This is a genomic window from Nocardioides yefusunii (assembly GCF_004014875.1).
In the GTDB taxonomy this organism is placed as follows: Bacteria; Actinomycetota; Actinomycetes; order Propionibacteriales; family Nocardioidaceae; genus Nocardioides; species Nocardioides yefusunii.
This window is the reverse complement of the sequence record NZ_CP034929.1, coordinates 2,179,580-2,236,574: the sequence shown is the minus strand read 5'-3', so window position 1 is coordinate 2,236,574 and position 56,995 is coordinate 2,179,580. Positions and strand designations below refer to the sequence as shown.

Genomic DNA, 56,995 nt, shown 5'->3' with positions numbered 1-56,995 from the left:
GGAATGCTGAATTCGATCGCCTTGCGGGGGCCTGCCGGGACGTGGGTAACGTGAACCCATGATCACCGCCATCGTCTTCGTCAAGGCCGAAGTCAACCGTATCCCCGAGGTCGCCGAGGCGATCGCGTCCCTCGAGGGAGTCAGCGAGGTCTACTCCGTGACCGGCAAGATCGACCTGATCGCGCTGGTGCGGGTCCGTCAGCACGAGGACATCGCAGCGGTGGTGGCGGACCGACTCAACAAGGTGGAGGGCGTTCTGGAGACCGAGACGCACATCGCGTTCCGCGCCTACTCCCAGCACGACCTCGACTCGGCGTTCGCGCTGGGACTCGACTGACCCACGGTCTGGCCGACGCGCTGTCCTGTGACGGCCCGTGACGGCACGTGTCAGCGTCGTCGCGGGCGGCCCGTCAGTCCCTGCTCCGAAGGGATGACGGCGGCATCGCGCGCCTGCGCCGCCGGCTGCCAGACCGACAGGTGCGAACCGGCGCCGGGGTACGGGGAGGCCCACGCGCCCTCGACCTCGACGAGACGGACGCCGTCCTGCTCGAGCCAGCGCAGGGCGAGTTCGCTCTCCTCCGACGTGGCTGCCGGCAGTGGTCCCGAAGTCGGCACCACCGTCTCGGCGCCAGCCTTGAGCACCCGGACGTACTCCCAGGCATCGGCACGGGGCGGGATCACCCCGGCGGCAGTGAGTCGGCCGTGGGCGAACACATGCACCGACCAGTGCCCGTCGTCCTCGCGTCGCGACGCGACCAGCGCTGCGACCGCGGTGAAGGCACGCAGGCGCTGGTGCCGTGCCGTGGCGCGTGCGAACCGGACGGCACGGTCCCGAAGGTCAGCCGCCTCCTCGTAGCGTTCCTGCTCGGCGCGCACGGCCATCCGTTCGGAGAGCGAGGCGAGCACGGGGCCGGGGCTGCTGTGGGCCGAGGCACGCAGGGCGTCGAGGGTGAGGAAGTACTCCTCGCGAGTGACACCGCCTACGCAGGGGGCCGAACAGCGCCCCAGATCAGCCAGGGCGCACGAGGACCCGGTGCCCTTGGCTGGCATCCGGCCACCGCACTGGCGCAGGGTGAACGTCTCGTGCAGGGTCTCGACGAACGATTCGGCAGCACTGCGACGGGGGAACGCGCCGAGTACGACGTCGTTCTCCGTCGTCGACCGGACGATCGAGAGGCGGGGCCACGCCTCGTCGGTGACCTTGACGAAGACCGTCTTCTCCGCAGTCCGGGAACGTCGGTTGAAGCGCGGCTTGTGGGCGGCGATGAGGCGGAGTTCGCGCACCGCGGCCTCCAACGGTGTCGCACACTCGATCGCGCGCACCCGCTCCGCCAGTGCAACCATGTCGCGCATCCGACTCCGGCTCTCCGACGCGGTGAAGTAGGTCTGCACCCGTTTGCGGACGTTGCGTGACGTGCCGACGTAGAGCGGGAGGCCCGCGGCGTCCTCGAAGACGTAGACCCCGGGGCCGGTCGGCAGGCCGTCGGCGAGGTTGCGCTTGCGTCGCTGCGCGTCGCTGACCTGCCCCGACCAGCTGCGCAGTTCCTCCAGTGTCTGGACCCCTTGTCCACCGAGGCGACCGATCAGCGCGTGCAGCACGTCGACGGTCGCTCGCGCGTCGTCGAGGGCCCGGTGGACCGGTGTGGTGCTGGCGGAGAAGAGCTTGGCCAGCGTCTCCAGTTTGCAGTTGGGGGCCTCGTCCCGGGTGACCACGCGCCGGGCCACGGTGACGGTGTCGACCACCTCGAAGCCGGGCCACTCCCGACCCTGCTCCTGGGCGAAGTGCTTGAGGAAGCCGACGTCGAAGGGAGCGTTGTGGGCCACGAGCACCGTCCCCGCCGCGAACTCGAGGAAGGCGGGCAGGACCGACTCGATCCGGGGAGCGCCGTCCACCATCGCGTCGTCGATGCCGGTCAGTCGAGCGATGAACGGAGGGATCGGTCCGCAGGGGTCGACCAGGGTCGCGAACTCACCCAACACCTCGCCGCCACGCACCTGCACTGCGCCGATCTCGGTGATCATCGCGCCCTTCGCCGCGGAGCCGCCCGTGGTCTCGAGGTCGACGACGGTGAAGGTGAGGTCGGCGAGGGGGCGACCGAGTGAGGAGAGGGGGAGTTGGTCGTCCCACATCGGGACGCCTGTGGTGCTCATGAACCCAACGGTAGGGACCGCCGCCGACACGTTCGCAAACCGCGACTAGGCTGTGACCGAAAGCTGTGACTGATGAAGGGCGCTTGAGGTGACTGTTGAACTCCCCGGAACCACTACTCGACTGCGGTGTGCGGGGTGCGGCAACCTGACCAGGTTCGACGTCACGCGCACCCGCCGCACCACCGAGTTCTGGCACCTCGACCTCGCCGGCGACGTCGTCGTCGAGCACACCGAGCTCAAGGGTGAAGAGGTCGAGTCGATCAGTTGCCGCTGGTGTGGTCGCTCCGACGCGATCGAGCTCGTCGACCGCAACGCCGTCGACGCCTCGGACCAGGCCAACTGATCCAGACGCCGCAGGGAGCGGGCCCACACGGCTCGCTCCCTGCGGTGTACCCGTCCGTCCTCGCTTCAGGGGGCGGACCACCTTGGGCCGCGAGAACACTGCGGTCTAAACTCGCGACGCACGCTCGGGTGGGCCTCCCGCTCACCCAGGACAGCAGAGGAGAACGTCACCCGTGACGACCGACCGCACGAGCCACGCCCACCGGATCCGTCAGGCCCGAGGTGTCCGACGCTCCGTGGGCATGCTGGCCGTCCTCGCTGTCGCCGGCGCTGCTGCCGTTCTCCCCGCCCAGGCTGAGCCCACCGTGGAGGAGGCGTCGGCCAAGGTCGACCGTCTCTACCAGCAGGCCGAACAGGCTCAGGAGCGGCTCAACGACGCCAAGGAGCGTCTGGGTGACCTCGACTCCGAGGTCTCCTCGCTGTCCTCGGACGAGAAGCGTCAGAACCGTCGCATGAACACCGTGCGTGAGCAGGTCCGTGACTCGGTCGTGCGTCAGTACCAGGGCGAGGGTGTCAACACCGTCGGCCAGGTCATCGTCTCCGAGGACCCCGCCAGCTTCCTCGCCCAGCTGAGCACGCTGGAGTCGTTCAACGACCTCCAGGACGCACTGCTCTCGGGCTACACCGCCGAGGTGGCCGCCCTTGACCTCCGCCAGGAGGCGACCCGTGAGCGACGCGGCGAGGTCAAGAAGACCACCAAGGCCTTGGCCACCGAGAAGGCCGAGGTGGAGTCCAAGCTCGCCGAGGCCAAGAAGGTGCTCGACGGCCTCCGGCCTGCCGAGCGCGCCGCGATCGAGAAGGTCAAGTCTCCTGAGGCTCCCGAACTCGCGGATGTGCCCGTCTCCGGACGTGCCAAGGCCGCGGTGTCCTACGCTCTGGCCCAGGTCGGGGACCGCTACGTCCACGGCGCCGTGGGTCCCGACGCTTTCGACTGCTCCGGCCTGACGATGATGGCTTGGGCCCAGGCCGGCGTCTCGCTGCCGCACTCGTCCGCGCTGCAGTACGCCCAGGGCCGCAAGGTCTCGCGCAACGAACTCCAGCCCGGCGACCTCGTCTTCTACTACAGCCCGATCAGCCACGTCGGCATCTACATCGGCAACGGCAAGATCGTCGACGCGGCCAACCCGCGCACCGGTGTCCGGGTCGCCCCCGTGTTCCAGATGCCCTTCTCCGGAGCCGTCCGTCCGGGCTGAGCCCGAGCAGTGAGCGACGTCGGGTCCGTGGGCCGAGGAGGCACCCATGTTGCTGCACAGCGCTGAGGGGCGTCCGACCGCGCGGGTGACGACGCGTTCGGTCTCGCTGGTCGTCGTCGCCCTGGGGGCGGTGGGGCTGGCTCTGCTCAGCGCGTTCTGGGTTCCGTGGAGCACTGCCCCGGTCGTTCCCGTCGGTCTCGAGGACGAACTCTTCACCGCCACCCACCTCGCGCGGGTGGACGAGTACACCGATCGGGCCCGCTTCTGGAGCTGGACCTCGCTGGTGCTCACCCTGCTGTGGTACGTCGTGGTGGCGAGTTCGACCCGCGTTCGCGCGTGGTTCGGACAGTGGCGGGGGCCGTGGTGGATGACGTCGGCGCTGGCGGTCGGCCTGCTCCTGCTCGGGCAGCGGCTCATCACGTTGCCGCTCTCCTACGGCGCTTTCCGCAACCGTGTCGACCACGGGATCAGTACGCAGGACTGGACCGGTTGGCTCCGTGACGTGGGGGTGGGGTTGGCCTCGTCGATCGTCGTTCAGGTGCTGCTCGTGCTGTTGGTCCTGGGCGCCCTGAGGCGCCTGCCGCGGTTCTGGCCGGTGTTGGTGGGATGTGTTCTGGCGGTGCTCGTGGTGTCCGGCTCGTGGCTCTACCCGGTCTTCGTGGAGCCGCTCCACAACCAGTTCAGTCCGCTTCCGCAGGGCGAACTACGCGATGCCGTGATGGCCCTCGCGCAGGATGAGGGGGTCGACGTGGGCGACGTGGTCGTCGCGGACGCTTCACGTCGGACCACGACCTACAACGCGTGGGTCTCGGGTTTCGGCTCGACACGACGCATCGTCCTGCACGACACGCTGGTTGAGGAGTTGCCGCGAGGGCAGGTGCTGGCCGTGGTGGCCCATGAGTTGGCGCACGCGCGCCACCAGCACGTCCTGACGGGAACCCTGCTGGGTGCGTCCGGTGCGGTGCTCGGCGCGGGGCTTCTGGGGCTGTTGCTCCCGAGGCGCCAGAAGGGTGCCGGGGGAGTGCCACTGGTGATGCTGCTGGTACTCGTTGGCCTGCAGGTGTCTGCGCCCGTCCAAAGCGGTGTGAGCAGGTCGATGGAGCGGGAAGCTGATCGGACCGCGGTGCAGGTGACGGGGGACCCGGAGTCCTTCGTGACTGTCCAGGTCTCACTGGCGACGCGGGCCCTGAGTGATCCCCGACCCCCGCGGTGGTCCCAGTTCCTGTGGGGAACCCATCCCACGGTTCTGGAGCGCGTGGACTACGCGCGTCGAGGAGTGAACTAGGACGTCTGAATGGCTCAGGGGGTACTGGGGCCGCTGCAACTGCCCTGTACCCAAGCTGTGATGGTTCCACAGGAGTCACTCATGAGGGCAGTCAAGGCATCGCCGAAGACAAAGACGGCGATGACTACGACGGCGGCTATGCCGGCGACGAGCAAGCCGTACTCAACGGCAGAGGCCCCGGTTTCGTCCTCGCGCGGAGACTCATCGGAGGAGGTCGCACTCTTTGAGTTCTTCGCTCGGGTCAAAGGACACTCCTTGTCAGAGACAGTGAGGGGCACGCGTCAGTTGGGCCGACGTGTGCCCCTCGCCAACGTCAATCAGCTGCGGGCGCTGGTGCTCGCGGTGATCTTGCTCGAGGTTCCGCTGAAGATGTCCTTGACGACGTCACCGAAGGCGAAGACGGCGACGACGATGACGGCAGCGATGCCGGCGACCAGGAGGCCGTACTCGACGGCGGAGGCGCCGCGCTCGTCCATCTTGGCCTTCTGGGCCTGGAGCATGATGGTGAGGTACTGAATCATGGTGTTTCCTTCCGGAGGTTCAACGTGTGGGTGTCCGGGAGGCGTTCCGCCCGACCCGATGGCCTCATCCTGTGGCAGATGCCGAGCGGGTGCGGTCAGAGGTTCAGTCACCTCTGCCTAGTCAATTCGGGCTATGCCGCTGGGGGTACTTGGCGCCGGCGTCGGGCTCCCGTCCGCGACGGGATCAGCGAGCGGGGCCGAGGGAGGACAACAGACCGGTCCGCATCGCGGTGACCAACGCCTGGGCCCGATTGCTGGCGCCCAACTTCTGGTAGATCCGGGTGATGTGGGACTTGGCCGTCGACTCGCTCATGAAGAGCTGAGCCGCGATCTGTGACCCGCCCAGACCGTCCGCCAGCAGCAGCAGGACCTCGTGCTCCCGGTCCGAGAGGCGGGAGGTCTCCCCACTCATCCGACGGATCATCGCCGCCGACAGCGCTGCACACATGAACGTGCGTGGAGAACGCGCAGCGTGCTTGGCCGCCTTGACCACGTCGGTCGACGGAGCGTCCTTGCCGACGAAGGCAGAGGCGCCGGCTTCCATGGCAGCGAAGATCTGCTCGTCGCCCGAGTGCATGGTCAGGACGACCAGGCCGGTGCCGGGGTAATCGCGGCGAACCGCACGGACGATGTCGAGCCCGGTGCCGTCCGGCAGCTGCAGGTCGGTGACCACCACCTGGGGACGCGTCTGCTCGAAGACCGCCATCGCTTCCTGGACGCTTCCGGCCTGCCCCACCACCTGCGTGGCCGGGTCGAGAAGGAAGGAGGTCGCCAGACCGGAGCGGATCAGCTCGTGGTCATCGACCAGCAGGACGGTCGTGGGCTCGGACGTGGGCGAGTTCTCGCTCATCAGTTCCTCTTCGTGACGGTCAACCACCGGCGACGCCGGGGCTACAGGGCAGGTCTGTGCGGGAAGGACTACAGGGAGGGGGTGCTGACGGGTGCGTGACGTTCCGAGGGCGGGGCGGGGGAGGACTCCTCACGCGTCCCCACGCGGACGCGCACCAAGGTGCCTTGGTCGGGCGTGGAACGGACCTCGAGCACGCCGTTGATGAGGGACGCCCGCTCCCGCATGATCGAGAGCCCGTGGGAGTCACGACGGCCGGCCTGCAGACCGAGGCCGTCGTCCTGCACCTCCACCTCGGCGAAGGGTGCGTGGACCCGGCACCGCACGTCGATCCGGCCGGCGTGGGCGTGCCGGACGGCGTTGTTCATGGCCTCCTGGGCGATCCTCAGGAGTTCTGCCTCGACCTCGTGCCGGAGTCGGGTGGTTCGCTCGTCGACGGTGACGTGGATCGGGGTGCCGGAGACGTCGGAGAGGTGGCGTGCCATTGTCGCGATGGCGGCCCCCAGACTCTCGCTGGCGCCGGCCTGGGTGCGCAACGTCATCACCGAACGGCGCACCTCGCCGACGACGCGGGTGATCATGGAGCGCAGCTGACGCAGGGCCTGTTCCTGCTGGGGCGTGGCGGTCGAGATCAAGGCGTCGACGACGTACCCCATGGACGCGATGTCCTGCGCCATGCCGTCGTGCATCTCCCGGGCCATGCGGCGTCGCTCGTCGCGCATGGCGGCGTCGCGGAAGGAGACGAAGAGCTGGGCGGCGTCGAGGCGCACCGCAGCAGGTGCGATCTGTGCGGCGAGCCGTTCGAGGACGTGGAGCAGGTCCTGGGCCTCGGGGCGCAGACCGGGGGAGACCGTTCCGGTGACCACCGCGATCGGGGTGGAGTGGTGGGTGACGGCAAAAGCGAAGGCCCGCTCCTCGACGACCGGGCAGCCCTGCTGCCAGGCGCGCTGGGCCAGCGGCTCGGCGCCGTCCTCAGGACGTGCGTCGTCGGAGTGGGCCGGGGCCGCGTGGTCGACCAGCGGCAGGAGTGCTCCCTCACGCTCGACCCACAACGCGGCACGCTCCAGAGGGAGCGTGGAGTGGACCTGCTCCAGGACGGCCGCGCCCATGCTGCTCGGGTCGAGGCCACCGGTCAGTTCCCCGGCGAGGTGGTTGAGCTCGGTCAGGAGCTCCCGAGCCTCGCCGTAGGCACGGGTGGTGGTGTCGGCGGTGGTCTGGGAGACGTAGAAGCTGGCGATCAGGCCCAGCCCCAGCCCGGTGACCAGCCAGGTGAACAGGTCCGCGGTCTGGGAGACCTCGACGCGCTGGGGAGAGACGAGGACGACGACCGACATCACCGTGGACTGCACGAGCAGGGTGTGCAGCACGCCGCGCAGCCCACGGACGAGTCCGTGGGCGAAAGGCGGCACCGCGACGGCGGCGACCAGAGCGGGCGCGACGCCGAGGTGGACGGTGGCCACGAGGGCCACGGCGGCTGCCTCGCCCAGATGGACCAGCGCCGTCGAGGTACGGGTGCGGAGCAGCCAGGAACTCAAGCCCCAGATGACGGCCAGTTCGACCAGACCGAGGGCCCCTGCCGGTTCTCGGGTCCACAGAGCCGCAGCTGCGACGAGTGCCAGCACGAAGGCCCGGGCACCGTCAGCGAGGCTCGTGTGAGGCAGTGGCCCTCGCCAGAGCATCAGCCGAACGAGTCCATGATCGAGATGACGGCAGGGCCCAGGACGATGATGAAGAGGGTGGGCAGGATGCAGAAGATCAGCGGGATGGTCATCTTGACCGGGATCTGCTGAGCCTTCGCCTCGGCCTTCTGGCGGCGCTTGGTACGCATCTCGGAGGACTGCACACGCAGCACCTGGCCGATCGGGATGCCGAACGCGTCGGCCTGGACCATGGCCCCGACGAAGGAACGCAGCTCCTCCAGGTTGGTGCGGTCGCCGAGCGCGCGCAGCGCATCGGCACGTCCTCGTCCGATCTGCATCTCGCGCAGGACCCGGCCGAACTCCTCGGCCAGCGGGCCGTCGGTGTTGGTGGCCACCTGCTGCACGGCGGCGTCGAACGCGAGACCGGACTCGACCGAGATGGTGAGCAGGTCGATGGCGTCGGGAAGCTCCACCGCGATCCGGTTCTGGCGGTCGTAGCCCTTCTGGTACAGGAACATGTCGGCGCCCATGTACCCGACGGCGACACCCACGGCGAGGAAGCCGACGAGCTTGATCCCGCTGAGTCCCAGGACGGGGGAGAAGATGAAGGCGGCGATCAGGCCACCGACGGCTCCGATCACCTTCATCGCGACGACCCGGTCGACGGTCCACCCCACCGGGTTTCCGGCGAGTTCGAGCTTGCGCTCGATCCGCTCCGCGCTGTCGCGTCCGCTGAGTCGGCGTCCGATGGTGAGGGCGCGGTTCTGGAACGGAGCGAGGATGCGCTCGGCGAAGGGGCGGTCGAGCTCAGCAGTGAGCTCCTTGGGGATGTTCTGGCCGAACGACTCCAGGGCAGCGAGGGACCGACCCACGCTGCCGACCGGGGTGGTGTCGCGGCTCGGCAAGGCCATGCCCACGATGACGATCGCGACGATGACCATGAGAAGTCCCAGGAAGAGCACCATCTCAGACCTCCATCTTGATGAGTCGGGTGGTCCAGAAGATGCCGACGCCGAGCATCGCGCAGGCGGCACCGAGCATCAGCAGTCCGAGTGGCTCGGTGAACATCGGCATCACGTAGTCGCGCTGGACCAGGAGCAGGTAGAGGGTGAAGACCGGCGGAAGACCACCGATGACCATCGCCGAGATCTTGCCCTCGGAGGCGAGGGCGTCGACCTGACGACGCATGTAGTCGCGCTCGCGGATGGTGCCGGCGACGGTGTCGAGGAGTTCACCGAGGTTTCCGCCGACCTGACGCTGGATCCGGATGGCCATGACGACCCACCCGAAGTCCTTGGAGTCGAACCGCTCCACGATGCCCTCGAGGGCGTCCTCGAGCTCGACGCCGAGACGGGTCTCGACCAGGACCTTGCGGAACTCCGAAGCCATCGGCTCGGTGCCCTCGTTCACGATGGTGTCGACCGACTGGGCCAGGGAGAGACCAGCCGACAGCGATCCCGACATCAGCTGCAGGGTGTCGGGGAGCTGGGAGTTGAAGGACTTGACCCGCTTGGCACGCTTGAACTTGAGGAAGAACGAGGGCCCGGCGAAACCGAGGGCAAGGAAGAGCAGCCCCAGGATGACGTTGCCGCCACCGATCAGCAGACCGAGGAACCCGGCGACCACGATGACGCCGAGACGCAGCAGCAGCCACTCCGAAGCCTTGAAGCCGCTGCCAGCAGCCTCGAGTTGCAGCGCGAGCTTCTCCTCGAGCGACTTGTTGCGCTTCAGGAGCGCCTCGGCAGCCGCCTTGGTGGTCTCGAAGGGGTACTCGGACGCAGGGGTGGCGCGGTGACCACCGGGACCGGGGGCAGCAACCCCGGCGCCGCTGGCGTAGAGCGCGACGCGTTCCTCGACGGAGAGGTCGGCCTCCTTGCGCCCGGTCGCGAAGAGCAGGGTCCCGGCGCCGAGCAGGCCGGCCAGGACGAGCCCGACGGCCACCCACAGCGACCAGTCGGGGAGGGCAGCGCCCGCAGCGGCTGCCACGATGCTGGTGTCCATGGAACTCACAACCTTTCCGGCGTGAACAGCAGCGGGTCGACCTCGACGTTGTTGTGTCCCAGCTTCTCCAGGAACTTGGGTCGCAGACCGGTGGCCTTGAGCGACCCCTTGACCTTGCCGCGGGCGTCGAAGCCGGCCGAGTGGTCGTAGACGAAGATGTCCTGGAGGGTGATGATGTCGCCCTCCATCCGCTCCACCTCGGTGAGGTGGGTGATGCGACGCGAGCCGTCCTTGAAGCGGGTCTGGTGCACGATCAGGTCGACGGCCGAGGCCACCTGCTCACGGATCGCCCGGATCGGCAGGTCCATGCCCGCCATCAGCACCAGGGTCTCGACACGCGCGAGCGTGTCACGGGGACCGTTGGAGTGGATGGTGGTGATCGAGCCGTCGTGACCGGTGTTCATGGCCTGCAGCATGTCGAGCGCGGACGAGTCACGGATCTCACCCACGACGACGCGGTCGGGCCGCATGCGCAGGGAGTTCTTGACGAGGTCGCGGATGGTGACGGCGCCCTTGCCCTCGATGTTGGCCGGACGCGACTCCAGACGCACCACGTGCTCCTGCTTGAGCTGGAGCTCGGCGGCGTCCTCGATCGTGACGATCCGCTCGTCGGCGGGGATGAACGACGACAGCACGTTCAGGGTGGTCGTCTTTCCGGCACCGGTGGATCCCGACACGATGATGTTGAGGCGGCCCTTCACGCAGGCGTCGAGGAACGCCTTGGTGCGCGGGGTCAGGGACCCGAAACGCACGAGGTCGTCGGCGGTCAGCGGGTCGGTGGCGAACTTACGGATCGTGAGTGCCGAACCGTCCACCGCCAGGGGCGGCACGACGGCGTTGACACGCGATCCGTCAGGCAGACGGGCGTCCACCATCGGGCTGGACTCGTCGACACGGCGGCCGATGCGGGAGACGATCTTCTCGATCGTGCGGCGCAGGTGGGCCTCGTCGTTGAAGGTGCCGTCGGCGGCGACCAGCTTGCCCTTGCGTTCGAGCCAGATGTTGTAGGGGCCGTTGACCATGACCTCGGAGACGTCGGGGTCGCGCAGGTAGGGCTCGATCGGGCCGTAGCCGAGGATGTCGTCGCTGATCTCGCTGGTGATCTGCTGACGGTCGCTGGCCGAGATCGGTCGGTCCTGCTTGCCGAGCACGTCGGCCAGCGCGGCCCGGACCTTCTGGTCCAGGTCGTTCTGGTCGAGCGAGGAGTCGTAGAGCTGGGGACCGAGCTGACGCAGCAGTTCGGCGTGCACCGATGCCTTCAGCTCGTCCATGCGGTCGTTGCCCACGGGGGCTGCACGGCGAGCGCCGGTCTCGGACTTGGTCGCAGTGGGAGCCTTGCGATTCTGCAGCGGCGAGGTCGAGGCGGTGCTCGGCACACGCGGTGCGGCACTCTCGGGCGCCTCGGTGCCCGTCAGCGTGACGGCGGGAGCTGCCGGGGGAGCTGCGGGGGGAACTGCCGGGGGCGTGGAGAACGCGACACTGGCACCCGGGAACGCCGATGAGGCCGCCAGAGAGGGCTCGACGACGTCGACGCCCTCGGTGGTCGGGGCGTTCTCGACGACCGTGGCGGCCAGGGCCGCTGCTTCGGCGGCTCGACGGGCCGCGAGACGTTCGGAGAGGTTGCTCATGGTCGCCTCACCTCCTGCTCAGACGGAAACGCTTGCTCGGCTCCTCGCGACGCGGGGCCTGCTCGGCGATCTGGCCGGCCGAGGAGCGCTGGTCGGCGCCCATCAGGGTCTCGGCCAGCTTCCGCACGGCCTGCGACGAGGGGTGGGAGGGGTTGGAGAGCATCAGCGGGCGGCCTGCGTTGGTGGCCTTCGCGATGTCGAGGGAGGTGGCGACCTGGACGGCGATGTTCATGGCCAGGATGCCTTCCACCTTGTCGGGGCCGATGCCGACGGCTGCGTCGGCACGGTTGAGGAGCAGGTGACGGTGTCCCTCGGCGACGCCGAGGACGTCGAGGGTCTCGAGGGCGACCTTGACGTTCTTGAGCGTGGGCACGTCGAGGGTGGCGACGATGATGCACTCGTCGGTCTCGTCGAGGGCGGTCAGCGTCTGCTCGTCGAATGCGGGAGCGGTGTCGAGCACGACGTAGTCGTAGTGCTCGCGCAGGGTCTCCAGCAGGGTGGCGACCAGGGTGCCGGTGACGCGCTCTCGGGCGTCGGGCTGGCTGGGGGCGGCCAGGACCTTGAGGCCGCTCTCGTGCGGCGTCATGAGCTCCTCGACGAAGGAGAGGTCCATGACGCTCTCGCCGCCGATGGCGTGCTCGATCGTGTGGGTCGGGAACAGCTGCAGGGTGATCGCGATGTCCCCGAACGCGAGGTCGAGATCGACGACGCAGACGCTGTTGCGGCCACCGCGCATCAGCGCGATGGCGAGGTTGACCGACATGGTGGTCTTCCCGACGCCTCCCTTGGGGGAGAAGATCGTGATGACCCGGCCGCTCTTCTGTGACGAGGAGGGGTTGTTCCCGCGCAGCGCCACGGCGAGCCCGTGGGCCCGCTGGAGTGCGCCACTGACCTGGTTGAGGTCGGAGGCGGCGACGACTTCGCGCACACCCGAGTGCATGGCCTGGGTCAGCACCGCGGCGTCGACGGTGTCGCGCACCAGTACGACGCTGGTGGTCGGCATGAGCGAGCGCATGCGCTCGGCGATGGCCATGGCGTCGTCGACGCCGACCTGCGGGCCGACCAGGACCGCGTACTCCTCGGGGTGGCTGGAGAGCCAGTGGAAGAGACGGTCGGTGGTGTCCACCACCTGGCTGCCGGCGGGCAGCACGGTGAGGATCGACGCTGCAGTGGCGGGAGAGGCTCCGAGAAGGATGGGCATGACGCTCCTGGGGTCAGCGGAACAGCGAGTCGACGTCGAGGCCCTTGGTGGGCTTGACCTTGCTCTCGGAGGTCAGGAGTCCGAAGGAGAGCTCACCGACACGGGAGCCCAGCTGGACGCGCTCGGCGTCCTCCTGGGAGAGAGCGAGGGTCAGCAGAGCGCGGGGCATCTGCTCGGGCACGGTCGAGGTGCCGTCCTCGTTGGTGGTGTTCTGGGTCGACGTGGAACCCGCGGCGATCACCTGGGCACGGTCGAGCAGGACGCGGGTCGACATCTTGGAGCCCTCTTCGTCCAGGGCGCCGTTGAGCCAGATGACGACCTCGGAACCGGCGCCGACGAATCCGGCGACGCGGGCGGTGTCGCTGAGCTGCACCGAGACGGCCATCAGGCCGTCGGGGATCGCCAGCACGGTGGCGGTGTTCTCGCCGCCGTAGTTGCTGGTCAGGATCTGCTCGCCGGCGTCGATGCGGGCGTTGGCGCTCTGGCCGGCCAGCTCCTCGACGGAGGTGACGGCGGTGGCGACCCGGACGTTCTCGGGAATGTCGCGCTGGGTGATCTTCTGGCTGGCCAGGGCCTGGTCGAAGGACTCACCGACAGCGATGTCCTGGGTGGCCACGAAGACCGACACCGGGCGGTACTGCTCAGCAGCACGGGAGTCTGCGCCCTTCGCGTAGACGAAGACCAGTCCGGCGCCCACGAGGGCGACCACGACGGCCATGACGAGAAGGAGCTTGCGTCGATCCATGGGTGTGTACAGCCCTCCGGTCCTAGGCGGAGGACGGTCCGCCTAGGACCGGACACCGCGTTGCTTCACTGTGCCCACACAGTGCCCAAACCTGATGATGGGCGTGGTGGAAACCTTTAACAAACGCTAGTTGTCTGGACCGGGTGATGCAGGGGTTTTGCTCAAGGAAGGTAGAGCGCCTCGACGTCGTCGCGGAAGTCACGCATGACCACGTTGCGACGCAGCTTCAGCGACGGGGTGAGCTGGCCACCCTCCTCGGTCCAGGAGGCCGGCAGGATCGTGTACTTGCGGATGGACTCCGCCCGCGACACCGCCTTGTTGGCGTCCTCGACGGCAGCGTCGATCTCGGCGCGCAGGTCGGCGTCGAAGAGCAGTTCCTCGACGGTGCGCCCCTTCTTGCCCTTGAGTTCGGCCCAACTGGGCAGGGTCTCGGGGTCGAGGGTGATCAGGGCACCGATGAACGGCTGACCGTCGCCCACCACGATGCACTGGTCGATCAGCAGGTGGCCGCGCATGCGGTCCTCCAGGACGGCCGGGGCGACGTTCTTGCCGCCGGCGGTCACGATGATCTCCTTCTTGCGACCGGTGATCCGGATGAAGCCCTCTTCGTCGATCTCGCCGACGTCGCCGGTGCGGAACCAGCCCTCGTCGTCGAGCACGTCGGCGGTGGCCTTCTCGTTGTTCCAGTAACCCTTGAACACCTGGCCACCCTTGAACAGCAGCTCGCCGTCCTCAGCGACCCGCACCGAGGTGCCACCCAGGGGACGTCCCACGGACCCGATCTTGGTGGCGTGGACCTGGTTGACCGCCAGCGCCGCGGTGCTCTCGGTGAGGCCGTAGCCCTCCAGGACGGTGACGCCGATGCCACGGTAGAAGTGGCCCAGTCGTTCGCCCAGCGGTGCTCCACCCGAGATCGCGAACTCACAGCTGCCGCCCAGCGCCGCCTGCAGCTTGCCGTAGACGAGCTTGCCGTAGATCGCGTGCTTGATCTTGAGTCCGAGCGGCACCTTGCCGGTGTCCAGAGCCTTGGACCAGTCGATCGCGGCTGCGGCGGCCTTGTCGAAGATCGCGCCCTTGCCGCCGGCGTGGGCCTTCTGCGACGCGGAGTTGAAGACCTTCTCGAAGACGCGGGGCACGGCGAGGATGAAGGTCGGCTTGAACTCGCCGAGGTCGTCGACGAGGTTCTTGATGTCGGGGCTGTGGCCCAGACGGGCGCGCGCCTTGATCGCACCGATCTGGATGATCCGCGCGAAGACGTGGGCCAGCGGAAGGAACAGCAGCGTGGCTGCACCCGGCTTGAAGATCTCCTTGATCGAGTCCTCGACGGCGACGCCGAGCTCGAACATGAAGTTGCCGTGGGTGACGAAGCAGCCCTTGGGGGTCCCGGTGGTGCCGGAGGTGTAGATCAGGGTCGCCAGTGAGTCGGGCTGGGCCGTCGTGCGGCGTTCCTCGAGTTCGGCGTCGGAGACGTCGCCACCCAGAGCGGTCAGTGCGGCGACGGCGTCCTCGGCGAAGGACCACACGTGCTTGAGCTCGCCCACCTGGTCGCGAATCTCGGTGATCCGGGCCGAGTGGTCGTCGTTCTCGACCACGGCTGCCACGGCACCGGAGTCGGTGAGGATGTGCTTGACCTGCTCGGTGGAGGAGGTCTCGTAGATCGGCACGGTGACCGCGCCGGCGAACCAGATCGCGTAGTCGACCAGGGTCCATTCGTAGCGGGTCCGGGAGATCAGCGCGACACGGTCGCCGATCCCGACACCTGCGGCCACGAGGCCCTTGGCGACACCCTGGACCTGTGCCAGGAACTCCGCTGCGGTGACGTCCTCCCAAACGTCACCGGTGTTGCGGCTGAACATGGCGAAGTCGGGAATCTCGGCGGCGTTGCGGACGACGTCGTCGGTGAGGTTCCCGGTGGTGGGAATCTTCGTCTTGAGGGGTGAGGAGAACTCACGCATCGCTTCTTACGCCTCCCTATAAGGTCATGAGTCAAGGGCAGGTTACCCGTGTCACGTGACCTGTTCAGATCGGGTAGTCTCACCGGTCATTCGAGACGACCGCGCGGGGGGTGCCTCCCGCTGGCGAGCTTCCAGGAGCCCAGATGGCTGAGCAGACCACTTCCACCATCGTCGTGGACGCCGCGCCCGCGGACGTCATGGCCGTGATCGCAGACTTCGAGGCCTACCCCTCGTGGGCCACCGGCATGAAGCGGGTCGAGGTGGTCGAACGGGGCGCCGACGGACGTGCCGAACAGGTCTTCTTCTCCCTCGACGTCACCCCGATCAAGGACGAGTACACGCTCGCCTACACGTGGGCCGACGACAGCGTCACCTGGACGCTCGTCGAGGGGAAGATGCTCAAGGCCCTCGACGGTGCCTATGAGCTCAACGCCCTCGACGAAGGACGCACCGAGGTCACCTACCGTCTGGCCCTCGACGTCGCCGTCCCGTTGATCGGGATGCTCAAGCGCAAGGGCGAGAAGATCCTCATCGACACCGCGCTCAAGGGTCTGAAGAAGCGCGTCGAGTCTCTCTGAACCACCTGTCGTTCCGGGCGTGTCGCGGGTACCGGAACGACGGAGTGACGACGGAGCACTGACGACGGAGCCACCTGAGCGAGCAGGCCCCAGGACGATCTGGTGCCCCACCGAGCACGAGGGAGCAAGACGTGCGGATCCTGCTGTTCACCGGTAAGGGCGGGGTCGGCAAGTCGACCGTCTCCGCAGGCACGGGGGCGTTGCTCGCCGAGCGCGGTCTGCGGACGTTGGTGGTCTCCACCGACACTGCTCATTCGCTGGGCGACGCGTTCGGGGTCAGGGTCGGGGCCGACCCCGTGCAGGTCACCGAGACCTTGTGGGTCCAGCACGTCGACGCCCAACGTCGCTTCGAGGAGTCCTGGCTCGAGATCCAGACCTACCTGCTCGACGTCATGACGGTCGCTGGGGTCGATCCGGTGGCGGCGGAGGAACTCACCGTCCTCCCCGGCGCCGAGGAGGTGCTGGCGCTGCTGGAGTTGCGTCGACAGGCCGCCAGCGGCGACTACGACGCGATCGTCGTCGACTGTGCACCCACGGCGGAGACGCTCCGGCTGCTCTCCTTGCCCGAGGCCCTCACCTGGTACATGGACCGGGTCTTCCCGCCGCAGCGCCGGGTGATGCGCACCTTCGGGCCGCTGCTGGGCAAGGCCGTGGGGATGCCGATGCCCGGTGACGGTGTCTTCGCCGCGGTGGAACGCCTGCACGGCGAGCTCTCCGAGGTGCGCGCGCTCCTGACCGGGCCCGAGACCACCGTCCGTCTGGTGATGACGCCCGAACAGGTGGTGCTCGCCGAGGCTCGACGCGCCTGGACCACCCTGTCGATGCACGGCTACCGGGTCGACGCCGTCGTCGTGAACCGGGTCTTCCCGGCCGTGGACGCCGACGCGGTCGGCGCCCCCGCCGACTGGCTGCGGGGATGGGTCCAGGCCCAGAACGAGGTCCTGGCCGAGGCGGAGGAGTCGTTCGCCCCGGTCAGACTGTGGCGCTCCGGGTATCGCGACGGCGAACCACGTGGCGTGGAGGCGCTGCGCGACGTCGCAGCAGCACTGCACGGCGACGCCGACCCGCTCGCCGAAGGGCCGGGGGTGGGCTCGCTGCACGTGGAGGTCACCGAGAACGGCGCCACGATGACGTTGCCGGTTCCGTTGGCGACCAGGGCGGACACCTCGCTCGCCCGGCGCGGGGGAGACCTCGTGGTGCAGTGCGGGACGTATCGTCGCGTGCTGTCGCTCCCGGCGATCCTGGCCCGGATGAAGGTCACCGGCGCGAGCGTCGCCGACGGGACCCTCCGGGTGCAGTTCGTCCGGGACCCGGACCCGGGCGGCCCGTCGGACGGACCCGAGGGCGACGACCACCCGAACCATCACGAGGAGCGAGCATGAGCGACGAGGCGTCCCACGAGCAGCCCGGTGCGCCCGACGGCGTGGGGTCCCTGGCGCAGGAGGCCGCGAAGTTCGCGGGAGCCTTCGCCACCTGGGCCGTCCAGCACGGCAGCGACGTCACCCACCAGGCAGCCGACCTCGCCGGTCAGGTGCGCGAGGGCGTCAAGGAGAGCGTCAAGGAACATGTCCACGAGGCCGACGCCCACTTCGCCACCGGCAGCGCCGAGTGCACCGTGTGCCCGGTGTGTCGCACCGTCGCTGCGGTCCGTGAGGTCAGCCCCGAGGTGAAGGCACACCTGACGACGGCTGCGACGTCGTTGGTGGCCGTGGCCTCGACGCTGCTCTCGACCGTCGCCGAGGCACGTCACGCTGCCCGTCCCGACACCGCGCCGCCTCCCACCGCTCCGCCCTCCAGTGCTCGGCCCACCCAGGAGACCCCGGTCGAACACATCGACCTCGACCCCGAAGCATGAGTTCGTCCGAGCCGAGTGGCGTCGTGGTCGGCGTCGACGTCGGCGGGACCAAGGTGCTCGCTGCCGTCGTCGGACCGGACGGGACACCCGGGACTCCCGTCGAGGTGCCCACCCCGGGACGCACCGTCGGGGTCGACGTCCTCGAGGACGCCCTCGACCGTGCCGTCACCCTGGCCCGCGGTGAGCGGCCGCTGATCGCGGTGGGCCTCTCGGCCGCTGGATTCGTCGACCGAACCGGTGACCGGGTGATGTTCGCCCCGCACCTCCCGTGGCGAGACGCACCGGTGCGTGAGCGACTCTCCCGACGGTGGCAGGTCCCGGTCGCGGTGGAGAACGACGCCACCTGCGCCCTGGTCGCCGAGCACGCGTGGGGCACGGCACGAGGTCGCGACACCGTCGTCCTGGTGACGGTCGGCACCGGCATCGGTGGCGGACTCGTCGTCCACGGTCGACTGACCCGGGGAGCCAACGGCATGGCAGCCGAGTACGGGCACATGACGGTGGTTCCTGACGGCCTCCCGTGCGAGTGCGGGGGGCAAGGATGTTGGGAGCAGTACGCCTCAGGGCGGGCACTCGTCCGCGCCGCGCGGGCAGCCCACCTTGCCTTCGTCGAACCGGACTCGTCCGGGGCAGGCTCGAACGCGCGGACCTTGCTCGAGGAGCAGTGCGACGGCGACCTCGCGCGGTTGGACGGACCGATGGTCACCGCGGCCGCTCAGGCCGGGGACTCCAGCGCCCTCGAAGCCTTCGAGGTGGTCGGCAGCTGGTTGGGTGCCGGGCTGGCCAACCTGGTCGCGGCCCTCGACCCCGAACTCGTCGTCGTCGGTGGCGGGGTCTCGCGGGCCGGGGACCTGTTGTTGGCTCCGGCGCGGGAAGCGTTGGCCCAACACCTCGTCGGTGGGTCCCACCGCGTCGTTCCGGACGTGGTGGCCGCCGTCACCGGCGCCGAGGCCGGGCTGGTCGGGGCCGCGACCCTCGCGATGCGCCTGCCCTGAACAGTCGCCGGCCGGGATCAGATCCGGGCGCCGTCGTCCCAGGGATCCTGGGGCTCACCGGGCATGGAGTAGACCAGCCACCCCAGACCGCCGATGAAGCAGAGGGCCAGCAGCGCGCCAAGGCGGCCGGTGACGTTCACGTCCGCGACCGTGCCGAGCACGAACGCAACAGGCGCACCGAGGACGGCGAGCCAGGCGATCAGCCGACGACGTTCCATCTGCGGGAGCTCGGGAACCGGCGGGACGAAGCCGTCGGCCTCGTCGGCGGGCGCGAGCTCGGCAGGTTCCTCCTCGCGACCCGGCAGACCGGCGAAGGGTTGGAACGGTGCGGGCTCCGGCGGCGTGGGACGCGGCTCGGGGGAGGGGGCTGCCGGACGGGGCTGGGGTCCGAAGGCGGGTCGGGCCGGGGGCTGGAGGTCGGTGCCGGGGGCAGAGTCACTCGCGGCGTCGTCCGCGATGCGTTCGGTCGCCGTCGTCCGGGCAATGGCGGGTCCGTCGTCGTCGAGCACGGCGTTGTCCTCGAGCACGGCGCGGTCGCCGTAGTTCTCCACGATGGCGCGCCAGGCCTCGTCCTCGTCACGGGTGCTCACGGGGCCGACACTACCCGGCTGGTCCATGCCACGGAGCGGGTCGGACAGCCTCGTCCGGCGATGGTGGGGCGGCATCGAGGCAGCATCGAGGCGCAGGTTCGTCTTGCCTCACGCGGCGAGCAGAACGTCTCGCCCGACAGGGGCTAGGCTCCACGGGTGCTCTACTGGTTCCTCAAGTGGATCGCCCTCGGGCCGTTCCTCCGGGTCATCTTCCGTCCTCACACGCAGGGCCTCGACAACGTGCCCTCTGAAGGGCCCGCGATCCTGGCCTGCAACCACCTTTCCTACGCCGACTGGCTCTTCATGCCGTTGACGCTGAACCGTCGCGTCACGTTCGTGGCGAAGTCGGAGTACTTCACCACCCCGGGTGTGAAGGGCTTCTTCCAGAAGATGTTCTTCTCCGGCGTCGGTCAGGTCCCGATCGACCGTGCCAGCGGCAGCGCTGCTGCGGGCGCCATGAAGTCGGCCGCGGAGATCCTCGACAAGGGTGACCTCTTCGGCATCTTCCCCGAGGGCACCCGCTCGCACGACGGCAAGCTCTACCGCGGCAAGACCGGTGTGGCGCGCCTGGCGCTCACCAGCGGCGTCCCGGTGATCCCGGTCGCTGTGATCGGCACCGACGTGGTCGCACCTCCCGGCAAGACCTTCGGCTCGTTCACCCGTCCGCACGTGCGCTACGGCAAGCCGCTCGACTTCTCCCGCTACGCCGGGATGGAGAACGACCGCTACGTCCTGCGCTCGGTCACCGACGAGATCATGTACGAGATCATGCGTCTCTCCGAGCAGGAGTACGTCGACATGTACGCCTCCGCGGCCAAGGAACTCTCCAAGGAGAAGGCCGCCGCCGAGAAGGCAGCAGCGGAGAAGGCAGCAGCCGAGTCCGACGTCAGCGGCGAGGCAGAGTCGCCGAAGGCCTGATCACGTGAACACTCCGTCCGGGGGGACCGGAGCTTCCGCGGCGAGGGAGGCGGTCATCGACCGTCTCAACGTCGCGCTCGCGGTGCTGCGTGTCGTCACCACCGTCAACATGGTGGGTCTGACGGTGTGGCGTTGGGGTGCGTTCGCTGCCCATCCCGTCGCCGGTGCGGCGGTGGTCTCCGGTCTGGTGCTCTGGACCGTCGCGGCGCTGTGGATCTACCGCCACCCATGGGGCCGCACCGCCCCGGTGATGGTGCTCGACCTGATGATCGCGCTCGCGGCGATGGCGGCGAGCCCGCTGGTCAAGGGTGACTCGTTCAACGCCACCATTCCTGGTTTCTGGGTGATGGGTCCGCTGCTGGTGTGGGCCGTGCACTGGCACTGGCGTGGTGGCCTCGCAGCCGGCCTGCTGCTCGCCGGCGTCGATCTGGCGATCCGCGACGAGATCACCCAGACCAACTACGGCAACGTTTTCCTGCTTCTCCTGGGCGGCACCGTGCTGGGCTTCATGTGCGGCTCGCTCGTCCAGATGGCCGAGGAGCGTGCCGAGGCCGAACGCCTCGCCGCCGTCGCTCAGGAACGGACCCGGCTGGCGCGTGCCGTGCACGACGGGGTCCTGCAGGTGCTGGCGCTGGTGCAGCGTCGTGGAGCCGAACTGGGAGGCGACTTCGCTGACCTCGGGCGTCTCGCGGGGGAGCAGGAGAGTGCGTTGCGCTCGCTCATCCACGCCCAGGACAGTGTCGATCCCGACACCCGTGACGGTTCGTCGGTCGACCCCGACGAACCGCACGACCTCGCCGGCGACCTCGCGATGATCGCCTCTGCGTCGGTCACCGTCGTCACCCCCGGAGGCAGCGTGCTGCTGCCCGTCCGCGTCACCACCGAGGTCGTCGCCGCAGTGCGGGCCTGCCTCGACAACGTCCGCGCCCACGTCGGTCTCGACGCACCGTCCTGGATCCTGCTGGAGGAGCACCCTGACCGGGTGGTCGTCTCGGTGCGCGACGAGGGCCCCGGCATCGAGCCGGGCCGACTCGCCGAGGCCGAGGCCGACGGACGCTTGGGGGTGTCGTCCTCGATCCGGGGCCGGATCGCCGACGTCGGTGGTGAGGCCGAGGTCAGTTCGGGTTCGTGGGGGACCGAGTGGGAGTTCACGCTGCCGCGGTGACCGGGTCGCTGAGGCGGAGCCCTGCCGAGTGTCGACGTACGGTGGAACGGTGACGATCCACACCGAACACCCCTTCGCCGACAACGACCCCCAGCGCGACGCCGTCCGGCAGTTGCGCGGCCGCCTCGGCGGAGTGGTCTCCCTGTGGACCGCAGGAACCAAGGGCAACGGTGCAGGGCTGACGATCTCCTCCCTCGCCGTCGTGCAGGGCGAACCGGGCCGCGTGGTCGCGTTCGTCGACCCGCTCTCGGAGTTCGTCGACCACCTGCGTCGTACCGGGACTGCCGTCGTCCATCTGCTCTCGTGGCACCAGACCGAACTGGCGGAGGTCTTCGCCGGACGTTCGCCGGCGCCCGGCGGTGTCTTCGGTGCAGCGGAGTTCGTCGACACCGACCACGGACCGCGTCTGGTCGATCCCTGCACCTGGGCGACGGTCCGGCTCGAGGACGAGCGCGAGATCGGCTGGTCGGTGCAGGTGACATGCGTGATCGAGGACGTCATGACCGCTGACGACGTCGACCCGCTGGTGCACCGTCGCGGCCGTTACCGCCGTGCGCGCGACGCGGACTCCTGACACCCACGGCAGTGATGGCGCTATCGTCACGGCCGTGACCGAGAACGCCCAGGACGCGCCCCCGCCCATCCGAGTGATGGTCGTCGACGACCACCCGATGTGGCGCGACGCCGTCGAACGCGACCTCGCCGACGCCGGCTTCGACGTGGTCGCGGTGGCCTCTACCGGGCTCGAGGCCACGGCACGTTTCCCTGCGGCTCGCCCGCAGGTGGTCGTGCTCGACCTGCAGATCCCGGCACCCAACGGCGTCGAGGTGACCCGGACCGTCCTGGCCCACGACCCCTCGGCCCGGGTGCTGATCCTGTCGGCCTCCGGTGAGCAGGGCGACGTCCTCGAAGCCGTGAAGGCAGGCGCCACCGGCTACCTGGTGAAGTCGGCCTCCAGCAAGGAACTGATCGCCGCGGTCCGTGCGGTTGCTGCCGGCGACACCGTCTTCACCCCCGGTCTGGCCGGGCTGGTGCTGGGCGAGTTCCGGCGGATGGCTGACCCGTCCGAACCCGAGGACCCGGTCTCCGAGCTCACCGAGCGTGAGACCGAGGTGCTGCGGATGGTCGCCAAGGGACTCAGCTACAAGCAGATCGCCGAGCGTCTCTTCATCTCCCACCGCACCGTGCAGAACCACGTCCAGAACACGTTGCGCAAGCTGCAGATGCACAACCGCGTCGAGCTCACCCGGTGGGCGATCGAACGCGGCCTCGACGACGAGGAGTGACGCCGGAGGTCTGCAGGCACTGGGATCGGGCTCAGGCCCAGGACTTGGACCGCTCCACCGCGTCACGCCACTTCGCGTACCCCGCGTCAGCAGCGGTGCGATCGCCGGTCGGTTCGAAGCGGCGCTGCAGCTTCCAGGTGGCCCGCAGCGCGTCGGTCGAGGGCCACACACCGGTGCCGAGCCCGGCCAGGAACGCTGCCCCCAGCGCTGTGGTCTCGACGATCTCGGGCCGTTCCACCGGCACGCCGACCTGGTCGGCCTGGAGCGCGCAGAGCAGGTCGTTGGCAGCCGCGCCGCCGTCCACGCGTAGCGTCTGGACCGACGGCATGGTGTCGAGGACGTCGCGCACCTCGTAGGCGATCGCTTCCAACGTCGCACGGACGACGTGGGCGCGAGTGGTGCCGCGGTGCATCCCGATCAGCAGCCCCCGGGCGTGCGGGTCCCAGTGGGGAGCACCGAGCCCGGTGAGGGCAGGGACGAAGACGACACCGTCACTGTCGGGGACGGTGCGTGCGATCGGTTCGGCCTCGGCGGCCGCCCCGATGATCTGCAGGCCGTCGCGCAGCCACTGGACCGCGGAGCCGGTGACAAAGATCGACCCTTCGAGCGCGTAGGTGGTCTCGCCCGACGGGCTGCGCCACGCGGCGGTGGAGAGCAGTCCGGCGTCGGAGCGCACCACCTCGGTGCCGGTGTTGGTGAGCAGGAACGAGCCGGTGCCGTAGGTGCACTTGGTGTCGCCGACCTCGAAGCAGGTCTGGCCGAACAGCGCTGCCTGCTGGTCCCCGGCGATGCCGGCCACAGGCAGGGTCAGACCGCAGTAGGAGCGTGCGTCGGTCTCGCCGATGACGCCCCAGCTCGGCACGATCTCGGGCAGGGCGTCACGCGGGACCCCGAAGAGTTCGCACAGTTCGTCTGACCAGTCGCAGGTCTCGAGGTCCATCAGCAGGGTGCGCGAGGCGTTGGAGACGTCGGTGACGTGCCAGGTGCCGCGCGTCATCCGGGCGATCAGGTAGGAGTCGACGGTGCCGACCGCGTACCGACCGGACTCCACCAGCGACCAGGTGTGGGGTTCGTGCTCGCGCAGCCACGCCAGCTTGGTGGCGGAGAAGTAGGGGTCCAGGCGCAGTCCGGTGAGTTCACTGACGCGGCCCTCGTGGCCAGCCTCGCGCAGTCGGGTGCAGATCTCGGCGCTGCGTCGGTCCTGCCAGACGATCGCGCGACGCGGGGAGCCGAGCGTCTCGCGGTCCCACAGGACGACGGTCTCGCGCTGGTTGGTGATGCCGATCGCAGTGAGCTCGGAACGGTCGATCTGGGTCAGCACCTCGCGGGTGGCGGAGACGCAGGCCTGCCAGATCTCCTCGGGTGCGTGCTCGACCCAGCCGGGGGCGGGGAAGTGCTGGGCGAACTCCTGGTAGCCGCGGGCCACGATGTGCCCGTCGGGGGAGACGACCAGTGCGGTCACTCCGGTGGTGCCGGCGTCGATAGCCAGGACTCCCATGTCTGCTCCTCGAGGTGCCGGTGGGCGATCAGGTGCCCCGACCGTCTGTGCCCGTGTGTGTCTGGGGTCCACGCTAGTGCGCCGGGGCGGCTCGACGTCCGCGCGCCCGGGTTCACATCGTGGACAGCACTGAGTGTGTTACAGCGTGACAACGAACACGCCGCAGGTGTGTCACGAGCGTGGGATGGGTGGTCACGGGACGGCACGACGCCCACGATGAGGGTGCCTGTCAAGGATTCACCCACTCCGGACGTAGGCTTGCGCTCGTGACCATTCCGAGCCTCGAAGACCTGAACGCCCTCGGCCGAGTGCAGCAGCCCACCTATGGTGACCCTGCTGCAGTCGCGAGTGCGGTTGCCCGCCTGCGCAACTCGCCGCCGCTGGTCTTTGCCGGTGAGTGCGACGACCTCACGGCCAAGCTGGCCGCGGTGACCCGCGGTGAGGCATTCCTGCTGCAGGGCGGTGACTGCGCCGAGACGTTCGCCGGCGTCACCGCCGACAACGTGAAGAACAAGCTGCGCGTCCTGCTGCAGATGGCCGTCGTGCTGACCTACGCCGCCTCCGTGCCGGTGGTCAAGGTCGGTCGTCTGGCCGGTCAGTACGCCAAGCCGCGTTCCTCCGACACCGAGACCCGCAACGGCGTGACGCTTCCCGCCTACCGCGGTGACTCCGTCAACGGCTTCGACTTCACCGCCGAGGCCCGTCGCCACGACCCGCAGCGCCTCCTGGACACGTACAACAACTCCGCGGCCACGCTGAACCTCGTACGTGCCTTCACCACCGGCGGCTACGCCGACCTGCGTGAGGTCCACTCCTGGAACACCGACTTCGTCCAGGACACCGTCGCTGGTCAGAAGTACGAGAAGCTCGCCACCGAGATCCAGCGCGCCCTCACCTTCATGGAGGCCATCGGAGCCGACCCGGACGAGTTCCACCGCGTCGACTTCTACTCCAGCCACGAGGCCCTGCTGCTCGACTACGAGCACGCCATGACCCGCATCGACTCCCGTACGAACCTTCCGTACGACGTCTCCGCGCACATGGTGTGGATCGGTGAGCGCACCCGTCAGATCAACGGCGCCCACGTCGAGCTGCTCTCCAAGATCCAGAACCCGCTGGGTGTGAAGCTCGGCCCCACGACCACCGCCGACGACGCGCTGGCCCTGGCCGAGAAGCTGAACCCGGAGAACATCCCGGGTCGCCTCACCTTCATCACCCGCTTCGGTGCCGGCAAGATCCGTGAGGGTCTGCAGCCGGTCCTGGAGAAGGTCGCCGCCTCCGGCATCGCGGCCAACTGGATCTGCGACCCCATGCACGGCAACACCTTCGAGGCGTCCTCGGGCTACAAGACCCGTCGCTTCGAGGACGTCATGGAAGAGGTCCAGGGCTTCTTCGACGTCCACCGTGCCGTCGGCACCTGGCCGGGCGGTCTGCACGTCGAGCTCACCGGTGACGACGTCACCGAGTGCATCGGCGGCGGCGAGCTCATCGACGAGGCCGACCTGGCCAACCGTTACGAGTCCGTCTGCGACCCGCGCCTGAGCCGCGTCCAGTCCCTGGAGATGGCGTTCCTCGTGGCCGACATGCTCCGCAAGGCCTGATCGCTCGAGATCGGCCCAGAGCGACACTGCTTCACCGTGCGAGCCCCGTCCCCGTCATGGGGGCGGGGCTCGTCCGTTTCCTCACCCCACTCGCCGGGACGTCATAGGAATCGGTCGCCATGGCGACCGATTCCTATGACGTCCGGCAAGAACGTGCGACGTGTGAGGCGCACGTAGGCTCGTGGGGTGAATGATCTCGTGGACCTTCGCTCCGACACCCTCACTGCCCCCACCGACTCGATGCGTGCCGCGATGGCCTCTGCCGAGGTCGGCGACGACGTCTACGGCGAGGACCCCACGGTCCGTCGTCTCGAGGAACGCGTCGCTGAACTCTTCGGTCACGAGGACGCCCTGTTCTGCCCCACCGGCTCGTTGGCCAACGTCCTGGCCGTCGGTCTCGTCGTCGCTCCCGGCGAGGAACTGATCTGTGAGTCCTCCGCCCACGTCGCGCGCGCCGAACTCGGTGCCCACGCGGTCCTGGGAGGGGTCACCACGCGCACGTGGACGCACCCGCGGGGTCTCGTCGACGTCGACGCCGTCCGCGGCCTCTACGCCCCCGACATGGGACCGTTCTTCGTCCGCACGGCCGCGATCGCGGTCGAGAACACCCACAACTTCGCCGGCGGCACCGTGCAGCCCCTGGAGAGCCTCCAGGGGCTGCGTGCGTTCGCCGACGAGGTCGGCACCAAGATCCACATGGACGGCGCCCGGATCTGGAACGCCCACGTCGCCACCGGCACCCCGCTGAGTACCTACGGCGCGGTCGCCGACGTGATGGCGGTCTGCCTCTCCAAGGGCCTCGGAGCGCCGATCGGTTCGCTCGTCGTCGGTGACGCTGACGCGATGGCCGCCGCCCGCGTGCGCCGCAAGCGCCTCGGCGCCGGCATGCGTCAGGTCGGCATCCTGGCCGCCGCCGGCCTGCACGCCCTCGACCACCACGTCGAGCGTCTCGCTGACGACCACGCGCACGCCCAGTTGCTCGCCGACGCGATGGGCGTCGACCCCGCCGGCGTGGAGACCAACATCGTCGTCGCGCAGGTCCCGGACGCTGCGGCCGTCGTCGCGCAGGCCAAGTCCCAGGGCGTCCTGGTCAGCGCCGTGGGACCGCGTACCGTGCGCGCCGTGACACACCTGGGAGTCGACCGGGCGGGCGCTGAAACAGCAGCGCGGGTGCTCGGTGGCCTCCTGCCTGCCTGATACCGGCGGCGTCGGGAGGCGCGGAGCACCCGCGCACGCTTGGGGTCCATCGCAGGACCGACAGAGATCATAAGGCCTGATCGGCCGAATGCACTTCTCGGGTACGGCGTGGCGTGATCTCCACCACGAGCATCGCGGCCAGCACCAGCGCGCCACCCAGCAGGAGGCGTCCGCTCAGGTCGTCGTCACCGGCTCCGACGGCGAACGTCGAGGCGAAGACGGGCTCCAGGCTCATGATGATCGCGGCACGTGCTGCGGGCAGATGAGCCTGGGCCCAGGTCTGCACCAGCAGTGCCAACGCGGCCGGGACCAACGCCATGTAGACCAGCGCGATCCAGTCCTGACGGTTGTCGGGCAGCACCACGCCGTTGGGTGCGGTGAAGACGAAGCAGATCGCCGAGATCACCAGCAGTTGGATGATCGCGAGACCGAACGCCTCCTCGGGGCGTGACCATGCTCCGAGCGCCACGATGTGCGCGGCGAACAGCACCGAGGCCACCAGCGTGATCGCCTCGCCGGTGCCGAGGGAGACACCCTGCAGGGTCAGCACGCCCAGACCGACGGTGGCCAGCACGACGGCTGCCCATGTCGTCGTCGAGATCCGGTCGCGCAGCAGCCACGCAGCCAGCAACGGCGTGAACACGACGTACATGCCGGTGATGAAGCCGCTGACGCTGGCCGAGGTGTTGGCCAGTCCCATCGTCTGCAGCATCTGCGCGAACCCGTACAGCGCACCGAGCACGACGGCCTGACGACGCGTCGAGCGCGTCATTCGGCCCACGGCCTTCGGGAAGACGGCCAGCAGCACCAGACCGGCCAGCAGGAACCGGACGGCGAGGAAGTCGAGGGCCGGGACCCGGTCGAGTAGGTCCTTGATCAGGAAGAAGGTCGAGCCCCACGAGGCGGTGACCAACACCAGTGCCACGGTGGCGAGCAGCACCGTACGACGCGACGCCGAGGGGCGTGCGTCGTCGAGGCTGGTTGCCGAGGTGGCGTCGGAGATCTCCTCCCCGTGGGTGTCCGTGGTCGTCCGGGCCCGAGCTCCGGACGTGCTCACGACAGGGCTTCTGCGCGCAGGCGCTTGAGCGTGGCGATGTCGTCGTTGCCGAGCTCGCGCGACCCGGGGGTCTCCAGCACGAACGGAACGCCGGCCATGCCGGGGTGCGCGAACAGTTCGCGGAACGCGTCGACGCCGATGTGGCCCGCACCGATGTTCTGGTGACGGTCCTTGAACGCGCCACGCACGTCCATCGAGTCGTTGGCGTGCACCAGACGCAGACGGCCCACGCCACCGATCTCGGTGATCCGGTCCACCGCACGGGTGGCCCCACCGATCTCGTCGAGCGGTTCACCGGCCGCGAAGACGTGGCAGGTGTCGAGGCAGACGCCGGCCTTGGGGTGCAGGTCGACGGCACCCAGGTAGTGGACGAGGTCCTCGACCCCGGCGCACAGCGAACGGCCCTGGCCAGCGGTCGGTTCCAGGAGCAGCGAGGGGCCGTCGTCGTCGAGGTCCTCGAGGATCGGGAGCAGTGCCTCGCGGACCTGCGTCATCGCGGCGGCGAACTTCTCCGGCGACCCGTCCTTGTCGACGAACGAACCCGTGTGCACGACGACGCCCTCGGCGCCGATCTCGGCGGCACGCTTGAGGTTGTGGGCCAGCACCGCGGCCGACTTCTCGTAGGTGGCCGGGGTGGGCGAGCCGAGGTTCACCAGGTACGGGGCGTGGATGAAGGTGCGCATCCCACGTCGTTCGGTCTCGGCCCGGAACGCGGCGTCGACCTTCGGGTCACCGGCCGAGTGGGCCCACCCGCGCGGGTTGCCGACGAAGACCTGGATCGTTTCGGCGCCCAACTCGTCGGCCGAGGCCAGCGCACCGGCGACCAGGCCCTTGCCGACCTGGACGTGGGTGCCGACGGGGTTGCGGAACTGCGGATCGGTGCTGGTGCGGGCTGCCGTGAAGGCTGCTCCGGCCGCGCTCGCCGTCCGGGGGTCGATGGGGGGAGTCGGTGTCACCGGGCCACTGTAGGTGGCCCGGCGAGCCCCGACGGAATCGGTTGTGGGCTGCTGCCTCAGACGATTTCGAGCGTGATCGTGGAGCCCTTGGGAGCCTTCTTGCCGCCGCCGGGATTGGTGCCCGCGACGTACTGCAGACCCAGGTAGATGGTGGCCTTCTTGGTGACCACCTTGAAGCCCAACGCCTCGAGCTTCGCGGTGGCATCAGCCACGCCGGAACTGCGCAGGTTGGGGACGGTGATCATCTCGGGGCCGTCGGAGACCACCAGGGTGACGGTGTCGCCGCGGTAGAGGGTGCCCGAGGTGGGGGTCTGGCGGATGACCTTGCCCTTGTCGACGGTGTCGGAGAACTCCTTCGACGTCTTCACCTCGAGACCGGCCTTGGCGAAGGACGCGGCAGCCTTGTCAGCGTCCTTGCCGGTCTGGTCGCTGACCTTGATCGGCTTGCGGCCCTTCGAGATCACGAGGTCGACGGCCTTGCCGGCGTGCAGCACGGTCCCGGCGTCGGGAGCGGTGGAGATGATCCGGCCCTTCTCGACCACCTCGTGGTAGGTCTCCTTCTCCTCGCCGACGTCGAGCTTGAACTGACGCAGCACGGCGGACGCCTCGTCGAGCGTCTTGCCGGTGAGGTCGGGGAGCTCGTACTCCTCGGGGCCGCGGGACACGACGTACGTCACCTGGCCGCCGCGCAGGATCTGCTCGCCCGGTCCGGGGTCGGTGCTGACGACGACGCCGGCAGCGACCTCGTCGGAGAAGACCGCTTCGCCCTCGACCGGGACCATGCCGGCGCCGGTGATCGTCTCCACGGCCTCGGCCGAGGTCAGGGAGACCACACCAGGGGTCTCGACGTAACGCCCCATCCCGAACCACCACGCGCCACCGCCGACGGCGAGCGCGAGCACGAGAGCCACGACGAGCGTGACCGGTCCGCCGCGACGGCGACGCCGCTGGCCCTGCGAGGCGTCGAGAGCCTGGAGGTGGTCGTCGAAGGTGGGGGAGGCTTCGCCGCTGCCGCCGCCAGCACCGCTGTGCCCGGCGTCCGGGGTGAGGGTGTCGGTGGGGTAGGAGTGTGTGCCCGTGCCCGTGCCCGTGCCCGTGCCCGTGCCGGACACCGACAGGACGCTGGTGTGCTCGGTCGGGGCGGCAGCGGCTCCCGTGCCGGCGGCGGTCAGGCCGGTACCGACGACGGTGGTCATCTCCACCGGCGCGTGCGCCTGGGCAGGCCGCTCCGGGCGGACGTACTGACGTCGGGGGAGCAGGTCCTCGACCAGCTCGGGGTCGGAAGCGACGCCCTGGGTGAGCGCGAGACCGACCCGACGCAGGTGCTGCAGCAGCACCGAGGCGTCGGACGGGCGCACCTCGACGTCGCGGGCACAGGCGCGCAGCACCAGGGCGTCGACGTAGTCCGGGATCCCGGCCACGAGGCTGGAGGGGGAGGGCACGTCGGTGTTCACGTGCGCGTAGGCGATCTGCATCGGGCTCTCGCCCTCGTGCGGCTTGCGGCCGGTGAGGAGCTCGAAGAGGACGACGCCCACCGCGTACACGTCGACGCGTTCATCGACCCGTCCGGTGCTCATCACCTCGGGAGCGAGGTAGGAGACGCTGCCGATCACGACGCCGGTGGCGGTGTACTGGGTGGCGGTGTTGACGGCACGGGCCAGACCGAAGTCGGCCACCTTGGGGCGTTCGGGCTCGCCCGGTGCGCTCCGCGCCATCAGCACGTTCTCGGGCTTGACGTCACGGTGCACCACGCCGGCCCGGTGTGCGGCGGCGAGCGCCTGGACGATCGGCTCGACCTGCGCGACCGCAGCTGCCGGCGTCATCGGGGCGTGCTCGCGTACGACGTCACGCAGGGTACGTCCCGGGACGTACTCCATCGCGAGGAAGAGGGTGCCGTGGTCGTCGCCCTGGTCGTGGACCGCGACGACGTTGGGGTGGGTGAGGCGGGCGGCGGCGCGGGCCTCGCGCACGAACCTCTCCACGAACGTGGGGTCCTCGCCCATGCCGGGATGCATCACCTTGACCGCGACGGTGCGTTCGAGCCGCAGGTCGTGGGCGCGGTACACGGCGGCCATGCCGCCGCGAGCGATGCGGGACTCGATCCGGTAGCGGCCGTCGAGCACGCGACCCAGCATCGGGTCGTGCGGGTCCACGGACGCACGCTGCTGCGTGTGTTCGTTCGACTCCACCACGGGGACCTCCAGATCGTCGGGCGGTGGTGGGTCGTGCTCCGGAACTTCTCCCCGGCGGCCACCGCTGGAGCAATGGTAGTGACGGGTGCGGCGAGGACGTGCCTGCACGCGCCGATCGGGCGGAGAGGGGCTGACGTCACTACGATGGGTGTATGGACGCACCTCTCGCTGACGCTGACCTCGAAACCCTCGTCCCGGAGTGGATCGACTGGTCTGCCGCCGGAAAGATCCTCACGGTCTCCGTGGGCCGCGTGCGCACGATGATCCGTGAGCACCAGCTGGCCCAGGCTGTCCCGTCTCCCGGACGTGGCCAGCTGATCCCGGCGCTGTTCTTCCAGGACGGTGAGGTCGTCAAGGGCCTCTCCGGCCTCATCACGATGATGCACGACGGTGGCTACGACGACCGCGAGATCATCGCGTGGCTCTACTCCGACCTCGAGCTCCCGGGCCGTCCGATCGACGCCCTGCGTGAGAACCGCGGTTCCGAGGTGAAGCGCCGCGCCCAGGCGATGGCCTTCTGATGACGCAGGCCAGCAGCGGCCGCGGGCGCCGCACCGGGATCCGTTCGACCCTCGGAGCAGTGCTCGCCGGCCTGCTGGCCGTCGTGGTCTGGTGGTTCCAGGGATCGGGTGACGACACCCCCGCGCCCGACGCCACCTCGCTCTCGCCCGGCGTCTCGTCCTCGGCCTCGCCGGGCACCGACGCCCCCAGTGCGAGCAGCACCCCCTCGCCCTCGGCCGGCGGCACCCAGACGCGTGGCCCCTCTGCTTCTCCGTCGGTCACCGCCAAGCCGACCGCCAAGCCGACCGCCAAGCCGTCGGCTCCGGCCCGCGCCGCCGTCGACGAGCACGGCCTGCGCTACGTCGATGCCGCCTCCCTGCCCGACCCGGCCGGGGACGTGCTCGCCGCGATCGACGCCGGCGGCCCCTTCAGGTACACCCCCAAGGACGGTTCGTCCTTCGGCAACTTCGAGGGTGTGCTCCCGCAGCAGCGCCGCGGCTACTACCGCGAGTACACCGTCGAGACCCCCGGTGTGTCCCACCGCGGGGCGCGCCGCATCGTCACCGGTGCGGGCGGTGAGTTCTACTGGACCGACGACCACTACGCCTCGTTCGAGAGGATCCGACGATGAGCGGGCTCGCTCCTCTGCTCGCCGGACGTGAACGCCCCGACGTCTGGACCTGGGGATCGAACATGCGCGTCGACGTAGTGCGTGAGGTCGTCGAGGCCGCGGGCTGGGACCTCGTCGTCCTGGACGGCGCGTTCTTCGGCGACCGCACCGGATTCCTCGCCGCAGCGGGGGAGGCCTTCGCCTTCCCCGAGCACTACGGCGCCAACTTCGACGCCTTCGCCGACCTGCTCGACGACATCGCACGACCCACCCTGCTGCTCTTCGACGCCTGGGGTGCCTACGCCCGCGAGGACGAGAAGTGGTTCGGCGTCACGCTGAGGATCCTGCGTGAGCGGGCCCGCCGCGACGACCTCCCGGTCTTCGCGGCACTGCTGCGCGGCCCGGGACCGGACGTCCCCGGGCTCGCCGCGATCGACTGAACCGACGCTGCCGACAGGCGCGTGCGGTCAGAGTGCACGCTGGGTGGCGTCGATCGCCAGACGGCGCAGCACCGCCGTCGCTCCGGGGGCGAGCTCTGCGCGCTCAAGGCCGACCAGGCACTGCTCGGTGAGCGCCGTGATGGTCTCCTCCACCGCGGCCTCGGCACCGGAGTCGGTGATGATGCGACGCAGTTCGGCGACAGCCGCTTCGTCGAGCGGGTGACCCAGCGCCTCGTCGAGCGTGGTCGCGTCCTCGGGCGTCGCACCTGCCAAGGCGTGCGCGACCAGGACGGTGCGCTTGCCCTCGACCAGGTCGTCACCGGCGGGCTTGCCGGTGGTGGCGGGGTCGCCGTAGACGCCGAGCACGTCGTCACGCAGCTGGAAGGCCTCGCCCAAGGGCAGGCCGTAGGCGCTGATCGCGTCCAGGGTCGCGGCGTCCGCACCAGCCAGTGCGGCACCGATGTGGAGGGGGCGTTCGATGGAGTACTTCGCCGACTTGTAGCGCAGCACCGTCATCGCCTCGGTGAGGCCGGCGTGGCCACGGGCCTGGACCGAGACGTCGAGGAACTGGCCCGCGATCACCTCGGTGCGGCACAGGTCGAAGACGTCGAGGGCGGCAGACACCTGAGCGATCGGCAGACCGCAGTGGCGCAGCAACTGCCCCGACCAGGCGAGCAACAGGTCGCCGAGCAGGATCGCGCCGGCCGCGCCGTACTGCACGGTGTCGCCGCGCCAGCCCGCCTCGGCGTGCTCGGCCTCCAGTGCCTTGTGACTCGACGGACGGCCGCGACGGGTGTCGGAGGCGTCCATCAGGTCGTCGTGGACCAGCGCACTGGCCTGGAGGAGCTCCAGGGCGGCGCACGCCTTGACCAGTGCCTCGGGGTTCTCGACCTCGGGACGCACGGCCCGGTAACCCCACCAGCAGAACGCGGCACGGAACCGCTTGCCGCCGCTCAGGGACTCGTGCGCCCGGGCCAGGAGCCGTTCGGCATCTGCTCCCAGATCGGCGAGGACCTCGGCCTGGGAGTCGAGGAACTCGTCGAGGACGCTCTGGACGGAGGCCCGGAAGGAGGCGGCGTCCCAGGTGGAGTCGGTGGGGGTGTCGGCGGTGGCGGAGTGTGCTGGCACGGACCGAGCGTAGCCACTGATGCCCGATCCGGCAGTTCCGGGGACGCGTTCGAAGCCTGTCCGCGATCTCATCGGGACCGGAGCGCCATCGTGGCCGCACGGGCGTGGTCCACGCCACTACGCTCGTTCCATGACGATCAACTCCTCCGGCGGCCTGTCCCACTCTGCTCCCGTGGCCACGGTCAGCGTGGTCGGAACCGGCTCGGTGGCGGTGGTTCCGGACGCCGCACGGCTCAGGGTCGCGGCCTCGGCCAGCGCCCCCACGGTCGCCGGGGCCAGCGAGGCGCTCGCCGTCGCCGTCGGCCGTCTGTTCGACGTGGCCAAGGAGGTCGTCGATGCCCGCCGGGTCGTCTCCTCCGGCCTGCAGGTCTGGCCCCGCCACGACAACGACGGGCGAATGATGGGGGCCGAGGCGAGCCAGCAGGTGACGGTGCTGTGCCCGGCTCTGGACGTGGCGTCTGCGCTGGTCTCCCGACTCGCGGAGACGGTGGGGGACGGGCTGCGCGTCGACGGCCTCGACCTCGAGGTCAGCGATCCTTCCCAGGCCGTGCTCGAAGCCCGCGAGAACGCCTTCGTCGACGCTCGTGAACGCGCCGAGCACCTGGCAGCGCTCTCGGGCCGGGAACTCGGTGAGGTCCTGACCGTGGTGGAGGGCGACGGCGGAGGTTCACCGTTCCCGGCCGGCGCGAGGATGGCACTGGCCGCGATGCCGGTGGAGGCCGGCGAACGTCAGGTCACGGCGTCACTGCGGGTGACCTGGTTGCTGGTCTGAGTTGCTGGTCTGAGTTGCTCGTCTGACGTCCCGGCCACGGCGGGCGGCTCGGGGGAGATGGCTCGGGGGAGACGGCTCAGGCGGGTCCGATCGCCTGGGCCACCAGCGATCCCGACAGGCCGGTGAACGGGACGCCCGAACCGGGGGTCGCGTGCGCCCCGGCCATGTGGAGTCCGGCGATCGGGGTCCGGGCACCGGGCCGTCGTCGTACGGTGCGGCGGCCGTCCCAGGCGAGTCCCAGCGGGGAGCCGCCCCAGGTCTGTGCCAGGTCAGTGCCGCTGCGGTGGATGCTGAGGACGATGTCGTCGCGCAGGTCGACACCGCGGGCCGCGAGGGTGTCGAGGACCTGCTCGGCCGCGATGCCGCGCGAGACCACGGTGACGGCCCGCCCGTCGTCGGGGGCCGACCCGCTGGGGCGCACCAGCAGCAGTTCGCCGGCTCCGCGACGGGCCCGACGCCCGGTGGCCACGTCGGCCTCGGCGCGCGGGCCGTGCAGCACGAGGTCACCGACCAGCTCGTCACCGAACTGGTCGGCCAGGACCGAGCCGGGACGCAGCCCCAGATGCAGTTGGTCGGGCAGGGACGTGGTGGCGGTGCCACGCACGAACCGGCGCAGCGAGGGGAGGTGGCGGGGATCGATACCCACCACCACGGCGTCGGCGTCGATCTCACCGTCGGCGGTACGGACCGCGACGGCACGCCCCTCACGCACGACGACGTCGAGCACGGCGGTGTCGGTGAGGACCTCGACCTTGCGGGTCTTCATCCGCGACCCCATCAGGTCACCGAGCGCACCCAAGCCGCCGGGGACCGTCCAGACGCCGAAGTTCTGCTCCAGGTAGGAGTGCATGCCGGCCCACACCGGCACCCGCGTCAGGTCGTGTCCGTCGACGGTGTGCGGGTGCGCCGCGACCAGACGGGCGCGGGCGTCGGGGAGAGCTCGCTCCAGGTGGGCGGCAAGCGTGGCGCGCTCGGCGAGCAGACGCGTGGTTTCGGGGTGTGCCAGGTCGGGGTTCCAGGGGCGCTCGATCCAGTCCCGACGCAGTCGTTCCCAGACAGTGCCGTAGGGGTCGACGAGCTTCACCCAAGCATCGCCCAGACCGGGGGCCAGCGTCTCGAACTCAGCCTTCTGGGCAGCCCGGGAGCCGCCGGTCAGACGCAGGCGGGTGCCGTCGGCGAACCGGTGTTCACGCACGACGTCGAGGGGGACCAGTTCGGTCTCGCGTTCGAGGGGACGGCCCGACTTGCGGAACAGGTCACGCACGACGGCGGGCAGCAGGGTGTGGGTGGGGCCGGTGTCGAAGATGTGGCCCTCGACCTCGATCCGCCCGAGCGCTCCGCCCAGGGACGTCGAACGTTCCACCAGGGTGACCTGGTGCCCCATCTTCGCCAGACGGGCGGCCGCGGCCATGCCGCCGAAACCGCCACCGACCACCACGACTCGCATGCCACTGAGGTTAACGAGCCGAGGGGGTCGGGGCCGACTCGGGATCAGCTCTGCTGGGCCTCGATCACCCGGGTCAGGGACTCCTCGTCGCGTCCGACCACGGTGGTGCCGTCGTCGGCAGTGATGAGCGGACGCTGGATCGCACGGGGGTTCACCACGAGGGCTTCCAGCCATTCCTGGCGGTGATCGGCGTCCTTGGGCAGGGTGATTCCGGCCTCCTTCGTCTCCTTCGGGCGGGCCACGTGCCACGGTTCGACTCCGAGGCGGTCGACGACGGCGCCGAGTTCCTCGGCGGTGGGCGGCTCCTCGAGGTAGCGCCGCACGGTGTACTCCACGCCGGCCTCGTCGAGCGCGGAACGAGCGGTACGGCACTTGCTGCAGGCAGGGTTGAGCCAGATCTCCATGAGGGGAGTGTAGGAGGTGCTCCGGCGGCGCCCGGGGGGACGAACCGGACTCGGCACCGGGTTGCCGGGTGCCGATTCCGGACTCGGCACCACAGCGCCGGTACCGTAGGCGGCGGGCCCGACACCGCGTCGTGGCCCGTTGTCGGAGGAGTTGCTCGATGATCGAACGTCCGTCCACGGTGCGCGGTGCACTGGCCGCCACCTGGGTCCTGAGTGCAGCGGCCGGTGTGGTCACGCTGCTCGTGTGGATCATGCGTGACGACCTCGTGCTCGCTTGGGCGGAGGGCAACCGCAGTGCCCGCGCGATCCTGCGCGAGGGCGGCATCGAGGCGGTCGAGGCCAATCTGGAGGTCCCCGGGTTCGTTCCGGTGGTGGTCACCTCCTACGTGGTGCTGCTGATGCTGGTGGCGGTCTTCGCGGTCTTCTTCGCCGGTGGTTTCCGGTGGGGCCAGATCGGTCTCGCGGCCGTGGCACTCTTCGGCGCGTTCCTTGCGGTGCTCTGCATCGCCAGTGGCATCCCGGTGCTCTTCGAGGTGCTCTCCGGCGTGATGATCGCGCTCTGCCTGGGCCTGCTGGTCCTGCTGCTGCACCCGCGCACCCTCGGCTGGTTGCGCGAGGTCTGAGCCTCGCTCCGACCTCACGGTCGACGTCTTCGCGACGCCCGGTCTCCTTGGTGGGAGGCCGGGCGTCGTTGCATTTCCCTGGGCTCGCCGGGGGGACTGGGGGTCGCCGGTGGCGGTGCGAACCAAAGATGTCGGAGGGCACTCCTACCTTGAAAGCAGTTCGAACAAATGTTCGAATCGATCTCCCGGGGGTGCCCCGCGGGATCGTCGCTCAAGTGCTCAGGAGGCGTCATGAGGCGTTACGACGACCAGGTCGAGGTGCGGACCGAGGAGGGGCGTCAGGGTCGTCCTGCCCAGCCCGAGCCCGCCCAGTTCCTGTGGCGTGGCCAGCTCTGGCAGGTGCGTGACGTACTCGCGCACTGGATCGAGACCGGGGAGTGGTGGCGCAGCGACCGCGCCCGAGCCGTGGCGGGGACCGAAGTCGTCAACGGGCGGACGGCTCCGGGCGTTGCGAGTGCCCCGGCTGAACAGCGCGGTCCAGCAGAGGCGTTCGCCGACCTGCTGCGCGAACGCGAGGTCTGGCGGGTCGAGGCCCGTCGTCCCGAGATCGGCACCGGTGAACGCCGGGTGGTCCGGGCCGGCGTCTTCGACCTCGCCCACGACCACGCAGCAGGCCGCTGGCAGCTCGTCTCCTGCTCGGACTGACCCCGACCATGCCTTGACCGAGCCCAGCCCAACCCGCACCAGCCAGATCTGTCCCGTCCGGAGGGGAAGACGATGACGACACTCACGATGCCCATGCCGATGCTCCCTGCCTCGGTCCACACCCATCTCCGTCGTGCGGCCGAGTTGCTCGCCGAGGCCGTCGAGGCGTCCTCGGCCGCCGAGCGATATGCGGCCGCCCACGTCAGTGCGCTGCACGCGGCTGCGGCACTGGTCGCGGTCCGCGAGGTGCCCGGGGCGGTGCGTCGTCGTCCGCGCAACGTCTGGGTGCTGCTGGCCCGGTGCGTGCCGGAGTTCGCTCCCTGGGCTGCCTTCTACGCGTCTGGTGCGTCGAAGCGTGCTGCGGCCGAGGCGGGCTCCGAGCGGGCCGTCACCACTCTCGAGGCGGAGGCGCTGGTGGCGGAGTCGGATCGGTTCCTTGTCCTCGTCGAAGAGGCCCTCGGCGTGGTCCCGCACGCTGCGCTTCCCCATGGCCTGGCGGCGCAGGGCGGCGCCCGTGCGTGATTCCTTCGTTCACCTCCACGTCGCCTCGGGGCACTCCCTGCGCTACGGAGCCTCCACGCCGCAACGTCTCGCCGAGCGCGCAGCCGAGCACGGCATGGACCTGCTTGCTCTCACTGACCGCGACGGCACCTACGGCGCCGTGAAGTTCGCCCGCGCGGCCCAACGTGTCGGGATCGCCCCGGTGCTCGGAGTCGACCTTGCCGTCGACCTCGGTCTCACCCCTCCTCAGCGCCGCGACGAGTCCTCCGCGACCCGCCGCTCCCCGGTGCGGGGAGGCGCCGCCCGTACTGAGCACCACACCCGTGCGGTCTTCCTGGCTCGTGGCAGGCAGGGATGGGCGGCGCTGTGTCGGATGGTCTCCGCGGCGCATCTGGGCAGCGAACGTGGTCGCCCGGTGGCGACCCGCGACGTTCTCGCCCAGCACCTCGGTGACGGGCACCTCGAGGTGTTGCTGGGTCCGTGGTCCGGGATCGGTGACGCCGTCGCCCGGGGGAGTGAGTCCCAGGCCCTGCGGGAGTGGGCGGAGTGGAGGTCCTTTGTTCCGGGGGAACGCCTTCATCTTGAACTGGTCTCCCACCTCAGCGGCGGCAGGCAGTTCGACTGGGGCCGGGGGTGGTCTCTCACCAGCACCGTCCACGCCGGACGCACTGCCCGGTTCGCCGGCAGCGTGGGTGCCTCCACCGTGCTGAGCAACGCGGTGCGGTTCGCTGACCGCGACGACGCCCTCGTCGTCGACGTCCTCGACGCGGCCCGCCGTCTGGTCCCGTTGGACCGTCGCACCGTCGAGCGCACCAACGCGGAGGGCAACCTCAAGTCCGGAGCCGAGATGCGTCGGGTGGCCGAGGAGATCTGCCGTGCCGCCGGAGACGAAGACGGTGCCTCCGCACTGCTGGACCGGACCCGCGCCGTGGCGGAAGGTTGCGCCCTCGACCTGCGCGACGACCTCGGCATCGGCAGCGTCCACTTCCCCGAGTTCGAGCTGGTGCGCCGTGACGGGCTCACTCCGATGCCGGTCGCGGGGGAGAGCCCCGCCGACGCCCAGCTCCGGGCACGCTGCGAGGCAGCCGTCGGCTGGCGCTACGGCCAGTCACCCCGGCAACGGATCTGGAAGCGACTCCACGACGAGCTCGACGTCATCGCCCGCCTCGGGTACGCCTCCTACTTCCTGGCCGTCGACGAGGTCACCGACCTCGTGCGGGGGCTCGGGATCAGGGCAGCGGCCCGTGGCTCGGGCGCAGGGAGCCTGGTCAACTACCTGCTCGGGATCTCCGGCGTCGACCCTCTACGGCACGGGTTGCTGATGGAACGCTTCCTCTCTCCGCTGCGACGTTCACTGCCCGACATCGACATTGACGTCGAGTCCGCCCGCAGGGGCGAGATCTACGACGCCGTGCTGCAGCGCTTCGGCGCCGAACGGTGCGTCTGCGTCTCGATGGCAGAGACCTACCGGGTCCGGCACGCAGTGCGTGACGTCGGTGCTGCCCTCGGGGTCCCACCGGCCGAGATCGACGCCATCGCCAAGGCCTTCCCGCACGTCCGGGCCCGCGACGCCCGCAGCGCCCTGGCCGACCTCCCCGAGCTCCGCGCCAGCGGACTGGCCGAAGAACGCCTCTCGCTGATGTTCTCCCTGGTCGAACGGCTCGACGGGCTGCCGCGCAGCATCGCCCTGCACCCGTGCGGAGTGCTGCTCTCCGACACCACCCTGCTGGACCGCACCGCGGTGGAGTCCAGCAGCGTCGGACACCCGATGAGCCAGTTCGACAAGGACGACGTCGAGGAGATGGGCCTGCTCAAGCTCGACCTGCTCGGCATCCGCATGCAGTCAGCGATGGCGCACGCCGTCGCCGAGGTTGCCCGCGTCGACGACGTGAACCTCGACCTCGACGACCCCACCTGCGTGCCCTTCGACGACGAGGCCACCTACGGACTGATCAGCTCCGCGCGCACTCTGGGGGTGTTCCAGATCGAGTCGCCCGGACAGCGCGAACTCGTCGGGAAGTCAGGCGTGCACACCTTCGAGGAGGTCATCGCCGACATCTCCCTGTTCCGTCCCGGACCGGTCAAGAGCGACATGATCCGTCCCTACCTCGACGCCAAGCAGGGGTGGAGTCCGGCGCGCTACCTCCACCCCGACCTCAAACCGGTGCTGGAGAGCAGCCACGGCGTGGTGGTGTTCCACGAACAGGTGATCGAGATCATCGCGATCCTCGCCGGTGTCAACAACGCCGAGGGCGACGAGAAGCGCCGTGCGCTGGGCACCCTTGACGGAATGGCCGAGGTCAAGCAGTGGTTCGTGCCCCGCGCCCTGCAGCGCGGCTACCCGGCTGCGGTGGTGGAGGAGGTCTGGGCAGTGCTGGAGGCCTTCGCCTCCTTCGGGTTCTGCAAGGCCCACGCCGCCGCGTTCGCGCTGCCCACCTACCAGTCGGCCTGGCTCAAGACCCACTGGCCCGCCCACTTCCTGGCCGGAGTGCTCACCCACGATCCCGGCATGTATCCCAAGCGTCTGATCCTGGACGACGCCCGGCACTTCGGGATCGGGGTACGGGGTCTCGACGTCGACCTCTCCGACGCCACCTACCGGGTGGAACGCTCCGAGACGGACCCGGCCGGGTACGCGATCCGGCTGGCGCTTGCCGAGGTGCGGGGGATCGACGAGGCCGAAGTAGCCAGGATCGTGGCCGGACGCCCTTACGGCTCACTGGCCGACTTCTGGCACCGGGCCCGGGTGTCGCGTCCGGTGGTGGAACGACTCGTGCTCACCGGCGCCTTCGATCGGATCCATGGGATCGGGCCGGGGACGTCGGGGGTGACGCGCCGCGACCTGTTGCTGCGAGTCGCCGAGCTGGACCGACTGGGGCGGGTCGAGGACCGGGCCGCGCGCGGTCGGGGGATCAGTGCCGCACGCCGTGCAGCCGCGCCCGGAACCGCCCGTCCCCGGCAGACGGCACCGGAGTCGGTACAGCTCAGCCTCGGGATCGAGGAGACGGAGGTGGTCAGCAGCGGCCTGCCTGAACTCACCGACGCCGAACGCACTGCTGCCGAACTGGAAGTGCTCGGCCTCGACGTCACCACCCACGTCCTGGCGCCCTGGCAGGAGATGCTCGACGCGCTCGGAGTGGTCCGCAGTCGCGACCTGCTCACCCTCCGCAGCAACACCGAGGTGCTGGTGGCCGGGGTCAAGGTCGCCGCCCAGACCCCGCCGGTGCGGTCCGGTCGACGAGTCCTGTTCCTCACTCTGGACGACTCGACAGGCCCTGTCGACGCCACCTTCTTCGAGGACGTCCAGGCGCCTTACGCCACCACGGTCTTCTCGCACTGGATGGTGCTGGTGCGTGGCGTGGTGCGTCGTACCGGTCCGCGCGGGGTCTCGCTGCGCGCCACCGGCGCCTGGGCCCTCGACACCGTTCACGAGCACTGGAGCAGCGCCGCAGATCCCGAGAGCGGAGTGATGGCGGTGCGGGCGCTGCTGGAGACCCCCGTGCCGAGCGCGGGGATGCCCGAGCACCGCAGGGTGCTGGTCCACAGCAGCGGCGCAAAGGTCTCGCCCTACGCCGACGTCCGTCCGGCCGGTGGCTCGCTCATGGCTCCCGCCCGGTCGTTGTGGCACCGCAGCGCGGGGAGTCCGGGATGAGTGCGCTCCCGCACGCGGACCTGGTCGCCCCGGAGTGCCGCACACCGGTCCTGCACGTCGACATGGATGCCTTCTACGCCTCGGTCGCGGTCCGCGACGACCCCGCGCTGGCGCAGGTGCCCGTGGTCGTGGGCGGCGGCGGGCGCGGAGTCGTGCTCTCGGCCAACTACCTGGCGCGCAGTCGCGGCGTCACCTCCGCGATGCCGATGACCAGGGCACGCCGGCTCTGCCCCGACGCGGTGGTCCTCGCCCCCGACTTCGACCTCTACGCCCAGGTCTCGGCCGCGGTGCTGGAGAACTTCCGAGAGGTCACCGGAGTCGTCGAGATGGTCTCGGTCGACGAAGCCTTCCTCGATGTCTCCGGCAGCGCCCGGCAGTGGGGGAGTCCTCGTCGGATCGCGGAGTGGCTGCGCTCACGGATCCACGACGAGCAACGGATCACCTGCTCGGTGGGGATCGCCCCCAGCCCCACACTCGCCAAGATCGCGAGCCGCCGCGCCAAACCCGACGGCGTCTTCACCGTCGACCCCGACGAGATCCTGGAGTTCCTGCACCCCCTCGACGTCGGCGAGCTCTGGGGAGTGGGGGAGAAGACCCGCACGTTGCTGCACCGACTCGGGCTGCGCACCGTCGGGCAGGTGGCCCGCACCCCGTTGCCGACCCTGCACCGTGCTCTCGGAGCGGCAGTCGGCACCCATCTGTACGAGCTGGCCCACGGCGTGGACCGGCGCGTGGTGGTGGCGAAGTCGGGTCCGCACGCCCCTGAAGCGTCCGTGGGCGCCGACCACACCTTCGAGCACGACGTCATCGACGCCTCTGTCACCGAACGGGAACTCCTGCGCCTCTCCGCGAAGGTGGCCACCCGGATGCGGGCCGGGGGCGTCGCCGGACGCACCGTGACGATCCGGGTCAGGTTCTCCGACTTCACCACGATCACCCGGTCCCGGACGGTCTCCGAACCCACCGATGTCACGCTCGAGATTCACCGCACCGCGGTCGCCCTGCTGCGTCAGCTGGGACTGCAACGGGCCCGGGTGCGTCTGGTCGGGGTACGGGTCAGCGGCCTGGTCCCACGTTCCCGGGTCCAGACCCAGATGGAGCTGGGGCAACGCGAACAGGGCTGGAGCGACGCAGAGCGAGCGGTCGACGCCGCCGCACGCAGGTTCGGGAGCGCCGTCGTGGGGCCGGCGAGCCTGCTGGCGCGGTGACCGTCCGCCGCGAAGGTTGCGGAACGGCCACCCTTGTGAGGTGGCTTGGTGAAGATTTCACAGTGGCGGCTACCGTGGTCCCTGACCGCTGCCTAGACTCGTTGAGGCGGAACCACCGCTCTTCGAACCCCGTCGGGAGGAACTGTGCCGCTCTCCGAAGAGGAACTGCGTGTACTTGCGCAGATGGAGCGCGCTCTGGTGGAGGAGGACCCCAAGCTCGCCAGCACGCTGCGAGGGACCCCGTTCCGCCGCGCTGCACGTCGCCGCGCACTGATTGCCGCTGCCGCGTTCGTGGTCGGCGTCGTCCTGCTCATGACCGGTGCCATTGCGGCCCAGTGGCTGGTCGGCATTCTCGGTTTCGTGGTGATGCTTGGGTCCGCGATGTTCGGCGTCACTGCCCTGCGTGCACCCTCGACCCCCGCCGAGCCGACGCCCTTCTCCGCGCCCGCGGCAGGAAACGCCGCTGGGTTCAGCGTGATCGACGGAGGCCGCCGTGGTCGTCCTGCCGGGCGTCAGCGCCAGGGCCGTTCGCCGCGTCAGGGAGGCCAGTCCCACTCGTCCTTCATGGACCGGATGGAAGAGCGTTGGCGTCGTCGCCGCGACGGCTACTGATCGTCGCTCCTGACTCATCTGCCTGAAGAGTTGAGCCCCACCCGACACTGTCGGGTGGGGCTCAACTCATGTCCGGGGCCAGCGACCGGCTCAGGCCCTTCGTCGGAACAGCGACCGGGGCAGGAGCGTCGCGCGCAGCCGGGCGGCCCGGGAACGGTGGGCGAACAGCGAGTCCCGCAGCGGGTCGACCAACGCGGCGCCGTCGGCGGGTGAGCCCTCGGCCACGGTCCCGGCGGGGGCGTAGCGCGACACCTCCAGCACCGCCACCAGACGCCCGAGAGCCGCGTCGTCGGTCGCGGGGTCGAAGACCCGCACCGCGTCCGCGTTCTGTCGGGGCGACCTGCCCGCAGGCCAGGAACCACCGAGGTCGAGGACAATGTCGCGGAGCTCGGACCACCACTGTTCGGCGTCGTCACCGGCCAGACGGTCCGCCCGTCGACGACGGCGGATCAGAGCCGGTGCCGCCGCCGCGCCCATGACAACCAGCACGCCAGCGGTCCACCCGAGCACACGCGCGTCCACGAAGGAACCCTGGTCACGACCAGTGGCCCCGCCCCCTGGACGGGGAGTGGCGCTGGGACGCGCCGACGGTGACGGCTTGGCACTCGGCTTGGCGCTCGGCCTGGCCGAGGCGGAGGGCCGCGGTGCGGTCGACTCGCCGGGCAGAGGGTCGGTGGACCACTGCGGCGGTTCCGGGGTGCGCGACCCCGGAGTCGGCTCGAAGCGGAGCCAACCGGCGCCCTCGAAGTACAGCTCGGGCCAGGCATGCAGGTCGTGGGAGGAGAAGACGTAGCTCTCCTCTCCGATCCTCTCCGGCTCCAGGAAACCGACCGCGACTCGCGCCGGGATGCCGAGGGATCGCGCCATCAGCGCCATCGACGCCGCGAACTGCTCGCAGTAGCCCACCCGGCCCTCGGGGGAGAGGAACGCCACCAGGTCGTCGTCGCCGACGGACTCGACCTGTTCGAGGCTGTACTCGAAGTCGCTGCGGAACCACGCCTGCAGAGCGCGGGCCTTGCGCAGCGGAGTGTCGGACTCGGACGTCACCTCCGTGGCGAGTTCTCTGACCAAGGGCGGGAGGTCGGAGGGAAGACGGGTCCAGAAACGACCCCCGGGAGGCATCCCGGTCCGGGCGCTGTCGAGTTCCTCAGCCTCCACCTCAGGGATCGCAGCGACGGCGGACCAGGACGCCCCGGTGGTGTCGAGCCCGTCCTTCCAGGACACGAAGTCACGGGTCAGGGTGTCGTAGCGCCACTCACCCTCGGCGATCACCGACAGGACCTGCTCGGGCAGAGGGAGCCAGCGGGAGTGGAACGCATCGGAGGCGTTGAACAGCAACAGTTCGTTCGACCACGCGTCCAGCCCGGGCACCGGGGGGAGCTCGTTCCCGTCCGCGGTCTGGTCCGCGGACGACTCGCGTTCGCCGGTGCTCCACTGCTTGCCGTCGTACTGGGTCAGCACCGAGGTGCGGACGTACTGCGGAGTCCCGCCCTCGGTCTCGACGATGAGCAGGTCGACGTCCCGGCCCCGGCTCAGGTCCCGACGCAGGTCGACGAGCGGATTGGCCACCGTCACCTCGTCACTGCCCTTGCCACGTCCGGACCCGTCGGTGCCGCGCGAGGGCAACGGCAGGTGCGCGGCAACGAGGCAGGAGACGGCGATCGTCGCGGTGCTCACCACCACGGCAGTGGGAAGTCCAGCTGCCAGCAGGGAGCGCTGCCCGGACTCACGGGTGAGCCCCGCGCCGGATCCGGCGTCGGACCCCGCATCAGCGGAGTGGCTCTGCGTGACGAGTTCCCACCGCAGGTTCTCACGGGCCCGCACCAGCAGGAGCAGCACGACGAACCACGCTGCCGTCGCCGCGAACTGCGACCAGGTGGCCTCCGGGCCGAGGTTGGAGGGGACCAGATGAAGCACGAGCAGCACCAGCCCGCCCAGCACCACCCGTCCGCCACCGACGACGAACAGGTCGAGCAGCAGGATCGCGCCGAGCGCCACCAAGGTGAAGAGCAGGGCGAGGTCGCCGCCCTCGGCCGAGAGCGGGACGGCGTAACGCCCCACGGCGTCGAGGTCGTCGGCCAGTGCTGAGGCGAGGGCGCGCACGCCTGCCGGAGTGGGGAAGGGAGGCGCGTCGACCAGAGCCAGCGGGACGGCCGTGCCGAGCAGGAAACCGAGCGGCAGGGCGACCCAGCCGCCCACTCCGGTGGCGCGGACGAGCGATGATCCGGCGGCGACCAGCAGGACGCACCACAGCACGGGGCCGCTGTGCCCACTCACCTCGGTGAGCGAGGACCACGGGAGCATCGCGGTCCAGACCCCCAGCGCGCAGGCGACGGCGATCGCCGCGGTGAGGAGATGATGGGCGAGGGAACGTCTGTTGTCGGAGGTGCGCGGGGAGACCGGCGTGCTCACGCGACCACGCTCCGCCATGCCTGGGTCAGCGAACTGCGCGGACCCACGGCCGTGGCGCGCCAGCCGAGAGGGCCGGTGGGGACGACGTCGGCGTTGGCCCGGTTCGGGTTCCAGGCCTCGACATCGACGAGGAGTGCGCTGGCGCGGGAACCGCGGGTGTTCGCTCCTGCGAGTCCGGCGCGGTCGGCGTCGTCGAGGGAACCCAGCACGGCGACGACGGAGCGCGGTGTGCCGGGGGAGGAGAGAGCAGGCAGTGGCAGGGACCTGCCCGAGGTGTCGGGCGCCAGGATCGCCAACTCCTCCAGGGCGCGGCCGAGTGCTCCCGGGTCGCTGGCCCGGAGTTCCGAGCGTCGGTCGCCGGCCAGGAGGACGACGTCCTGACCGTGGGTGAGCAGGTGGCTCAGTACGGAGGACGCGATCCGTACGGCCGCCTCGAACGACGAGGCGACGCCGGTGCCGCGGTGGGCGGCCGCGCGCACGTCGAGCAGCAGCGTCACTGCGGGCCGATGGGGCTCCTCCTCCTGGCGCACCACCAGGTCGCCGGCTCGCGCGGACGAACGCCAGTGGATGCGTCGGACGTCGTCACCGCGGCGGTAGGCCCGCACGGTGGTGTCGTCGGCGTCGCCGTGGGTGGAACTGCGTGACGCGCCAGAGGTGCCTCGTGAGGGGGAGGTGAGCGGCAGGCCGTCGAGTGGCACGACGAGCGGGAGCACGACCACGGAGTCAGTGCTGCGGAATCCGCGGGTCACCGCGACCAGCCCGAGCGGGTCGCTGACGCGGAGCAGCGCCGGCCCCAACTGATGTCGGCCGCGGACGTCGGTGCTGACCCGGTAGGACTGGTTCTGCGCGACGCCCCGGGCGAGACGCTGCAGCCGGAACCGCGGACGGGAGCCGAGGGCGTAGCCCAGTTCCTCCTCCACCACGATGCTGCCCGGAGGCACGAGGCCTTCGTTGATGATCCGCAGGTCGACCCGGGCAGGCTGCCCGGCGGCGACGACGCGGGGAGTGGTGCGTCGTTCCAACGCGATCCGGTACTTGGCGCGGGCCATGACGAGGGTGCTGAACAGCGGCAGCAGGGTGAGCAGCAGCCCGACCCGCAGCAGCGTCTGGTCGCCCAGGTAGAGGGCTGCACCGCAGACCGCGATTCCGCAGGTCAGCAGGATCCGGCCGCGCTGGGTCAGGGACGCGAACGCCTCACGCACGTGTCGGGTCCCCGGTGGCCGGAGATGACGTCCCCGGGGCGGCGGTGGTGGGCGCGGGCGTGGGGACGGCGACGGTTCGCAGCACTTCCTCGAGCACGGAGGCGACGCTGGTGCCGGTGGTGTGGGCGCCGGGAGCCAGCACGAGGCGGTGGCTCAGCACGGTGCCGACGAGGTCACGCACGTCGTCGGGGAGCACGAAGGAGCGTCCCCGCAGCGCGGCGAGGGCCTGGGCTGAACGCACCAGTTGAATGGTGGCGCGCGGGGAGGCCCCCAGCGCCAGGTGTGGGGAGACCCGGGTGGCGTGGGCCAACGCGACGGCGTAGTGACGCACGGCGTCGGAGACGTGGACCTGCGCGACCGTCGTGATCAGTGCTCGCATCTGGGCGACGTCGGTGACGGGCTGCAGGGTGTCGAGGGGGGAGACCCCGCCGTGCCCGGTGTGGGCGGCGAGCATGGCGACCTCGGCGGACGGGTCGGGGTAGCCCATGGAGATGCGGGCGGTGAAGCGGTCGCGCTGTGCCTCGGGCAGGGAGAAGGTGCCTTCCATCTCCACCGGGTTCTGTGTGGCGACCACCATGAACGGGGAGCCGAGCGGGTAGGTCGTGTCGTCGACGGTGACCTGGTGCTCCTCCATGCACTCCAGCAGAGCCGACTGCGTCTTGGGGGAGGCGCGGTTGATCTCGTCGGCGATCACGAGGTGGGCGAACACCGGGCCGGGACGGAACTCGAACCGGCGGGTCTCGGGGTCGAAGACGGAGATGCCGGTGACGTCGGACGGCATCAGGTCCGGGGTGAACTGGATGCGGTGCACGCTGGCGTCGATGCTTCGCGCGAGCGCCTTGCTGAGCATGGTCTTCCCGACGCCGGGCACGTCCTCCAGCAGGAGGTGTCCCCCTGACAGCATGACGACGAGTGCGGTGGTGACCACCTGCTCCTTGCCCTTGACCACCTGGTCGACGTTGTTCCGGATGCCTTCGGTGATCCGGAGCAGCTGCTCCAGTGAAACGGTGCCGTCGGTCGCGCTCACGCTGCTCCTGTCATCGCCGGCGTGCTCCGCCGGGGTGGGCCTCACGGTAATGGACGTGTCCTGATCGCGTTCCGATCCGTGACGGACGGGGAGTCGGATGCTTTCTGACTGTCCTTCCTGACGGCGAGCGTGGTCCTCCGCCTCCGCTCCACCCTCTGCCCCACCCTCTGCTCCACCCTGCTCCACGACGGGCGTGCGGCGAGTTCTTCCTCCACCTGCACTCCACCTGAGTGACGGAAAAGCCTCGCATGTCCTGCTCAACGAGGAATGGGGCCGTCGCTGAAATGCCTTCTGACCTGCCATTTCGCTGGTGAATTCAGGGGCGTTCGAGGATCGGGGACGCGTATTTTCGGTGTTACCCCTTCTGTCACATGAGCCCCATTGCTCGTCATTGAAATTGGGGACGCAACGCGTTGTTAGTCGTTGACGGTGGGGGATTGTGGAGTACTGTGGGGCGAAGTGGAGAAGGGGTAGGCGCAAGTCGCCGACAAGGCAGGGGGGTGCCGATGTTCTTCGGCACCTACACGCCCAAGATCGATGACAAGAACCGACTCTTCCTCCCGGCGAAGTTCAGGGAGCAGTTGAGCGAAGGACTCGTGGTGACCAGGGGGCAGGAACGCTGCCTCACCATCTGGTCACTGGAGGACTTCACGAAGCTGACCGAGCGTCTCGCGCAGGCGCCGGTGACCAACAAGGCAACTCGTGACTACGTCCGCATGCTGTTCGCGGCCGCAAGTCAAGAAGTGCCGGACAAGCAGGGCCGGATCTCGATCCCGCCGATGCTCAAGGACTACGCCTCGCTGCAGAAGGACGTCGTGGTGATCGGTTCGATGAACAGGATCGAGATCTGGGACCCCCAGGCATGGGCCTCCTACAGCGAGGAGCAGGAGCAGGTCTTCTCCGAACTGAGTGACGAGGTCTTCCCCGGGATCTGAGATCCCGTCTCAAGCACCACCAGTACCACCAGCACGACACAACAGAAGATCGGCGTGGGGCCAGGTCTCGAGCCCGCTCCCCGCGATTCCCTCTGGGACCACTTCCCCGGTTCCAGACGGACTTCCCGTCACAGGGAGCGGGCAGGGACCTGACCGACACGCCGACACGGACGAGGGCCACCACCGGTGGCTCGACCGCGACGAATCAGCACGACTGACGGGGGTCACGACATGAACCGCACCGGAACCCAGGTGGTGGGCGCGTCCCGCGACCCCAGGGTGCGCGAGCAGGCCCTCGAGGCCCTCGCGCTGGTGTCCTTCACCGCCGTCGCCTGCGGCAGCTTCGCGCTGCTCGTGCAGGCCGTTCTGGTCTGGGGGCGGTAGTCGCATGCCCAACGACCGTCACATGCCGGTGCTGCGTCAGCGCTGCGTCGACCTCCTCGCCCCCGCACTCTCCGAGCCCGGCAGCGTGATGGTGGACTGCACCCTCGGACTGGGTGGCCACACCGAGGCCGTCCTCGAGGCGATCCCGACCGCCCGCGTCATCGGCATCGACCGTGACCCGCAGGCGATCGCGCTGGCCTCGGAGCGTCTGGCTCCCTTCGGCGACCGGTTCACCGCCTTCCACGGCACCTACGACGAGATCGCGACCGCGGTGGCCGAGCAGGGACTCGACCACGCCGACGCCGTCCTCTTCGACCTCGGTGTCTCCTCGATGCAGCTCGACGAGCGTGAGCGTGGCTTCGCCTACTCCGTCGACGCCCCGCTCGACATGCGCATGAACGGTTCGGCCGGCATCACTGCCGCCGACATCATGAACACCTACACCCACGCCGAACTCACCCGCGTCCTGCGTGAGTACGGCGAGGAGAAGTTCGCCTCCAAGATCGCCCGCGCGATCATCCGTGAGCGCGAGATCGAGCCGTGGACCCGCTCGGGGCGTCTCGTCGAACTGCTCTACGCCGAGATCCCGGCACCTGCCCGCCGTACCGGCGGCCATCCGGGCAAGCGCACCTTCCAGGCGCTCCGCATGGAGGTCAACGACGAGCTCGGCGTGCTGCGCCGCGCGATCCCGGCGTCCCTCGAGGTCATCGGCGTCGGCGGCCGCGTGGTGGTGGAGTCGTACCACTCGCTCGAGGACCGCATGGTCAAGCGCTTCTTCACCGACGCCACCAAGCTGGACCTCCCGCCCGACCTTCCGTTCGTGCCCGAAGGAGCCGAGCCGGAGATGAAGCTCGTCATCCGTGGTTCGGAGATGGCCGACGAGGTCGAGATCGAGCACAACCCGCGCGCCGCCTCCGTGCGTCTGCGTGCGGTCGAACGTGTCCGCGGGTCGAAGGGGGGACGGCGATGAGTTCAGCCGCCGAGCAGTTGTTCGCACGGGTCTCGAGCATCGGGGAGGCGGCTGCCGAGCGCGCCCGCCTGACGGTCGTCCCCACCTCCACGCCGCGCCCGCCGCGGCTCCCGTTCCTGGTCCTGGTCTCCTGCATCACGCTGCTGGGCGTCGTCGGTCTCCTCATGTTCAACACCTCCTTGCAGCAGGCCTCCTTCACCGAGGCCGACCTCGCTGAGCGAGCAGCGGCCACCGCTGACCGCGAGGAGACGTTGAAGATGGAGCTCGACGACCTCCGTGACCCGCAGCGGATCGCCGTGGAGGCCGCCAAGATGGGCATGGTCATCCCGTCGACCCCCGTCTTCCTGACGATGGACGGGCAGATCGTGGGCACCCCCACCGAGGCCACCTCCGAGGACGCCCTCCGGATCACCCCCAAGCCCCAGCAGGTTCCCGCCGAGCTGCGTGCGCAGGTGCGTGTCGTCGAGGTTCCCGCCAACACTGCGGGCGACTGACCCGACGCTGTCACGACCGGACCTCGTCCCGGACGTGACGCAGCAAGGAACACGCCGCCCCGCCGCCGTCCGACCTCCCACGTCCGGGGCGGACCGAGGGTTTGAATGGTCGAGCCGCTGAGGCGGTCCCTCCACACGCCCCGTGTGCCCCCAGAACCACCAGGACAGGAGTTCCGTTGACCAGCAGCCCGCGTCGTCCTCGTCGTACCTCGGCGAAGGTGGACCGTGGAAACCCGCGTGGACGCCTGCGTGTGGCCTTCGTGCTGATTGCAATGCTGCTCTCGCTCTTCGGTGCCCGTCTGGTGCAGCTGCAGGGCCTGGACCCCAGTTCCTACGCCGATCTGGCTGAGGCGAAGGACGTCGTCAAGCACGACCTGCCCGCCACGCGCGGCCAGATCCTGGACCGCAACGGCGTCGTCCTGGCCGGCTCGGTCAGCGGGCGGATGATCACCGCCAATCCGTCCGTCACCGCCCCGCATGCCCCCGAGCTGGCGCGGCTGCTGGCCGACGAACTGAGCCTGGACTACTTCTCCACCTTGGAGAAGTTGCGCCAGAAGGACAGTCGTTTCGCCTACATCGCCCGACGTGTTCCCGCGGCCGACGCCCGCGCAGTGATGACGAAGATCGCCGAGGAGAACAAGGGCCGCGAGTCCGACGAACGCCTCGTGGGCCTGCGGACCGACGACGACCCGATTCGCGACTACCCGGCCGGCGAGGTGGCCGCCAACCTGATTGGCTTCGTCGGCACCGACGAGCCGCTGGCCGGTTTCGAGCTCAACTACGACGCCCACCTCTCGGGCAAGGACGGCTACACCCGCTACACCCAGGGGAACGGCTACAAGGTCCCGCTGGCGGAGAACTCCACCGTCGAGGCCGTCGACGGCAAGGACCTCACGCTCACCATCGACCGTGAGCTTCAGTGGTACACCCAGAAGGTCGTTGCCCAGACCGTCGAGGACTACAAGGCCAAGTCCGGCGTCGGCGTGGTGATGGACAGCCGTACCGGCGAGATCCTCGCCCTGGCCGACTACCCGACCTACGACGCCAACAGTCCCTCCTCTGCGTCCCAGAGCGACCTCGGGTCGCGAGCGCTCAGCGATGTCTACGAGCCCGGTTCGGTGGCCAAGGTGCTCACCGCTGCAGCGCTGGTCGACGCGGGCAAGGTCAAGGCCACCACCAAGCTGAAGATCCCGTCGAAACTGAACCGTCAGGACCGGGTGATCGGTGACTGGTTCGACCACGGCACCCTGAAGATGACGATGGCCGGCGTGATCGCGCAGTCCTCCAACATCGGCACCGTCCTGGCCGCGGACTCGATGAGCACCGACGAACTCCGCGAGTACCTCGTGAAGTTCGGGCTCGGCAATCGCACCGACGTCGGGGTCAAGGGCGAGGCACGCGGCCTGCTGCCCGCCACCATGACCGAGCAGAACAAGGACCGCATCGTCTTCGGCCAGTCGGTCTCCGTCAACGCGGTGCAGATGACCGCCGCGGTGAACGTCGTCGCCAACGGCGGTGTCAGGGTGTCGCCGAGCCTGATCTCGGGCGCCGCGATCGCCGCGGACGGCACGGAGGTCGGCACCGACCACACCACCCGCAGGCAGGTGGTCAGCAAGGAAGCCGCCCACGAGACGATGCTGATGATGGAGCGCGTCGTCGACCCCGAGGTCGGTGTCGCTCCCGGGGCCCGGGTCCCCGGGTACCGCGTCGCCGGCAAGACCGGAACCGCTCAGCGCGTCGACGAGGACTGCGGTTGCTACGACGGTTCCTACTCGCTCTCCTTCGGCGGATTCGCTCCCGCCGACGACCCGCGCTTCACCGTCTACGTCGTCGTGCACGCCCCTGCCGTCGACGGTGGAGGTGGCTCCGTGGGCGGTCCGGCGTTCGCCAAGATCATGGCTCGTGCCCTCAACCGTTATGGCGTCGCTCCTTCGGGCAGCGAGCCCAACCAGACCCCCACCGAGTGGTGACGGTCACGGCCACCGCCCAGACCCCCACTTCACCCGCTGCGCCGGATGGATCCGGACGCCCTCACACAGATAGCCTCATCCCGATGGTCGACGTGCAGAAGATCCAGGCGACGCGGCCGGTCGAACCGCCGCGCGCAACGCTGACGGAGGTCGCCGGCTGGCTGACCGCGGCAGGCGAGACACCCCGTGTGGCCGGTGCGGCCGGCACTGCCGTCTCCGGGGTGACCCTGAGCACTGCCAGGGTCCTGCCCGGAGACCTCTATGCAGCGCTTCCCGGCGCCCGCGTCCACGGCGCCGACTACGCTGCCGCGGCTGTCGACGCCGGTGCGGTTGCGGTCCTGACCGACGCCCGCGGCGCCGAGATCGTGGTTGCTGCCCGTCCCGAGGTCCCGGTGCTGGTGCTCGACGCCCCGCGCCGTCTCCTGGGTGCACTGGCCGGACGCCTGTACGGCCGCCCCTCGCAGGCGATGGCGATGATCGGTGTCACCGGCACCCAGGGCAAGACCACCACCACCCAGCTCGCCGCCGGCGGCCTGGGACGCGCCGGCACCACCGCTGCCGTCGTCGGCACGGTCGGCACCCTGATCGACGGTGAGGCGATCCCGACCTCCCTGACCACCCCCGAGGCCCCCGACCTGCAGGCGCTCTTCGCGCTGATGGTCGAGCGCGGCGTCGAGGTGTGCGCGATGGAGGTCTCCAGCCACGCGCTCGTCATGGGCCGCGTCGACGGTGTCGTCTTCGACGTCGCGGTCTTCCTCAACCTGGGACGCGACCACCTCGACTTCCACACTGACGTCGAGGACTACTACCGCGCCAAGGCTTCCCTCTTCACCCCCGAGCGCGCCCGCCGGGCGCTCATCAACGCCGACGACGAGCACGGACGACGCCTCCTGGGCGAGACCACGCTCCCGGTCGCGACCTTCTCGCTGCACGACGAGGAGGCGACCTTCCGGGCCGTCGACGTGGTCTGCGGCGCCCGTGGCTCCACCTTCACCGTCCTGGGGCCCGACGGCCTGCGGATCGAGACCTCGGTCCCGCTCGCGGGCGACTTCAACGTCTCCAACGCCCTCGCCGCGATCGCCGCATGCGCCCTGGCCGGTCAGGACCCGGTGGCCGTGGCTGCCGGGATCGCTGCCGGTGACGGCGTCCCGGGCCGGCTCGAGGACGTCGAGGCGGGCCAGGACTTCGCCGTCGTCGTCGACTACGCCCACAAGCCCGACGCGGTCGAGGCGACCCTGCGCACCCTGCGTCCGCTGACCCAGGGCCAGCTCGTCGTCGTGATCGGCGCCGGCGGCGACCGTGACACCGGCAAGCGCCCGCTGATGGGCGAGATTGCCGCGCGTCTGGCCGACGTCGTCGTGGTCACCGACGACAACCCGCGTTCCGAGGAGCCGGCCCAGATCCGTGCCCAGGTCCTCGTCGGCGCTCACCAAGCCGTCGCCGCGGGCAGCGGTGCCGAGGTGCTGGAGGTCGGTGACCGCCGTGAGGCGATCCGGACCGCGGTGCGTCGCGCCCGCCGTGGCGACATCGTCCTCGTGGCCGGCAAGGGCCACGAGACCGGACAGGAAGTGGCCGGCGTCGTGCACCCCTTCGACGACCGCGCCGTGGCACGTGAGGAGTTGGAAGCGCTGTGATCCCGATGGATCTGGCGGAGATCGCCCGCGCCGTCGCCGGCACCGTGGGACGTCCCCAGGACGCCGACGTCGTGGTGTCGGGCCCCGCCGTCGTCGACAGCAGGGGAGCGACCCCGGGTGGGTTGTTCGTCGCTGTGGTCGGCGAACGTGTGGACGGGCACGACTACGTGCCCGCCGCGATGGAACGTGGAGCCGTCGCGGTGCTGTGCACCCGACCGGTCGACGCCCCGCACGTCCTGGTCGAGGACCCGGTCGTGGCTCTGGGCCTGCTGGCCCACCACCTGTTGGACCGGCTCGAGCACGTCACCGTCCTGGCGATGACCGGTTCGCAGGGCAAGACCGGCACCAAGGACTACCTCGCGCAGGTCCTGGGTGGGGTCGCTCCGACCGTCTCCACGGCCGGCAACAACAACAACGAGCTCGGAGTGCCGCTGACGGTGCTGCGTGCGGACGCCTCCACCCGCCACCTCGTGGTGGAGATGGGCGCTCGCGGCATCGGTCACGTCGCCGAGCTGTGCGCGATCGCCCGCCCCCAGGTCTCCGCGGTGCTCAACATCGGCACCGCGCACGTCGGTGAGTTCGGCTCCCGGGAGAACATCGCGCTCGCCAAGGGCGAGATCGTCGAGAGCCTCGCGAGCGACGGCACCGCGGTTCTCAACGCCGACGACGAGTTCACCTCGGTGATGGGCCCGCGCACCGCGGCCCGCGTCATGACTTTCGGCCTCTCCGGCGACGCGGACGTCCGGGCCGAGGACGTCGAGATGGACGTCCTGGGACGTCCCGCCTTCACGTTGGTGCACCGCACCGACGCGGGGGAGGAGCGCGCGGGTGTCGTCCTGACCCACATCGGTGCCCACCAGGTCTCCAACGCCTTGGCCGCGGCCGCGATGGCACTCGCTGTGGGCGTCGACCTCTCCCTGGTCGCGCACGGGCTGGGAACCACCGGCGGTTTCTCGCGCTGGCGGATGGAACCGCACGTGCGCGGTGACGGCCTGCTGGTGGTCAACGACACCTACAACGCCAACCCCGAGTCGATGCGAGCCGCCGTCGAGGCGCTCGCCCACATCGGCACGGGTCGCACAGGTCGCACGGTTGCCGTGCTGGGCGAGATGCGGGAGCTGGGGGAGACCTCCGCTGCCGGTCATCGCTCGGTCGGGACGGTCGTGGGACAGCTCGGCATCGACGTGCTGGTGACGGTCGGTGAGGCCGCCTCGGCCGTCGCCGCCGGAGCCCGGGACGTGGCGGACTGGACCGGTGAGGCCGTCGTCACGGCGAGCCGGGACGAGGCGGTCCGATGGTTGAGTGACAATGTACGAGCCGCAGACGCGGTTCTCGTCAAGGCCTCACGTGGCGCAGCTCTTGAACACGTGGTGGATGAACTCCTGGTGGAAGGGACTGCTGTCCGATGAAAGCCCTCCTGTTCGCAGGCGGTCTCGCGCTGATCCTGTCGTTGCTCGGCACGAAGGTCGCGATCTCGTTCTTCTCTCGTCGTGGCTACGGCCAGGAGATCCGTGAGGACGGCCCCACCTCGCACCACACCAAGCGGGGCACGCCCACGATGGGCGGCATCGTCATCATCGGTGCGGCCGTGTTCGGCTACCTGCTGGCCAAGCTGATCACCGGCCAGGTGCCGACCGCGTCGGCCTGGCTGCTGCTCTTCCTCTTCGTCGGGCTCGGCCTGGTCGGCTTCCTCGACGACTTCATCAAGATCGTGAAGCAGCGCAGCCTCGGTCTGCGTTCCAAGGCGAAGATGATCGGTCAGACGATCGTCGCGCTCACCTTCGGCTACCTGGCGCTCTCGCCGATGCTGGAGGACGAGAACGGTGTCCGTCCCGCGTCGGAGCACATCTCCTTCGTCCGTGACTTCGACGGCTGGGTGGTGTGGACGCCGCTGCTGCTGGTCTTCATCTGGTTCCTGGTGACCGGCTTCTCCAACGCGGTCAACCTGACCGACGGTCTCGACGGCCTCGCCGCCGGCGCCACGACCCTCGTCTTCGGTGCGTTCCTGCTGGTCAACGTGTGGCAGT

General features: G+C 69.8%; 54 protein-coding genes (1 of these 54 only partly in view). 32 read left to right on the top strand and 22 right to left on the bottom strand.

All coding sequences use genetic code 11. From position 1 onward, the window contains the following. Positions 1 to 58 precede the first annotated feature (58 nt). Positions 59 to 337 carry an Lrp/AsnC family transcriptional regulator gene (locus EOV43_RS10130; protein ID WP_128221177.1) on the top strand — a complete coding sequence of 93 codons (279 nt, stop codon included), beginning with the start codon at positions 59 to 61 and terminating at the stop codon, positions 335 to 337. A gap of 50 nt (positions 338 to 387) precedes the next feature. Here the strand turns inward: EOV43_RS10130 and EOV43_RS10125 are convergent, their stop codons facing one another. Beyond that, positions 388 to 2,151 (bottom strand): DEDD exonuclease domain-containing protein, encoded by a 1,764-nt coding sequence (locus tag EOV43_RS10125; RefSeq protein ID WP_128221176.1) that lies wholly within the window; start codon positions 2,149 to 2,151, stop codon positions 388 to 390. A gap of 88 nt (positions 2,152 to 2,239) precedes the next feature. On the opposite strand from EOV43_RS10125, the gene EOV43_RS10120 reads away from it, so the two are divergent. From EOV43_RS10120 to EOV43_RS10110, 3 genes are all read left to right on the top strand, one after another. After that, positions 2,240 to 2,494, top strand: coding sequence for a hypothetical protein (locus EOV43_RS10120; protein ID WP_128221175.1), 255 nt, complete (start codon positions 2,240 to 2,242; stop codon positions 2,492 to 2,494). A gap of 172 nt (positions 2,495 to 2,666) precedes the next feature. Continuing rightward, positions 2,667 to 3,686 carry a C40 family peptidase gene (locus tag EOV43_RS10115; protein ID WP_239022073.1) on the top strand — a complete coding sequence of 340 codons (1,020 nt, stop codon included), beginning with the start codon at positions 2,667 to 2,669 and terminating at the stop codon, positions 3,684 to 3,686. A 46-nt stretch (positions 3,687 to 3,732) separates the two neighbouring features. After that, positions 3,733 to 4,971 carry a M48 family metalloprotease gene (locus tag EOV43_RS10110; RefSeq protein WP_128221174.1) on the top strand — a complete coding sequence of 413 codons (1,239 nt, stop codon included), beginning with the start codon at positions 3,733 to 3,735 and terminating at the stop codon, positions 4,969 to 4,971. A 14-nt stretch (positions 4,972 to 4,985) separates the two neighbouring features. Here EOV43_RS10110 and EOV43_RS10105 read toward each other — a convergent pair whose 3' ends face one another. From EOV43_RS10105 to EOV43_RS10060, 10 genes are all read right to left on the bottom strand, one after another. Continuing rightward, on the bottom strand, positions 4,986 to 5,249 hold the full coding sequence (locus EOV43_RS10105) for a Flp family type IVb pilin (RefSeq protein WP_239022072.1): 264 nt from the start codon (positions 5,247 to 5,249) through the stop codon (positions 4,986 to 4,988). Positions 5,250 to 5,288: 39 nt separating this feature from the next. Further along, entirely contained in the window at positions 5,289 to 5,492 is a 204-nt protein-coding gene (locus EOV43_RS10100; protein WP_128221172.1) for a Flp family type IVb pilin, read from the bottom strand. Positions 5,493 to 5,676: 184 nt separating this feature from the next. Beyond that, a complete protein-coding gene (locus EOV43_RS10095) occupies positions 5,677 to 6,342 on the bottom strand; it encodes a response regulator transcription factor (protein WP_128221171.1) in 666 nt (221 codons plus the stop codon). 68 nt (positions 6,343 to 6,410) lie between these two features. Further along, the gene (locus EOV43_RS10090) at positions 6,411 to 7,961 is read right to left on the bottom strand and encodes a sensor histidine kinase (RefSeq protein WP_164878696.1); all 1,551 of its coding nucleotides are present in this window, start codon (positions 7,959 to 7,961) and stop codon (positions 6,411 to 6,413) included. A 56-nt stretch (positions 7,962 to 8,017) separates the two neighbouring features. After that, a complete protein-coding gene (locus EOV43_RS10085) occupies positions 8,018 to 8,944 on the bottom strand; it encodes a type II secretion system F family protein (protein ID WP_128221169.1) in 927 nt (308 codons plus the stop codon). 1 nt (position 8,945) lies between these two features. Then, positions 8,946 to 9,980 (bottom strand): type II secretion system F family protein, encoded by a 1,035-nt coding sequence (locus tag EOV43_RS10080; protein WP_128221168.1) that lies wholly within the window; start codon positions 9,978 to 9,980, stop codon positions 8,946 to 8,948. Between the two features lie 5 nt (positions 9,981 to 9,985). Continuing rightward, a complete protein-coding gene (locus EOV43_RS10075; protein ID WP_128221167.1) occupies positions 9,986 to 11,608 on the bottom strand; it encodes a TadA family conjugal transfer-associated ATPase in 1,623 nt (540 codons plus the stop codon). A 7-nt stretch (positions 11,609 to 11,615) separates the two neighbouring features. Next, entirely contained in the window at positions 11,616 to 12,809 is a 1,194-nt protein-coding gene (locus EOV43_RS10070) for a CpaE/TadZ family protein (RefSeq protein ID WP_128221166.1), read from the bottom strand. Positions 12,810 to 12,822: 13 nt separating this feature from the next. Beyond that, a complete protein-coding gene (gene cpaB / locus EOV43_RS10065) occupies positions 12,823 to 13,554 on the bottom strand; it encodes a Flp pilus assembly protein CpaB (protein ID WP_128221165.1) in 732 nt (243 codons plus the stop codon). A 161-nt stretch (positions 13,555 to 13,715) separates the two neighbouring features. Beyond that, a complete protein-coding gene (locus tag EOV43_RS10060) occupies positions 13,716 to 15,509 on the bottom strand; it encodes an AMP-dependent synthetase/ligase (RefSeq protein ID WP_128221164.1) in 1,794 nt (597 codons plus the stop codon). 143 nt (positions 15,510 to 15,652) lie between these two features. On the opposite strand from EOV43_RS10060, the gene EOV43_RS10055 reads away from it, so the two are divergent. The 4 genes from EOV43_RS10055 (at position 15,653) to EOV43_RS10040 (ending at position 18,937) form a co-directional block, all read left to right on the top strand. Then, positions 15,653 to 16,087, top strand: a complete 435-nt coding sequence (locus EOV43_RS10055) for an SRPBCC family protein (protein ID WP_128221163.1) — start codon at positions 15,653 to 15,655, stop codon at positions 16,085 to 16,087. Between the two features lie 131 nt (positions 16,088 to 16,218). Then, complete coding sequence (locus EOV43_RS10050; protein WP_128221162.1) at positions 16,219 to 17,469, top strand: ArsA family ATPase; 1,251 nt, start codon at positions 16,219 to 16,221, stop codon at positions 17,467 to 17,469. Beyond that, positions 17,466 to 17,942: a hypothetical protein gene (locus tag EOV43_RS10045; RefSeq protein ID WP_128221161.1), complete on the top strand. Its 477-nt coding sequence runs from the start codon at positions 17,466 to 17,468 to the stop codon at positions 17,940 to 17,942. The genes EOV43_RS10050 and EOV43_RS10045 overlap by 4 nt, the downstream gene beginning before the upstream one ends. Beyond that, complete coding sequence (locus tag EOV43_RS10040; RefSeq protein ID WP_128221160.1) at positions 17,939 to 18,937, top strand: ROK family protein; 999 nt, start codon at positions 17,939 to 17,941, stop codon at positions 18,935 to 18,937. The genes EOV43_RS10045 and EOV43_RS10040 overlap by 4 nt, the downstream gene beginning before the upstream one ends. Before the next feature lie 17 nt (positions 18,938 to 18,954). On the opposite strand, the gene EOV43_RS10035 is transcribed toward EOV43_RS10040, so the two are convergent. Next, positions 18,955 to 19,527 (bottom strand): hypothetical protein, encoded by a 573-nt coding sequence (locus tag EOV43_RS10035; protein ID WP_128221159.1) that lies wholly within the window; start codon positions 19,525 to 19,527, stop codon positions 18,955 to 18,957. 156 nt (positions 19,528 to 19,683) lie between these two features. On the opposite strand from EOV43_RS10035, the gene EOV43_RS10030 reads away from it, so the two are divergent. From EOV43_RS10030 to EOV43_RS10015, 4 genes are all read left to right on the top strand, one after another. Beyond that, positions 19,684 to 20,445 carry a lysophospholipid acyltransferase family protein gene (locus tag EOV43_RS10030; protein WP_128221158.1) on the top strand — a complete coding sequence of 254 codons (762 nt, stop codon included), beginning with the start codon at positions 19,684 to 19,686 and terminating at the stop codon, positions 20,443 to 20,445. A 4-nt stretch (positions 20,446 to 20,449) separates the two neighbouring features. Further along, entirely contained in the window at positions 20,450 to 21,610 is a 1,161-nt protein-coding gene (gene macS, locus EOV43_RS10025; RefSeq protein WP_128221157.1) for a MacS family sensor histidine kinase, read from the top strand. 49 nt (positions 21,611 to 21,659) lie between these two features. Continuing rightward, on the top strand, positions 21,660 to 22,184 hold the full coding sequence (locus tag EOV43_RS10020; RefSeq protein WP_128221156.1) for a flavin reductase family protein: 525 nt from the start codon (positions 21,660 to 21,662) through the stop codon (positions 22,182 to 22,184). A gap of 76 nt (positions 22,185 to 22,260) precedes the next feature. After that, positions 22,261 to 22,896: a response regulator gene (locus EOV43_RS10015; RefSeq protein WP_128222265.1), complete on the top strand. Its 636-nt coding sequence runs from the start codon at positions 22,261 to 22,263 to the stop codon at positions 22,894 to 22,896. 31 nt (positions 22,897 to 22,927) lie between these two features. Here the strand turns inward: EOV43_RS10015 and glpK are convergent, their stop codons facing one another. After that, positions 22,928 to 24,394: a glycerol kinase GlpK gene (gene glpK, locus EOV43_RS10010; protein WP_128221155.1), complete on the bottom strand. Its 1,467-nt coding sequence runs from the start codon at positions 24,392 to 24,394 to the stop codon at positions 22,928 to 22,930. Positions 24,395 to 24,660: 266 nt separating this feature from the next. Here glpK and EOV43_RS10005 point away from each other — a divergent pair, with 266 nt between their 5' ends. Together EOV43_RS10005 and EOV43_RS10000 are read left to right on the top strand one after the other, a co-directional pair. Then, entirely contained in the window at positions 24,661 to 25,995 is a 1,335-nt protein-coding gene (locus EOV43_RS10005) for a class II 3-deoxy-7-phosphoheptulonate synthase (protein WP_128221154.1), read from the top strand. 186 nt (positions 25,996 to 26,181) lie between these two features. Further along, a complete protein-coding gene (locus tag EOV43_RS10000) occupies positions 26,182 to 27,192 on the top strand; it encodes a threonine aldolase family protein (RefSeq protein WP_277745783.1) in 1,011 nt (336 codons plus the stop codon). Positions 27,193 to 27,259: 67 nt separating this feature from the next. Here the strand turns inward: EOV43_RS10000 and EOV43_RS09995 are convergent, their stop codons facing one another. The 3 genes from EOV43_RS09995 to pknB are packed head-to-tail and all read right to left on the bottom strand — an operon-like array spanning position 27,260 to position 31,358. Beyond that, positions 27,260 to 28,249: a DMT family transporter gene (locus tag EOV43_RS09995; RefSeq protein WP_239022071.1), complete on the bottom strand. Its 990-nt coding sequence runs from the start codon at positions 28,247 to 28,249 to the stop codon at positions 27,260 to 27,262. Continuing rightward, positions 28,246 to 29,205 (bottom strand): deoxyribonuclease IV, encoded by a 960-nt coding sequence (locus EOV43_RS09990; protein ID WP_239022070.1) that lies wholly within the window; start codon positions 29,203 to 29,205, stop codon positions 28,246 to 28,248. Before EOV43_RS09990 ends, EOV43_RS09995 begins: the two co-directional genes overlap by 4 nt. A gap of 56 nt (positions 29,206 to 29,261) precedes the next feature. Further along, positions 29,262 to 31,358, bottom strand: coding sequence for a Stk1 family PASTA domain-containing Ser/Thr kinase (pknB, locus tag EOV43_RS09985; protein ID WP_128221153.1), 2,097 nt, complete (start codon positions 31,356 to 31,358; stop codon positions 29,262 to 29,264). A 191-nt stretch (positions 31,359 to 31,549) separates the two neighbouring features. Between pknB and EOV43_RS09980 the strand changes: the two genes are divergently transcribed. Genes EOV43_RS09980 through EOV43_RS09970 form a run of 3 tightly spaced genes read left to right on the top strand, consistent with a single transcriptional unit; the run spans position 31,550 to position 32,948 of the window. Then, on the top strand, positions 31,550 to 31,918 hold the full coding sequence (locus EOV43_RS09980; protein WP_128221152.1) for an Rv2175c family DNA-binding protein: 369 nt from the start codon (positions 31,550 to 31,552) through the stop codon (positions 31,916 to 31,918). Beyond that, positions 31,918 to 32,529: a guanyl-specific ribonuclease gene (locus tag EOV43_RS15590; protein WP_206611308.1), complete on the top strand. Its 612-nt coding sequence runs from the start codon at positions 31,918 to 31,920 to the stop codon at positions 32,527 to 32,529. The genes EOV43_RS09980 and EOV43_RS15590 overlap by 1 nt, the downstream gene beginning before the upstream one ends. Further along, positions 32,526 to 32,948 (top strand): barstar family protein, encoded by a 423-nt coding sequence (locus tag EOV43_RS09970; RefSeq protein WP_128221151.1) that lies wholly within the window; start codon positions 32,526 to 32,528, stop codon positions 32,946 to 32,948. The genes EOV43_RS15590 and EOV43_RS09970 overlap by 4 nt, the downstream gene beginning before the upstream one ends. 27 nt (positions 32,949 to 32,975) lie before the next feature. Here EOV43_RS09970 and EOV43_RS09965 read toward each other — a convergent pair whose 3' ends face one another. Next, complete coding sequence (locus EOV43_RS09965; RefSeq protein ID WP_239022069.1) at positions 32,976 to 34,076, bottom strand: polyprenyl synthetase family protein; 1,101 nt, start codon at positions 34,074 to 34,076, stop codon at positions 32,976 to 32,978. Between the two features lie 130 nt (positions 34,077 to 34,206). Here EOV43_RS09965 and EOV43_RS09960 point away from each other — a divergent pair, with 130 nt between their 5' ends. Then, positions 34,207 to 34,848 carry an SIMPL domain-containing protein gene (locus EOV43_RS09960; RefSeq protein ID WP_164878695.1) on the top strand — a complete coding sequence of 214 codons (642 nt, stop codon included), beginning with the start codon at positions 34,207 to 34,209 and terminating at the stop codon, positions 34,846 to 34,848. A 76-nt stretch (positions 34,849 to 34,924) separates the two neighbouring features. Here EOV43_RS09960 and EOV43_RS09955 read toward each other — a convergent pair whose 3' ends face one another. Next, a complete protein-coding gene (locus tag EOV43_RS09955; protein ID WP_128221148.1) occupies positions 34,925 to 36,295 on the bottom strand; it encodes a phytoene desaturase family protein in 1,371 nt (456 codons plus the stop codon). 44 nt (positions 36,296 to 36,339) lie between these two features. After that, on the bottom strand, positions 36,340 to 36,699 hold the full coding sequence (locus tag EOV43_RS09950) for an ArsC/Spx/MgsR family protein (RefSeq protein WP_128221147.1): 360 nt from the start codon (positions 36,697 to 36,699) through the stop codon (positions 36,340 to 36,342). A 158-nt stretch (positions 36,700 to 36,857) separates the two neighbouring features. Here EOV43_RS09950 and EOV43_RS09945 point away from each other — a divergent pair, with 158 nt between their 5' ends. The 6 genes from EOV43_RS09945 (at position 36,858) to EOV43_RS09920 (ending at position 43,940) form a co-directional block, all read left to right on the top strand. After that, entirely contained in the window at positions 36,858 to 37,322 is a 465-nt protein-coding gene (locus EOV43_RS09945) for a hypothetical protein (RefSeq protein WP_128221146.1), read from the top strand. A gap of 231 nt (positions 37,323 to 37,553) precedes the next feature. Continuing rightward, positions 37,554 to 37,967 (top strand): DUF6504 family protein, encoded by a 414-nt coding sequence (locus EOV43_RS09940; RefSeq protein ID WP_206611307.1) that lies wholly within the window; start codon positions 37,554 to 37,556, stop codon positions 37,965 to 37,967. A gap of 72 nt (positions 37,968 to 38,039) precedes the next feature. Continuing rightward, positions 38,040 to 38,489: an SAV_6107 family HEPN domain-containing protein gene (locus tag EOV43_RS09935; RefSeq protein WP_128221144.1), complete on the top strand. Its 450-nt coding sequence runs from the start codon at positions 38,040 to 38,042 to the stop codon at positions 38,487 to 38,489. Next, positions 38,482 to 42,120, top strand: coding sequence for a DNA polymerase III subunit alpha (locus EOV43_RS09930; RefSeq protein ID WP_128221143.1), 3,639 nt, complete (start codon positions 38,482 to 38,484; stop codon positions 42,118 to 42,120). Before EOV43_RS09935 ends, EOV43_RS09930 begins: the two co-directional genes overlap by 8 nt. Then, on the top strand, positions 42,117 to 43,328 hold the full coding sequence (gene dinB / locus EOV43_RS09925) for a DNA polymerase IV (RefSeq protein ID WP_128221142.1): 1,212 nt from the start codon (positions 42,117 to 42,119) through the stop codon (positions 43,326 to 43,328). Before EOV43_RS09930 ends, dinB begins: the two co-directional genes overlap by 4 nt. Before the next feature lie 144 nt (positions 43,329 to 43,472). After that, entirely contained in the window at positions 43,473 to 43,940 is a 468-nt protein-coding gene (locus EOV43_RS09920) for a DUF3040 domain-containing protein (RefSeq protein WP_128221141.1), read from the top strand. Between the two features lie 90 nt (positions 43,941 to 44,030). Here the strand turns inward: EOV43_RS09920 and EOV43_RS09915 are convergent, their stop codons facing one another. From EOV43_RS09915 to EOV43_RS09905, 3 genes are read right to left on the bottom strand one after another with little or no spacing between them, the layout of a single operon-like run. Then, entirely contained in the window at positions 44,031 to 46,352 is a 2,322-nt protein-coding gene (locus EOV43_RS09915; protein ID WP_128221140.1) for a transglutaminase TgpA family protein, read from the bottom strand. Further along, a complete protein-coding gene (locus EOV43_RS09910; RefSeq protein ID WP_128221139.1) occupies positions 46,349 to 47,554 on the bottom strand; it encodes a DUF58 domain-containing protein in 1,206 nt (401 codons plus the stop codon). Before EOV43_RS09910 ends, EOV43_RS09915 begins: the two co-directional genes overlap by 4 nt. Beyond that, on the bottom strand, positions 47,547 to 48,581 hold the full coding sequence (locus EOV43_RS09905) for an AAA family ATPase (RefSeq protein ID WP_239022068.1): 1,035 nt from the start codon (positions 48,579 to 48,581) through the stop codon (positions 47,547 to 47,549). Before EOV43_RS09905 ends, EOV43_RS09910 begins: the two co-directional genes overlap by 8 nt. Before the next feature lie 506 nt (positions 48,582 to 49,087). Between EOV43_RS09905 and mraZ the strand changes: the two genes are divergently transcribed. The 8 genes from mraZ to mraY form a co-directional block, all read left to right on the top strand. Next, positions 49,088 to 49,516, top strand: a complete 429-nt coding sequence (gene mraZ, locus EOV43_RS09900; protein WP_128221137.1) for a division/cell wall cluster transcriptional repressor MraZ — start codon at positions 49,088 to 49,090, stop codon at positions 49,514 to 49,516. 231 nt (positions 49,517 to 49,747) lie between these two features. Continuing rightward, on the top strand, positions 49,748 to 49,900 hold the full coding sequence (locus tag EOV43_RS15450; RefSeq protein WP_164878694.1) for a hypothetical protein: 153 nt from the start codon (positions 49,748 to 49,750) through the stop codon (positions 49,898 to 49,900). Between the two features lie 4 nt (positions 49,901 to 49,904). Further along, positions 49,905 to 50,870, top strand: coding sequence for a 16S rRNA (cytosine(1402)-N(4))-methyltransferase RsmH (gene rsmH, locus EOV43_RS09895; protein ID WP_128221136.1), 966 nt, complete (start codon positions 49,905 to 49,907; stop codon positions 50,868 to 50,870). Further along, the gene (ftsL, locus tag EOV43_RS09890) at positions 50,867 to 51,364 is read left to right on the top strand and encodes a cell division protein FtsL (RefSeq protein WP_128221135.1); all 498 of its coding nucleotides are present in this window, start codon (positions 50,867 to 50,869) and stop codon (positions 51,362 to 51,364) included. Before rsmH ends, ftsL begins: the two co-directional genes overlap by 4 nt. A gap of 176 nt (positions 51,365 to 51,540) precedes the next feature. Further along, a complete protein-coding gene (locus EOV43_RS09885; protein ID WP_239022067.1) occupies positions 51,541 to 53,334 on the top strand; it encodes a peptidoglycan D,D-transpeptidase FtsI family protein in 1,794 nt (597 codons plus the stop codon). Positions 53,335 to 53,417: 83 nt separating this feature from the next. Next, positions 53,418 to 54,968, top strand: a complete 1,551-nt coding sequence (locus EOV43_RS09880; RefSeq protein WP_128221134.1) for a UDP-N-acetylmuramoyl-L-alanyl-D-glutamate--2,6-diaminopimelate ligase — start codon at positions 53,418 to 53,420, stop codon at positions 54,966 to 54,968. Between the two features lie 5 nt (positions 54,969 to 54,973). After that, entirely contained in the window at positions 54,974 to 56,377 is a 1,404-nt protein-coding gene (locus EOV43_RS09875) for a UDP-N-acetylmuramoyl-tripeptide--D-alanyl-D-alanine ligase (protein ID WP_239022306.1), read from the top strand. Then, positions 56,374 to 56,995 carry the 5' portion of a phospho-N-acetylmuramoyl-pentapeptide-transferase gene (mraY, locus tag EOV43_RS09870; protein WP_128221132.1) on the top strand. Its footprint extends 455 nt past the window's final position, so the window shows 622 of its 1,077 coding nt (coding positions 1-622); it begins with the start codon at positions 56,374 to 56,376; its stop codon lies beyond the right edge, outside the window. The genes EOV43_RS09875 and mraY overlap by 4 nt, the downstream gene beginning before the upstream one ends.

Bases quoted from the DNA above. Each gene is read 5' to 3' on its own strand.
- EOV43_RS10095 (WP_128221171.1), bottom strand. From the start codon at position 6,342: ATGAGCGAGAACTCGCCCACGTCCGAGCCCACGACCGTCCTGCTGGTC.
- EOV43_RS09880 (WP_128221134.1), top strand. From the start codon at position 53,418: ATGGTCGACGTGCAGAAGATCCAGGCGACGCGGCCGGTCGAACCGCCG.
- EOV43_RS09935 (WP_128221144.1), top strand. From the start codon at position 38,040: ATGACGACACTCACGATGCCCATGCCGATGCTCCCTGCCTCGGTCCAC.
- EOV43_RS09960 (WP_164878695.1), top strand. From the start codon at position 34,207: ATGACGATCAACTCCTCCGGCGGCCTGTCCCACTCTGCTCCCGTGGCC.
- ftsL (WP_128221135.1), top strand. From the start codon at position 50,867: ATGAGTTCAGCCGCCGAGCAGTTGTTCGCACGGGTCTCGAGCATCGGG.
- EOV43_RS09955 (WP_128221148.1), bottom strand. From the start codon at position 36,295: ATGCGAGTCGTGGTGGTCGGTGGCGGTTTCGGCGGCATGGCCGCGGCC.
- EOV43_RS10110 (WP_128221174.1), top strand. From the start codon at position 3,733: ATGTTGCTGCACAGCGCTGAGGGGCGTCCGACCGCGCGGGTGACGACG.
- EOV43_RS10040 (WP_128221160.1), top strand. From the start codon at position 17,939: ATGAGTTCGTCCGAGCCGAGTGGCGTCGTGGTCGGCGTCGACGTCGGC.
- mraZ (WP_128221137.1), top strand. From the start codon at position 49,088: ATGTTCTTCGGCACCTACACGCCCAAGATCGATGACAAGAACCGACTC.
- glpK (WP_128221155.1), bottom strand. From the start codon at position 24,394: ATGGGAGTCCTGGCTATCGACGCCGGCACCACCGGAGTGACCGCACTG.
- EOV43_RS10045 (WP_128221161.1), top strand. From the start codon at position 17,466: ATGAGCGACGAGGCGTCCCACGAGCAGCCCGGTGCGCCCGACGGCGTG.
- EOV43_RS10055 (WP_128221163.1), top strand. From the start codon at position 15,653: ATGGCTGAGCAGACCACTTCCACCATCGTCGTGGACGCCGCGCCCGCG.
- EOV43_RS10015 (WP_128222265.1), top strand. From the start codon at position 22,261: ATGGTCGTCGACGACCACCCGATGTGGCGCGACGCCGTCGAACGCGAC.
- EOV43_RS09970 (WP_128221151.1), top strand. From the start codon at position 32,526: ATGAGCGGGCTCGCTCCTCTGCTCGCCGGACGTGAACGCCCCGACGTC.
- EOV43_RS09980 (WP_128221152.1), top strand. From the start codon at position 31,550: ATGGACGCACCTCTCGCTGACGCTGACCTCGAAACCCTCGTCCCGGAG.
- EOV43_RS10080 (WP_128221168.1), bottom strand. From the start codon at position 9,980: ATGGACACCAGCATCGTGGCAGCCGCTGCGGGCGCTGCCCTCCCCGAC.
- rsmH (WP_128221136.1), top strand. From the start codon at position 49,905: ATGCCCAACGACCGTCACATGCCGGTGCTGCGTCAGCGCTGCGTCGAC.
- EOV43_RS10060 (WP_128221164.1), bottom strand. From the start codon at position 15,509: ATGCGTGAGTTCTCCTCACCCCTCAAGACGAAGATTCCCACCACCGGG.
- EOV43_RS15450 (WP_164878694.1), top strand. From the start codon at position 49,748: ATGAACCGCACCGGAACCCAGGTGGTGGGCGCGTCCCGCGACCCCAGG.
- EOV43_RS09940 (WP_206611307.1), top strand. From the start codon at position 37,554: ATGAGGCGTTACGACGACCAGGTCGAGGTGCGGACCGAGGAGGGGCGT.
- EOV43_RS10100 (WP_128221172.1), bottom strand. From the start codon at position 5,492: ATGATTCAGTACCTCACCATCATGCTCCAGGCCCAGAAGGCCAAGATG.
- EOV43_RS10130 (WP_128221177.1), top strand. From the start codon at position 59: ATGATCACCGCCATCGTCTTCGTCAAGGCCGAAGTCAACCGTATCCCC.
- EOV43_RS09875 (WP_239022306.1), top strand. From the start codon at position 54,974: ATGGATCTGGCGGAGATCGCCCGCGCCGTCGCCGGCACCGTGGGACGT.
- EOV43_RS10125 (WP_128221176.1), bottom strand. From the start codon at position 2,151: ATGAGCACCACAGGCGTCCCGATGTGGGACGACCAACTCCCCCTCTCC.
- EOV43_RS09945 (WP_128221146.1), top strand. From the start codon at position 36,858: ATGATCGAACGTCCGTCCACGGTGCGCGGTGCACTGGCCGCCACCTGG.
- dinB (WP_128221142.1), top strand. From the start codon at position 42,117: ATGAGTGCGCTCCCGCACGCGGACCTGGTCGCCCCGGAGTGCCGCACA.
- EOV43_RS15590 (WP_206611308.1), top strand. From the start codon at position 31,918: ATGACGCAGGCCAGCAGCGGCCGCGGGCGCCGCACCGGGATCCGTTCG.
- EOV43_RS09950 (WP_128221147.1), bottom strand. From the start codon at position 36,699: ATGGAGATCTGGCTCAACCCTGCCTGCAGCAAGTGCCGTACCGCTCGT.
- cpaB (WP_128221165.1), bottom strand. From the start codon at position 13,554: ATGGATCGACGCAAGCTCCTTCTCGTCATGGCCGTCGTGGTCGCCCTC.
- EOV43_RS10085 (WP_128221169.1), bottom strand. From the start codon at position 8,944: ATGGTGCTCTTCCTGGGACTTCTCATGGTCATCGTCGCGATCGTCATC.
- EOV43_RS10070 (WP_128221166.1), bottom strand. From the start codon at position 12,809: ATGCCCATCCTTCTCGGAGCCTCTCCCGCCACTGCAGCGTCGATCCTC.
- EOV43_RS10075 (WP_128221167.1), bottom strand. From the start codon at position 11,608: ATGAGCAACCTCTCCGAACGTCTCGCGGCCCGTCGAGCCGCCGAAGCA.